We start from the raw sequence: 55910 nt of genomic DNA on the forward strand, positions 1-55910 counted from the left end.
GCGTGACCGATTCCAGCGTGTGCCTGTCGTCGCTGGCCACGTTGTTCACAAGCACCGCGAAGTCGCCCAGCGCCGCCTGCGCGTCGGCGATGGCGGCCTGCAGCGCGGCGATGTCGCGCACGTCGCAGGTGCGCCACCAGACCTCGCCGTGGCCGGCCTGGGCCAGGCCTTCTGCCAGCGCGCGGCTGGCCGCCTCCGCAACGTCGACGAAGGCCACGCGCGCGCCTTGGGCCGCCAGCGCGGAGACGATGGCCGCGCCGATGCCGCTGCCCCCGCCCGTCACGAAGCAGTTGCGCCCGCGCAGGCTGGGGTATGAGGTGCGGGTGTCTCCGGGGAATGTGTTTGACATATTCAGTTTGCTATCGTTCAAAGACAAAATCGTCTCTTTCAAATATGAATGTGCCTTGATACGATGCGCCGCGTCAAGCCCCCGCCCATGCCGCACGATCCCAAGCCCATGCCTGCCGCGCCGCGGCCCCTGTCCGCGCCGCGTTGCGTGTGGGCTGCCGATGCCCTGCTCGGCGAAGGCGCGCTGTGGTCGCCGCGCACGCAAGCGCTGTGGTGGGTCGACATCCTGGGCCGGCGGCTGCACCGCTGGCGCTGGCAGGACGGCGCACGCAGCAGCTGGGAGTTCGGCGAAGAGGTCTCGGCCGTGGCCGAATGCGGCGATGGCACGGACGGCACCGGCCTGCTGCTGGCGCTGCGGCACGGCTTCGCCACCTTCGATCCGCAGGACGGGCGGCTCACGCCGCTGCACCGGCCCGCGGGCGAGCCCGCGCACAACCGCTTCAACGACGGCAAGTGCGATGCGCAGGGCCGCTTCTGGGCCGGCAGCATGGACTTCGACTGCGCCGCGCCCACCGGTGCGCTGTACCGCTTCGATCCCGATGGCGGCTGCAGCCGGCACGACGGCGGCTTCGCCGTCACCAACGGCCCCACCTGGTCGCGCGACGGCGGCACCATGTACTTCAACGACACCGTGCAGGCGCAGGTGCTGGCCTACGACTTCGACACCGTGGCCGGCACGGTCTCCGGGCGCAGGCCCTGGCTGCGCTTCGCCGCGCAGGACGGCGTGCCCGACGGCATGTGCACCGACGCGGCCGGACGTATCTGGATCGCGCACTGGGGCGGCGGCTGCGTGAGCTGCCACGACCCCGAGAGCGCGGCCGAGCTGTGCCGCATCGCGCTGCCCGCGCGCCAGATCACGAGCTGCGCCTTCGGCGGGCCCGACCTCTGCACGCTGTTCGTCACCAGCGCCGCCACCGGGCTGGATGCCGCGGCCCGCGCCGCGCAGCCGCTGGCCGGCGCACTGTTCGCCGTGGCGCTGGACAGTCCTGGCCTGCCGGCCCACCGCTTCGGAGACAAGGCTTGACCCATCCCCAACACCCCGTGCGCTGGCTGCGCCACGCAGGCCAGGAACTCGGCCTCGTGCCCTCGCTGGGCGGCGCGGTCGCGGCCTGGCGCTGCGCGCGGCCCGACGGCAGCCAGCTGGACCTCTGGCGCCCCTGGGACGGCCAGGCTGCCGACCTCTACCAGCTGGCCTCGTTCGCGATGCTGCCCTGGTCCAACCGCATCGCGCAGGGCGGCTTCACGCAGGACGGCCACCTGCACGCCATGCAGCCCAACCGCGCAGGCGAGCCCTACCCCATCCATGGCGATGGCTGGCTGCAGGCCTGGTCGCTGGAGCAGCCGGCCCCCGACACGCTGCGCATGGCGCTGCGCTCGCGCAACTTCGGCGGCAACCCCTACGACTACGCGGCCACGCAGCACTTTCGCCTGGTGCCGGGCGGGCTCGACCAGACGGTCGAGGTGCAGCACCTGGGCGCCGCGCCGCTGCCCTATGGCCTGGGCCTGCACCCCTGGTTCTCGCGCACGCCGGGCATGCGCGTGCAGGCCGATGTCGACGGCGTGTGGCTGAGCGGCAAGGATCCGATCCCGACCGGCTACACCCGGGATCTGCCGGCCGACTGGGACCTCAACGCCGGCATTCCCGCGCACGGCAGCTTCATCGACAACGGCTACGGCGGCTGGCAGGGCCAGGCCCGCATCGACTGGCCCGAGCACGGCCTGCGGCTCACGCTGAGCACGCCCGACCCCGGAGCATCCGCGCCCTGCTGCCTGGTCTACCGGCCGCCCCACGGCCCGGCGCTGTGCTTCGAGCCGATCACGCACCCCATCAACGCCTTCCACATGCCCGGCCGCCCTGGCCTGCGCGTGCTGGCGCACGGCCAGGCGCTGCGCCTGCACGTGCAGTGGCGCTTCGGCAGCCTCTGATCCCCAAGCACCCACAGAAGCCGGGGCCTGGGCCATGGCGGCGGGAGGCGCACTACACTGCGCGTCCCCGCAAGCGCCCGCCCGCAGGCTCGCCGTCCGCCGCAGGGCGTTTGCGCAATGCGTCGCCCACAACGGAGGAAACAATGCACCAATTGCCCGCCCGCTACGACCACGTCGGCAGCTTCCTGCGCCCCGCCTACCTGCTGCAAGCGCGTGAACAGAAGGCCGCCGGCCAGATCACGCCCGAGCAGCTGCGCCGGGTCGAAGACCAGGCCATCGCCGAGATCGTGCAGTTCCAGCAGGACGTGGGGCTCCAGAGCATCACCGACGGCGAGTTCCGCCGCACCTACTTCCACATCGATTTCCTGGAACAGCTGGGCGGCGTGAAGACCGACATCCCGGTCACCATCCGCAAGCCCGACGGCACCGAAGAGCTCGCGCCGCCCGTGATGCGCGTGATCGACAAGGTGCGCCACGCCAAGGACATCCAGCTGGCCGACTTCCAGTACCTCAAGAGCCAGGTGGCCGCCGGCAACACCCCCAAGGTGACCATCCCCTCGCCCACCATGCTGCACTTCCGCGGCGGGCGTGCCGGCATCAGCAAGGACGCCTACCCCGAGCTCGAGCCGGACTTCTACGACGACGTGGCCAAAGCCTATGGCGACGAGCTGCGTTCGCTGGCCGCCGCCGGCTGCACCTACGTGCAGATGGACGACACCAACCTGGCGTACCTGTGCGACGAGAAGATGCGCGAGGCCGCACGCCAGCGCGGCGACGACCCCAACGAACTGCCGCACCGCTATGCCAGGTTCATCAACAAGGTCGTGGCCCAGAAGCCCGCCGGCATGCTGCTGGCCATGCACCTGTGCCGCGGCAACTTCAAGAGCACGCACGCCGCAGCCGGCAACTACGAGCCGGTGGCCGAGGCACTGCTGCAGGAGATGGACCTGGACGCCTACTTCCTCGAGTACGACGACGACCGCTCGGGCGACTTCCGCCCGCTGCGCTACCTGCCCAAGGGCAAGACCGTGGTGCTGGGCCTGGTGACCACCAAGTTCGGCCAGATGGAAAGCAAGGACGACCTCAAGCGCCGCATCGACGAGGCCGCCCGCCACGCGCCTTTGGACCAGCTCGCGCTGAGTCCGCAGTGCGGTTTTTCCAGCACCGTGCACGGCAACAACATCGCGGTGCAGGCGCAGCGCGACAAGCTGCGCCTGGTGATCGAGACCGCCCAGGAAGTCTGGGGCTGACACCCACGCCGGCGCACCGGTGGCGCATGCCCTGATATCCTGGCTGCCCAGCGTCTCGCAGCACCTGCTGTTCGGCGCGCTGGCGGTGCTCGTCTACATCCTGACCAACCGGGCCCGGCGCCAGCCGCGCGCGCCGACCACGGCCATCGCCTGGGTCATGGGCCTGGCGCTGCTGCCCTACCTGATGCTGCCGCTGTTCCTGCTGTTCGGCCGGCGCAAGCTGCGGCCGCTGGGCCGCCCACGGTTGCGCGGCAGCCGGCCCACGCGCTTCACGCACTGGGCGGCCGACCTGCTGGACGGCTTCGAACTCGCGCCGCCCAGCCACAACCGCACACGCTTCCATGCCGGCGGCACGCAGGCCTGCGCGGCGCTGTGGGAACTCATCGCCGGCGCCCAGCACCGGCTGGACATCTGCACCTTCATCATCGGCCGCGACGCCTTCGGCGATGCGGTGGTCGACCGGCTGGCGGAGCGCGCCAGGGCAGGCGTGCAGGTGCGCGTGCTGCTCGACGGGTTCGGCGCGCTGCAGCTGCCGCGCCGGCATTTCGACCGGCTGCGCGAGGCCGGCGGCGACGTGGCGGTGTTCCGCCCGCTGCTGAGCCTGCGCAACAACGGCCCGCGCAACCTGCGCAACCACCGCAAGCTGGCCATCGCCGACGACCACCGGCTGTGGAGCGGCGGGCGCAACCTGGCGGCAGAGTACTTCGAGGGCGATGCCGGCATCGCCGCCTGGACCGACCTGTCCTTCGACGTGGAAGGGCCGGTGGCCAGCGCCGCGGCCTGGCAGTTCGAGCGCGACTGGGCCGCCGTGCGGCAGTCGCAGCCGCGCACGGTGGCGCCCGTCGCGCCCATCGCCGCTGGCGACCGGGGCGCGCCCGCGCAGTTCCTGCCCAGCGGCCCCGACCAGGCCGACGACACCGCCCACGCGCTGCTGATCGACGCCTGCTACCGCGCCGAGCACCGCATCCTGGCGGCGACGCCCTACTTCATCCCCGACGACGCGCTGCGCGATGCCTTGCGCCGTGCCGCCCGCCGCGGCGTGGCGGTGGACATCGTGCTGCCCGCCGAGTCCAACCACCGGCTGGCCGACTTCGCGCGCAGCCGCGCCATGCGCGACCTGGCCGAGGCCGGCGTGGCCTTCCACCTGCTGCCCGCCATGTCGCACGCCAAGGCCGTGGTGGTCGACGAGCAGATCGCGCTGGCCGGCTCCATCAACCTGGACCTGCGCAGCCTGCTCCTGAACCACGAGGCCGGCGTGGTGTTCTACGGCGCGGCCGAGATCGGCTGGCTGGCGCAGTGGATCGAGGGCCAGCGCGCACTGGGAAGCCCCTACCAGCCCGAGACGCCAGGGCTGGGCCGCGACATCGCCGAAGGGCTGCTGCTGGCGGTGGCCTTCCAGCTCTGAGCGCGCGGCAGCGCCCGTCCCACGCCCGCCACCCGCCCGCCGCGCGCGCTCACGTCCGCGCTCACCCCGCCCGCCTGCGCCCGGCCGCACGCTCGGGCACGTTGCCCCAGGTGCCCACGTTCGCCGACTTCAGCAACGCCGACGCCTGCCCCGTGGTGGCCAGTTCTGCCGCCGCCTCCAGCAGCGCCGGCCCGAACTGCTGCATGCGCGACGCCGTGAGCCGCGCCGACGGCCCGGCCACCACCAGCACGCCCGTGGCCGGATCGCCGGGCCGCTGCACCGGCGCGGCCATCGAGCTCATGCCCGGCGCATAGGCCTCCTCGATCACGCTCCAGCGCCGCTTGCGGTGTTCGTCCAGCACCTTGAGCAAGGCCTTGAACGAGGTCGGCGCGTTGGGGCCGAAGTTCTTCGGCTGGCCCATGCCCTGGCGCGTGACGTAGGCGATGGCCACATCCTCGGGCAGCGTCATGAGCCAGGCCTGGCCCGCGGCGCTGCACGACAGGCGCAGGTCGATGCCCATGTCCGGGTCGTACAGCAGGCCCGAGCGCGCGCCCTGCGCCTTGGCCACCAGGGTCAGCCGCTCGCCGTCGACGATGGCCAGGCGCACCAGTTCCCCGGTGGCCTGCGCCAGCCGGTGGATCACCGGCTGGGCGATGTCGACCACGCCCGACTTGGAGAGGAAGCTCAGCCCCATCGAGGCCATCTTGGTCGTCAGCGCGTAGTCGCCACGCTGCGGCAGCTGGCGCACGTAGCCGTGGCGGATCAGCTCCTGCAGCGTGCGGTGGCAGCCGCTGCGCAGCTGGCCCAGCTCGGTGGCGATCTGCGCCAGCGGCACACCGTCGGGGTGGGCGATCAGGTATTCCAGGATGGCCAGGGACTTCTCGAGGGCGCCGCTCATGCTGTGCTTTCAAGGACTTGCGATGTTCAAAATTTGAATGGCTTCCAAAATTTGGAAGACTTTCAACATTCTGCAATGATCCGCCCGCTTTTTCGAACGAGGAGACCCATGCAACACCCATCGCTTTCCCGCCGCCGCCTGGTGGCAGGCGCCGCCGGCGCCGCATTGCTCGGCGCACCGGCACTGCATGCGCAGGAGATCCGCGAGCGCACGCTGCGCTTCGCCTTCAGCCTGGCCAAGGACCACCCGCTGGGCCTGGGCGCGCAGAGGTTCGCCGACGCCGTGGCCCAGCGCAGCGGCGGCAAGCTGCGCGTGAACCTGTTCCCGGGGGCGGTGCTGGGCAGCGACATGCAGAACCTGTCGGCCGTGCGCGGCGGCACGCTGGACTTCACCTCCATGGCCACCGGCATCGTGGCCTCGCTGGACAAGCGCTTCATGGTGTTCGACCTGCCCTTTTTGTTCAACACGCCGCAGGAGGCCTATGCGATCGCCGACGGCCCGGCCGGCACGCAGCTGCAGGCCGACCTGGCCCAGCACGGCATCGTGGGCCTGGGCATCTGGGACCTGGGCTTTCGCCACATGACCAACAGCAAGCGGCCCATCGTGCGCGCCGAGGATGTGGCGGGCCTGAAGATCCGCGTGATCGGCTCGCCGATCTTCCTGGATCTGTTCAACGCACTCGGCGCCAATCCCGTGCCCATGACCTTCGGCGAGGTCTACGGCGCGCTGGAGTCGCGCGCCATCGACGGCCAGGACAACCCGCTGGGCGTGATCGAGTCCGCCAAGTTCGCCGAGGTGCAGAAGTACCTCTCGCTCACGCGCCACGTCTACACCGGCATGCCCTTCATGATGGGCCGGAAGACCTGGGACGCGCTCAACGAGGCCGAGCGCAAGGTGGTGCGCGAGGCCGCCGACGACGCCCGCCAGTTCGAGCGCCAGGCCGTGCAGCGCAAGGAGGGCGAGTCCATCGAGGCGCTGAAGAAGAGCATGCAGGTGAACGAGGTCAGCGCGGCCGAGATCAAGCGCCTGCGCGAGAAGGTGCAGGCCGTCACCGACAAGTTCTCGCGCGAGGTGGGCGAGGCGCTGGTGCAGCAGGTCAATGCCGACCTCGCCCGCCTGCGCGGCGGCCAGTAGGGGCGACGCCTTGGCGCTTCTTGGCAAGGCCGCGCTGGCCATGTGGTGGGACATGGCGGCGCCGGCCCGCGAAGATTTCGAGCACTGGCACGCGCACGAGCACTTCCCCGAGCGGCTGGGCATCCCGGGCTTTCGCCGTGCCTCGCGCTGGCGCAGCGCCGACGGCGGCGCGGGGGTGTTCGTGCTGTACGAGCTGGAGGACCACGGCGTGCTGTCCTCTGCGGCCTACCTGGCGCGGCTCAACGCGCCGACGGCCTGGTCGACGCGCCTGATGCCCGAGCACCGCGAGATGGTGCGCAGCCAGTGCCGCGTGCTGGAAAGCCGTGGCGGCAGCATGGCCGGCCACGCGCTGGCCGTGCGGCTGTCGCCCGCGCCCGGGCACGAGGACCGGCTGCGCAGCGCGCTGCGCGGGCTGGCCGCCGAAGCCTGCGTGCAGCCCGGCCTGGCCGGCCTGCACCTGCTGCGCCACGAGACGCCGGACATCGCGCAGACCGCCGAGCAGAAGCTGCGGGGGCTGAACGACCGCTACGCCGACTGGGTGCTGCTGGCCTGCGGCTACGACGCCGTGGCCCTGGCGGCGCTGTCGGACGGCCCGCTGGCCGATGCCCGGCTCACCGCCCTGGGGGCCGCGCCGGGAACGCAGCGCAACCTGTACCAGCTGGCCTACAGCGCGCTGCCGGGCGACGTGGCCGACGCCGTGCTCTGAACCCTCAGGAGCTCGCCAGCGGCGCCCGGCGGCTGGGCGGCCTGACCTCGACACGGTTGCGCCCGGCGCGTTTGGCCTCGTAGAGCGCGGTATCGGCGGCGGCGATCCAGTCGCGCGGCGTTGCATAGTGCCGCTGCACGGCGGCAATGCCGATGCTGCTGGTGAAGCGCAGCTCCTCGTGCTCGCGGAAGCGGTGGGCCTCGGTCTCGGCCCGGATGCGCTGGGCGATCTCGCGGGCCTGCGCCATGTCGGTGCCGCGCAGCAGGACCGCGAACTCGTCGCCGCCGTAGCGGCCGGCACAGTCGCTGGCACGCACGCAGGCACGCACGATCTGGCCCATGGCGCGGATCACGTCGTCGCCCACCGTGTGGCCGCGGCCATCGTTGATCTGCTTGAAGCCGTCGATGTCCAGCATCATCAGGCAGGCCGGCTCGCCGGTGGCGCCATGGCGCCGCAGGACCTCGCTGGCCTGCTGCTCCCAGTGGGTGCGCCCGTACAGGCCGGTCAGCGGGTCGATGCGGCGCAGCTCGTCGAGCATGCGGTTCTGCTGCGAGACCTTGCGGATCAGCCGGTAGCTCGACACGTTGACCGCCAGCGTGTGGATGACCAGCATGGGAATGCAGGCGACGACGACCTGCATGCTGCTCTCCACCACCATGGGCGCCCCCATCCACCACGCCGCCAGCGCAGCGGCCGCCAGCATGCCCGGCAGCGACCGCAGCCACAGCAGCCGCACCCCGGTGCTGATCTTGTCCATCGTGGTCAGCGTGACCAGCAGCACGCTGGGCAGCAGGTTGAACTGCATGAGCGGCACGAAGGCGCCCGCGATGGCCGAATCGACGAGCAGGTTGCGCACCTCGGCGCGCTGCGGATGGCCGCTGCGCCGTGCCAGCCAGTACGCCAGGTGCGGCCAGACGAAGCCGCCGCAGAACACCACGGCCCACACCGCTGGCGCGGCCTGGCGCTCGTGCAGCACCACCATGGCGACGGCAGCGCCCAGCCCCATGCCCACCACACGCAGCGGGTAGACGAGCCGGGGCAAGCGATTCAGTTCGGCGGCCATGCGGGAAGCAAGAAGAAGGACGGCAGCCCCGCCGTGGGAGCTGGCCTGGGCCAAAGCGGCGCGAAAGTCTAATGCCGCGTGCACAGGGCCGGCGGGCCGCTCCGCCCTGTGGTGCGCCAGGCCGGACGGCCGGTCGGGCCGGCGTCCCGCGCAGGAGGCGCCCGCGCGCTATTCCTTGACCGACCCGGTCATGCCCGAGACGTAGTACTCGACGAAGAACGAGTAGATGAAGGCCACCGGCAGCGAGCCCAGCAGCGCGCCGGCCATCAGCGGCCCCCACTGGTAGACGTCGCCCTGCACGAGTTCGGTCACCACGCCCACCGGCACCGTCTTGACCTCGGACGAGGACACGAAGGTCAGCGCATAGATGAACTCGTTCCACGACAGCGTGAACGCGAAGATGCCGGCAGAAATCAGGCCCGGCACCGCCAGCGGCAGCACCACCTTGACGAGGATCTGCCAGCGCGTGGCCCCGTCGATCAGCGCGCACTCCTCCAGCTCCATCGGGATGGAGCGGAAGTAGCCCATCAGCAGCCAGGTGCAGAACGGGATCAGGAAGGTCGGGTAGGTCAGGATCAGCGCGAGCCGCGTGTCGAACAGGCCCAGGTTGAACACCACGCTGGCCAGCGGGATGAACAGGATGGACGGCGGCACCATGTAGGCCAGGAAGATCGACAGCCCCACGTGCTTGGAGCCCTGGAAGCGCAGCCGCTCGATGGCGTAGGCCGCCAGCACCGAGGCCACCAGCGACACGATGGTGGACACCACCGAGACCAGCACCGTGTTCCACAGCCACTGCGGGTAGGTGGTCTCGAACAGCAGCTTGTGGAAGTGCGCCAGCGTGGGCTTGACCACCCAGAACGGGTTGCCGTCGCGCGAGAGCAGTTCCGCATCCGGCTTGATCGAGGTGATCACCATCCAGTAGAACGGAAACAGCAGCACGATCAGGAAGACCAGCAGCGGCAGGTAGACCGTCACCGCCTTGCGCGGGACCGAATCCAGGTAGGACATGCCGACCGTGTCGACATCGGAACTGCTGGCCATCAGTCTTTACCCCCTTGTTGCCAGGCGCGGCGTTGTAGTCCGAAGAAGCTGAACAGCACGCACGCCAGCAGGAACGGCACCATGGCGATGGCGATCGCCGCGCCCTCGCCCAGCGCACCGCCCGAGATCGCGCGCTGGAACGACAGCGTGGCCATCAGGTGCGTGGCGTTCAGCGGGCCGCCGCGCGTGATCACGTAGATGAGCTGGAAGTCGGTGAACGTGAACAGCACCGAGAAGGTCATGACCACCGCGATGATGGGCGTGAGCAGCGGCAGCGTGACATGGCGGAACTGCTGCCAGCGCGTGGCGCCGTCGATGGCCGATGCCTCGTAGTACGAGGGCGAGATGGTCTGCAGCCCGGCCAGCAGCGTGATCGCCACGAACGGCACGCCGCGCCACACGTTGGCGATGATCACCGCGATGCGCGCGTTCCACTCGTTGCCCAGGAAGTCGATGTAGCGGTCGATCAGCCCCATCTTCACGAGCGCCCAGCTGATGATGGAGAACTGCGAGTCGTAGATCCACCAGAACGCGATGGCCGACAGCACGGTCGGCACGATGTAGGGCAGCAGGGTGACGGCGCGGAAGAAGGTCTTGAAGCGGATGTGCTTGTTGAGCAGCAGCGCCAGCCACAGGCCCAGGCCGAACTTCAGGATGCTGGCCACCACCGTGTAGAACAGCGTGTTGAACAGGGCCAGCCGGGTGACAGAGTCGTTCCACAGGTAGATGTAGTTTTCCAGCCCGACCCACACGCCGGCCCGGCCCACCTTGGTGTCGGTGAAGCCGAGCCAGGTGCCAAGGCCCAGCGGATAGGTCAGGAACAGCAGCAGCAGCACCGCCGCTGGCAGCATGAACAGGAAGCCGAGACCGTTGCGGCTGTTTTGCAGTCGGGCGAGCATGCAGACCCTAGACAGGTGCGATCAGGAAACCGGCCGGGCGCGCAGCGCACGCTCGGCCGGGCGGCGGACAGGTGCTAGACCTTGTAGTAGCGCTCGGCGCGCTTCTGGGCGCGTTCGGCCGCTTCCTTCGGGCTGCGCGAACCGCTGGCCGCCTCGGCCACCATGTTGGCGACGATGAAGTCGGCCCCGGCGCCGGCGGACGCATAGCCCAGCTTGCCGTCGTAGCCCGCGGGCCGCATGTTCTTCACGCAGTCGCGGTACGGGGTGTTCTTGGGGTCGGACGTCCAGATCGGGCACGACTCGTATGCCGCCAGCGGCTGGCCGATGTAGCCGCCGGCGCCGATCAGCCAGGCGTCGAACTGCTCGCGCTCCATCATGAAGCGCAGGAACTCCTTGGCCGCATTCGGGAACTTGGTGTACTTCATGACCATCTGGTTGAAGAACAGGTGCGACTCCGTCGGCACGCCCGCCGGCCCGATCGGGAACGATGCGTGGTTGATGTCGGCCGCCATTTCCTTGATCTTGGGATCGGGCGAGTTCTTGGCCGCGTAGTAGATCGAGATGCCGTTGTTGGTGACGCTGATCTGCCCGTCCAAAAAGGCCTTGTTGTTGTTCGGGTCGAGCCAGGACAGCGTGCCCGGGATGAAGGTGGCGTACAGCTCCTTGGCGTACTCCAGCGCTTTCAAGGTTTCCGGGCTGTCGATCACCACCTTGTTGGTCTTGTCCACCAGCTTGCCGCCGTGCGACCAGATCAGCCAGTTGGTCCACAGGCTGTCGCCGGTGGCGTTGCCCAGCGCGTAGCCGCCCGGCGTGCCCTTCTCCTTGAGCGCCTGGTGCAGCTTCAGGAAACCCGCCGTGTCCTTGGGGAAGGTGTCGAAGCCGGCCGCCTTCACCATGCTCTCGCGGTACACGATCATCGAGCCCGAAGCGCCCAGGCCCAGGCCCAGCCAGCGCTTGCCGTCGGGCCGCAGGTACTGCTGCACGGCCGGGTACCAGCCGCCGTATTTCTTGCCCAGGTACTCGGCCAGGTCGGTCACGTCGAGCAGCTTCTCGGGGTAGAGGTTGGCGTCGTCGTTGGTCGACAGGATGATGTCGGGGCCGGCGCCGGTGTTGGCGGCCACGGCGGCCTTGGGGCGCACGTCTTCCCAGCCCTCGTTGTCCACGCGCACCTCGACGCCGGTGGCTTCGGTGAACTTCTTGACGTTGGCCATGTAGGCGTCGATGTCGCCCTGCACGAAGCGGCTCCAGCGCAGCACGCGCAGCTTGGCGCCCTTCTCGGGCGTGAACTTCAGCGTCTGCGACCGCGCGAACGGCGAGAACAGCACGCCGCCGGCACCGATGGATGCCACGGCGGCCGCGCCCGCCGAGCCCTTGAGAATGCTGCGCCGGCGTCCTTGGAACTCACTCATGCCTGTCTCCTTGGGGTAGTTGGTCGGGAAAAGAACTCAGGCCACCAGCCGTTGGCCGGTGCCTGCGTCGAACAGATGGGCCCGCGCGAGATCGGGCTGCAGGTGGATCAGCGTGCCGGGCGCGAAGTCGTGCCGCTCGCGGAACACGGCCGACAGCTCGGCCCCCTCATGCCGGCAGGCGACGAAGGTGTCCATGCCCGTGGGCTCGAGCACGGCCACCTTGGACGGGATGCCCGTGCTGCCCAGCGTCAGGTGTTCGGGCCGCGTGCCGTAGACCACGCTCTGCCCGTCGCGGCCGCCGCTGCCAAGCGGGGCCGCCAGCCGCGTGCCGTCGCGCAGCTCGACCTCGGCCGCACCGGCAGCCTGGCGCAGGGTGCCGGGCAGGAAGTTCATCGCGGGCGAGCCGATGAAGCCGGCCACGAACTGGTTGGCCGGGCGGTCGTAGAGCTCCAGCGGGCTGCCGGTCTGCTCGATGCGGCCGTCGCGCATGACGACGATCTTGTCGCCCATGGTCATGGCCTCGATCTGGTCGTGCGTGACGTAGACCGAGGTGGTCTTGAGCCGCTGGTGCAGCTCCTTGATCTCGCTGCGCATGGCCACGCGCAGCTTGGCGTCCAGGTTGGACAGCGGCTCGTCGAACAGGAAGACCTGCGGGTCGCGCACGATGGCGCGGCCCATGGCCACGCGCTGGCGCTGCCCGCCCGAGAGCTGGCGCGGGTAGCGGTCGAGCAGCGGCACCAGCGCCAGGATCTCGGCGGCCCGATTGACCTTGGTGTCGATGGTGGCCTTGTCGGTCTTGGCCAGGGCCAGCGAGAACGCCATGTTGTCGCGCACCGTCATGTGCGGGTACAGCGCGTAGTTCTGGAACACCATGGCGATGTCCCGCTCCTTGGGCGGCAGGTCGTTGACGCGCCGGTCGCCGATGCGGATCTCGCCGCCGTTGATCTGCTCCAGCCCCGCGATCATGCGCAGCAGCGTGGACTTGCCGCAGCCCGACGGGCCGACCAGGACGGTGAACGAACCGTCCTGGATGTCGATGTCCACCCCGTGCAGGATGGGCACATCGCCGAAGTTCTTCTTCACACCCTGGATCGTGACGCTGGCCATGCGCTCGGTTCGTTGTTGGTTGGAGGACGAGCGCTCGCAAGCGCCCCGAAGCCCGCGCAGTATCGGCATGCCACACCGGCTTGGCATCAGGGAAATCCGGTAGGCGAAAACCCGGCAATTTGTATGATGACCCGATTAAAGTACAGCGCTTTGACGAACGCCTGAACGTGCCCCACCGCCTCGTCGCCCCCGCCCCGCCCGCGGCCCAACCCCTGCGGCAGGAGGCGGATCGGCTGTCCGACCGGCTGGCCCACCGGCTGGCCCAGCAGATCGCCACCGGCGCGCTGCAACCCGGCGCGCGGCTGCCCACCGAACAGCAGCTGGCACAGACCCATGGCATCTCGCGCACCGTGGTGCGCGAAGCCGTGCACCAGCTCAAGTCGCTGTCGCTGGTGGTCTCGCGCCAGGGCTCGGGCGTGTATGTGGCCACGGCGCCCGCGCACCAGCCGCTGGCCTTCGACCCGCGCGTGCTGGGCTCGGTGGATGCGGTGGTGCACGTGGTCGAGGTGCGCCGCGTGCTCGAGGGCGAGATCGCCGCGCTGGCGGCCGAGCGCGCCACGCGCAGCCAGATCGCCGGCATGCGGCGCCAGCTCAAGGCCATCGACCTGGCGGTGGCCGAGGGCCGCGACGGCGTGGCCGAAGACCTGGGCTTTCACCGACTGATCGGCGAGGCCACGGGCAACCCGCAGTTCCGGCTGCTGCTGGGCTTTCTCGAACAGTACCTGCGCGAAGGCATGCGCATCACGCGCGGCAACGAGGCGCGCCGCGCCGACTTCATGCAGGCCGTGCAGTTGGAGCACCGCGCCGTGGTCGACGCCATCGCGGCACGCGACCCGGCTGCCGCGCGGCGCTGCGCGGTCGACCACATCCTGCACGGCGAGCAGCGCCTCGTCGAAGGCGGCGTGATCGCCGGCCAACGCAAGAAGACTTCCCAACCCCTGTCACAAGGACGACCCTCATGAAACTCCTGATCACCGGCGGCGGCGGCTTCGTCGGCGCGCGGCTGGCGCGCACGCTGCTCGCGCGCGGCCAGCTCGACGGCAAGTCGATCGAACGCCTGGTGCTGACCGACATCGCGCCCCCGCCCGCCGATCTGCTGGCCGATGCGCGCGTCGAGGCACACACGGGCACGCTGCTGTCGCAGACCGAGGCGTTCAAGGGCGAGGACTTCGACGGCGTGTTCCACCTGGCCTCGGCCGTCTCGGGCGAGTGCGAGCTCGACTTCGAACTGGGCCTGCGCTCCAACCTGGACAGCACGCGCGCGCTGCTCGACGCGCTGCGCGCACGCACGGCCGCCACCGGCAAGGTGCCCCGCTTCGTGTTCTCCAGTTCGGTGGCCGTGTTCGGACCCGACCCCTCGTTCGCCTGGCCCGGCACCGTGGCCGACGACACGCTGCCCGCGCCGCAGACCTCCTACGGCACGCACAAGCTGATGTGCGAGTACCTGATCGCCGACTACACGCGCAAGGGCTACCTGGACGGCCGCTCGGCCCGGCTCATGACGGTCACGGTGCGGCCCGGCCGGCCCAACGGCGCGGCCTCGGGCTTCTTCAGCGGCATCATCCGCGAGCCGCTGGCCGGCACCGCATCGGTCTGCCCGGTCGATCCCGAGGTCTCGCACCCGATGTCTTCGCCCTCGCAGACGGTGGACGGCCTCATCAAGGTCTACGAGGCCACGCGCGAGCAGCTGAACGGCCGCCTGGCGCTGAACCTGCCGGGCCTGAACGTGCGCGTGGCCGACATGCTGGCCGCGCTGGAGGAAGTGGCCGGCCCCAAGGTGCGCGCGCTGGTGCGCTTCGAGCGCGACGAGCGCATCGCCGGCATCGTGGCCAACTGGCCCAGCGGCGGCACGGCCAGGCGCGCCGAGAAGCTGGGCCTGAAGCCCTACGCGAGCTTCGCCGAGATCATCCGCGAGTACATCGCTGACTGCCAGGCCGGCCCGAACGCAGCCGAGACCCTCAAGGGCATGCAATGAGCAAGAAGGACACCACGATGAAGGCATCCGCCCGCGCGGCGAGCAAGGCGGAAGCCGCGAACGCGACCAAGCCGAAGAAGGGCAAGAAAGTCGCCGGGGCCGCCAAGACGGCCAAGATGGCGCAGCGCCTGCGCTCGCAGGCCTGGTTCGACAACCCGTCCAACGCCGACATGACGGCGCTCTACATCGAGCGCACCATGAACTTCGGCCTGTCGTTCGAGGAGCTGCAGTCGGGCCGGCCCATCATCGGCATCGCCCAGACCGGCTCGGACATCGCGCCCTGCAACCGCCACCACATCGTGCTGGCCGAGCGGGTGAAGGAAGGCATCCGCGATGCGGGCGGCATCGCCTTCGAGTTCCCGATCCACCCGATCCAGGAAACCTGCAAGCGCCCGACGGCCTCGCTGGACCGCAACCTGCAGTACCTCTCGCTGGTCGAGATCCTGTATGGCTACCCCATCGACGGCTGCGTGCTGACCACGGGCTGCGACAAGACCACACCGGCGCAGCTGATGGCCGCGGCCACGGTCGACATCCCGGCCATCGCGCTGAACTCGGGGCCCATGCTGAACGGCTGGTTCCAGGGCGAGCGCACGGGCTCGGGCACCATCGTCTGGAAGGCGCGCGAACTGATGGCCGCCGGCGAGATCGGCTATCCCGAATTCCTCAAGCTCGTGGCCTCCTCCGCACCGTCCACGGGCCACTGCAACACCATGGGCACGGCCTCGACCATGAACGCGCTGGCCGAGGCGCTGGGCATGACGCTGCCGGGCGCGGCCGCCATTCCCGCACCCTACCGCGACCGCCAGGAGATGGCCTACCTGACCGGCAAGCGCATCGTCGAGATGGTGCGCGAGGACTTGAAGCCCTCGGACATCATGACGCGCGCGGCCTTCGAGAACGCCATCGTCGTCAACTCGGCCATCGGTGGCTCGACCAACGCGCCCATCCACCTGAACGCCATTGCCAAGCACATCGGCGTCAAGCTCGACAACGACGACTGGGAGAAGCACGGCTACAAGGTGCCGCTGATCGTGAACCTGCAGCCGGCCGGCAAGTACCTGGCCGAGGACTACTACCGCGCGGGCGGCCTGCCTGCCGTGGTGGCCGAGCTGATCGCCAGGGACAAGATCCAGCCCGCCGTCACGGCCAACGGCAAGACGCTGGTCGAGAACTGCACGGGCAAGTTCAGCAGCGACCGCGACGTGATCCTGCCCTACGCCAAGCCGCTCAAGAAGGACGCCGGCTTCCTGAACTTCAAGGGCAACCTGTTCGACTCGGCCATCATGAAGACCAGCGTGATCACGCCGGAGTTCCGCCAGCGCTACCTGGAGAACGCGGCCGACCCCATGGCCTTCGAGGGCGAGGCCGTGGTGTTCGACGGTCCGGAGGACTACCACCACCGCATCGACGACCCCAAGCTCAAGATCACGGCGCAGAGCGTGCTCTTCATGCGCGGCGTGGGCCCCGTGGGCTACCCCGGCGCGGCCGAGGTCGTGAACATGCGCGCGCCGAGCTACCTGCTCAAGAAGGGCGTCACGGCCCTGCCCTGCATCGGCGACGGCCGCCAGTCGGGCACCTCGGGTTCGCCGTCCATCCTCAACGCCTCGCCCGAGGCCGCGACGGGCGGCAACCTGGCGCTGCTGCGCACCGGCGACCGCGTGCGCATCGACCTCAAGAAGCGGCGCGCCGACATGCTGGTACCCGACGACGAGCTGGCCCGGCGCCGTGCCGCACTCGATGCCCAGGGAGGCTACCAGTTCCCGCCCAGCCAGACCCCGTGGCAGGAGATCCAGCGCGCCGTGGTGGGCGAGCTCTCCGAGGGCATGGTGCTCAAGCCGGCCGTCAAGTACCAGAAGATCCACGCCACCTTCGGCGTGCCGCGCGACAACCACTGAACCGCCACGGCGCCGCGCCAGGCCGGGGGTGACCCCGGTCACAGCGCAGCCCCGGCGCCGTGCCCGCGGGCCGGTCCCGTGGCATGCTGGCCCGCTGCCCGTGCCGGAAGATGCCCCGGCCCGGTGCCAACAGGGAGAAGCCTATGAGGAAACCGACGACGTGCGCACTGCTGTGCGGCTTGCTGCTGGGTGCCAGCGCCCACGCCGCGCTGGTGCGCGTGGCCGATGCCGAGATCCGCGGCACCTGGCAATACGACTTCGACACCGGAACGGAGGTTCTCTTCGGCGGCGAAGACGTGCAGTGGCAGCAGATCAGCGCCACGGCCCGCGCGCTGACCGTCGGTTTCGGCGGCGGTGCGCTGCTGTATTCGTTCGGCAGCGTTGCCTTCGACGCCATCACCGAAAGCCAGCTCATGGCCTTGGCCTACACCGCCGACCCGATCGCGGGGCCTCCGGCGGCCGGCAGTCCCTTGCAGGTGGGCGATGTGTTCGGCGTGCGCACGACCGAGGGCAACTTCGTCAAGGCCCTGGTGACGGGCTACGACAACGGCCTGGCAGACCGCCCGTACTACGACATGCAGCTGCGCTACGCGCTGTACGACGGTGAGCCGGTTGTGGGCACCGTGCCGGAGCCGGGCAGCACCGCCTTGCTGGCCCTGGGCCTGGCCGGCCTGGCCTGGCAGGGCCGCCGGCGCAGCCAGCCCGGCGCACGCTGAAGCGCGCGTGCCGCCCGGCACGCCGCCACTGCAGACCACCGGCGGGGGCTCCCGCCCGCCCGCCCGCCGCGTCCACGCATGCCCCAGGGCGCGGGGGCACGCGCATCGCCCCGCCTGCGCCTTCGCCTTCGCCTTCGCCTTCGCCCCAGCATCCGTTCCGACATCCGGCCGCCACGCCGCTGCCACGGAACTGTCATGCCGCGCTTCTACGATCTGGCCGCGCGCACGCAGTGCCGCATCCACGACCACTACAACAGGCTCCTTGCGGGCCACCAGATCGATGTCCAACCTCCCAACGACTCCCGTCACGTCGCGCCGCCGCATGCTCCAGCTGCTGGCAGGCGCCCCCATGTTGCCGCTCGGAACCGGTGGCCTGCTCGCCACCACGCTGGCCGCGTGCGGCGGCGGCGACGATTCCGACCTGCGCTTCGCCTCCGCCACGTTCACCGGCATGGCCGCGCCCAGCGCGAGCAGCCCCGAGGCGCTGGCGACCACCACGGTGGGCTCCAGCCTGCAGGTGACCTATGGCAACGGCACCACCACCACCTACCAGCTGGCCTACCAGCCCTTCTTCCTGACCGGCCAGCAGGTCACGGGCACCAGCGGCGCGCAGGTCGTCGCGGGCGGCTACTACGACATCAACAACCAGCCCATCATCGACAGGAGCGTCGCGGGCAAGGAACGGCAGTTCTTCTCCGACTGCCCCGACGGCACCTCCCTGCTGACGGTGGCCGGCGCCGCGGCCGACACGGTGTTCGCCGTGGTGCAGTTCGAATACACGACGGCCGACCAGTCCGGTGCCAGCACCTACGGCACGCTGCCCTCGCCCATCGCCGTGCTGACGCTGAAGCAGGACGCCGCCAACGGCCACCTGAGCCTCGTGAAGTACCACAACGTGGACACCTCCAAGGTGCACGGCCTGTGGATCACCTGCGGCGCCAGCCTGTCGCCCTGGGGCACGCACCTGTCGAGCGAGGAGTACGAGCCCGACGCCTTCAACCAGGGCCTGGCCGGCCAGACGCTGGCCACGCTCAAGGCCTACAGCAAGAACGTCTACGGCAACGAGACCTCGGCCAAGGCCTACAACTACGGGCACCTGCCCGAAGTCACGGTCAACGCCGATGGCACGGCCTCGATCCGCAAGCACTTCTGCCTGGGCCGCATCTCGCACGAACTGATCCACGTGCTGCCCGACGGCCGCACTGCGCTGATGGGCGACGACGCCACCAACGGCGGCTTCTTCATGTTCGTGGCCGACAAGGCCAAGGACCTGTCGGCCGGCACCCTCTACGTGGCCAAGTACACGGAGAAGCTGACCGACACCACCACGGCGAAGATGCAGTGGATCAAGCTGGGCCACGCCACGAGCCAGGAGATCGAGAACCTGGTGAACGTGAGCAACATCCAGCCCACCGACATCATGGACTCGACGACGACCGATCCGGGCGACGCGAGCTACACCAAGATCGTGCTGAACAAGAAGACCGCCTGGGTGCGCCTGAAGGCCGGCCAGGAAAAGGCCGCCGCCTTCCTGGAGACGCACCGCTACGCTGCCCTGCTGGGCGGCAGCATGGCCTTCACCAAGATGGAAGGCACGACCGCCAACGCCAAGGACAAGGTCGCCTACTCGGCACTGGCCAACATCCAGGATTCGATGGTCGTGGGCGGTTCGGGCTATGTGGAAGCCAACAACGTGGCGTTCCCGAAGATCACCGCCGGCGGCGTGCTCGCGCACGACATGGCGGCCGGCCAGAAGGACAGCAAGGGCAACGCCATCGACAGCGAGTGGGTGCCGACGCAGTCGCGCCTGCTGCTGCGCGGCGAGGACATCGCCGCCGACAGCCTGGGCAACACCGCCAACCCGGCCAAGGTCGCGAGCCCGGACAACCTCAAGTTCTCCGAGAAGCTGCGCACGCTGCTCATCGGCGAGGACAGCGGCAACCACCTGAACAACTTCCTGTGGGCCTACAACGTCGACACGAAGAAGCTCGAGCGGCTCCTCTCGTGCCCGGCCGGTGCCGAATCGACCGGCCTGCACGCGGTGGACGAGATCAACGGCTGGACCTACATCATGAGCAACTTCCAGCACGCCGGCGACGAGTGGAACCGCTTCTCCGCGCTGGACGCCGGGCTCAAGTCGCAGGTCGACGCGATCATCAACGCCAGGTACGACAACAAGCACAGCGCAGCCGTGGGCTACCTGACCGCCACGCCGCTGCAGCCGCAACTGGGCAGTTGAGCCTTCGCCGGTCCCCCGGCCGGGGCACCGTGCAATTCCGTCGTCCGGAATTGGTGGCGTCAGCCTGGTCCGTATCCACGGAACAATGGCGGCACCACTGCAACGGACGACCACCATGTACCGCACCGATCTGCTCCAGGGCCAGCGCATCCTCGTGACCGGCGGGGGCTCGGGCCTGGGCGCCGAGATGGCCGCCCGCTTCGCCGGCCTGGGCGCCGCGCTGCTGCTGTGCGGCCGACGGCTCGAGATGCTGGAGGCCACCGCGCAGCGCCTGCGCGCAGAGTCCGGTGCCAGCGTGACCGTGCTGGCCTGCGACATCCGCCAGCCCGAATCGGTCGAAGCCATGCTGGACACCGCCTGGCGCGACGGGCCCGTCGATGCCCTCGTCAACAACGCGGCCGCCACCTTCATCGCGCAGACGCACAGGATGTCCACGCGCGCGATCGACGCCATCCTCGCCACCACGCTGCACGGCACGCTGTACTGCACGCATGGCATGGGCCGGCGCTGGATCGATGCCGGGCGCGGCGGCAGCGTGTTGAGCATCCTGTCGACCTCGGTGCGCACCGGCCGGGCGTTCACGGTGCCGTCTGCCATCGCCAAGTCGGGCGTGCTGGCGATGACGCGCAGCCTCGCGGCCGAATGGGGCGGGCGCGGCATCCGCCTCGTGGCCATCGAGCCGGGCCCCTTCCCCACCGCCGGCGCCACGCGGCAACTGCTGCCGCAGGCCCGTGCCGCCGGCCGCACGGCCGCGCTGCGCAATCCGCTCGGCCGCACCGGCCAGCCGGAGGAACTGGCCAACCTGGCCGCCTACCTGCTGTCGGCGCAAGCGGCCTACATCAACGGCGAATCCATCGCCATCGACGGCGGCGCCCACCTGCGCACCTCGGGCGCGGAAGACCTCTGCGAGTGGAGCGACGCCGACTGGGACGCCCACCGCGCCCAGCGCAGCTGACCGGACACACCAACCTCAGGAGACAAGACATGGAATTCGAGCTCAAGGAAGAGTGGCGCATGCTCAAGGACCTCGTGGCCCGCTTCGTACGCGAGGAGCTGGTTCCGCTGGAGCCTGCGCTGCTGCAGCGCGAGGCCGAGGGCGGCAGCATCGGGCTGTCGGAGGAAGAAGGCGCGCGCATCGACCGGCGATCGCGCGAGCTCGGCCTGTGGGGCCTGGACGCGCCGCAGGAGATCGGCGGGTCGGACCTGCCCATGGCCGCGATGGTCGGCGTCAACGAGGAGATGGGGCACAGCATCGTGCCGTACTACCTGCCGCCGGACACGCCCAACCTGCGCCTGCTCATGCTGACGGCCACGCCCGAGCAGAAGAAGCGCTACCTGGAACCCTATGTGCGCGGCGAGACGAAGTCGGCCATCGTGATCTCCGAGCCCGGTGCCGGCGGCGACCCCTCGGGCCTGTCCACCCGCGCCGTGCGCGACGGCGACCATTGGGTCATCAACGGCCGCAAGATCTGGATCTCCAACCTGGAGCGCGCCGACTTCGGCATCGTGATGGCCCGCACCTCGGGCTCGCCGGGCTCGCGCGGCGGCATCTCGGCCTTCATCGTGGACAAGGGCACGCCGGGTTTCATCCCGGCGCGCAAGATCCCGATGATCGGCGGCAGCGCCACCTGGGAGGTGCTGTTCGACGACTGCCGCATCCCCGCCGGCCAGTTGCTCGGCACGCTGGACCAGGGATTCGAGCCCATGCAGGCGCGGCTCGGCGCACGCCGCGTGCAGATGGCGGCCTGGGCCATCGGCAAGGCGCAGCGCGCGCTCGACATGCTGTGCACCTACGCGCCGCAGCGCAAGACCTTCGGGCTGCCGCTGTCCGAGCGCCAGGCGATCCAGTGGTGGATCGCCGATGCCGCCACGCGCATCCACGCCACCCGCCTCATGACCTACGAATGCGCCTGGCGCATCGACCGCGGCCTGGACGTGCGCACGCAGACCTCGATGGTGAAGGCCTATGCCACCGAGATGGCCTGGGAGGTCGTGGACCGCGCGATGCAGACCTTCGGCGCCATGGGCATGACCAAGGAGTTGCCGCTGCAGCAGATGGCCAACGCCGTACGCCTCATGCGCATCTACGAAGGCCCCACCGAGGTGCACCGCATGGTGGTGGCGCGCAACACGCTGGCGCGCTTCCGCTAGCGACGCCCCCCCGCGCGATGCACCGGCCCATGCAGCCGGGCACGCGCCCGCCCCACCGCAGGAGACAGACCATGCACATGAGACGACGCGCCCTGGTCGCGGCCGCCGCGGCCTTGCCGCTGGCACGGCTGCGCGCCGAAACCTGGCCCAGCCGGCAGATCACCATGCTCGTGCCCTCGACGGCGGGCGGCGTGGTCGACATCGCGGCCCGGCTGCTGCAGCCCGGCCTGTCGGCCGAGATCGGCCAGACTGTCGTGGTCGACAACCGGCCGGGCGGCGGCGGCCACATCGCCGCGCAGGCCGTCGCCCGCGCCGCGCCCGACGGCTACACCCAGCTGTATTCGGCCGGCAGCATCCTGATCTCGGGCGTGGTGCGCAACCTGCCCTACGCGCCCATGAGCGACCTGGTGCCGGCGTGCCGCGTGACCATGGGCGGCTTCCTGCTGCTGGTGCCGGCGCATTCGCCGTTCAGGACGCTGGCAGAGCTGATCGCCTTCGGCCGCGCCCATCCCGGCAAGCTCAGCTTCGGCTCCAGCAGCGTCGGCAACTCCACGCACATCGCGGGCGAAATGCTGAACCTGCTGGCCGGCGTGCAGGCCGTGCACGTGCCCTACCGCGGCAACGTGCAGTCGCTGACCGACCTGGCGGGCGGGCGCATCGACTTCGCGTTCGACAGCCGCGCGCCGTCGGCCGTGTTCCTGCGCGCCGGCCAGGTGCGGCCCATCGCCGTCACCAACACCGAGCGCCAGGCCGACCATCCGGACCTGCCGGCCATCGCCGAGCAGGCGCCCGGCTACGGCATCGAGGGCTGGACCGGGCTGTTCGTGCCCAGCCGCACCCCGCCCGAGACCGTGCACCGCCTCGGCGAGGCCGCGCAGCGCGCGGTGTCCGACCCTGCGGTGGTGCAGCGTTTCGTCACGACCGGCGGCGCGCCGCCGGCCTTCCTGGGGCCGGCCGACGCACTGGCCTACATGCGGCTGGACCACGAGCGCACGGCCCGCGTGGTCAGGCAGGCCAACATCACGGCCGGCTGAACGCCATGGCAACGCCGCCCTCCGCACCCCTCGCCGGCCTGCAGGTGCTGGACCTGGGCCAGATCTACCAGGGCCCCTACTGCGGCTTCCTGCTGGCCATGGCCGGCGCCACCGTGGTCAAGGTCGAGCCGCCCGGCGGCGAAGCCGGCCGCGCGCGCCGCGCCGCCACCTTGCCGCTGGCCATGCTCAACGGCAACAAGCGCGGCATCGCGCTGAACTTCAAGCACCCCGAGGGACGCCGCCTGTTCCTGGAACTCGTGCAGCGGTTCGACGTGGTGCTGGAGAACTATGCCCCCGGCGTGATGGACCGCCTGGGCATCGGCGCCGATGTGCTGCGCGCCGCCAACCCGCGCCTGGTCTACGCCAGTGCATCGGGCTACGGCACCTGGGGCCCCGACCGCGACCGGCTGGCCATGGACCTCACGATCCAGGCCACCAGCGGCGCGATGGAAGTCACGGGCTGGCCCGACCGTCCGCCCGTGAAGGCCGGCCCGGCCTTCGCCGACTTCCTGGGTGGCACGCACCTGTATGCGGCCATCATGACGGCGCTGTACGAGCGCGAGCGCACCGGCACCGGCCGCCGCGTGGAGATCGCGATGCAGGATGCGATGTACCCGCCCATGGCCTCCAACCTCACGGTGTTCTTCGAGAACCCGCAGGCGCAGCCGCGCACCGCGAACCGCCACGGCGGCTTGGGCCTGGCGCCCTACAACGCCTACCGCGCGGCCGACGGCCACGTGACCATCATGTGCGTGACGCCGGGGCACTGGGGCCAGCTGGTGCAGGCCATGGGCCGGCCCGAACTGGCGGGCGACCCGCGCTATGCCGACCACGCCACGCGCGCCGCCATCATGGAAGAGGTCGATGCGCTGGTGGAAGCCTGGACGCAGCAGCACACCAAGGCCGAACTGCAGGCGCTGGCGCAGGCCCACCACTTCCCGTGCGCCCCGGTGCGCGGCCTGGCCGAGGTCGTGGCCGATCCGCACCTGCATGCGCGCGGCATGCTGCAGCGCACCCACCACCCGGAACTGGGCGACGTGGTGCTGCACAACAGCCCGCTGCGGTTCGACGGCTTCGACCCGCTGGCCCTGGTGCGGGAACCGCGGCTGGGAGAACACACGGGCGAGGTGCTGGCCGAATACCTCGGCATCGACGCGGCCGAGCTGGAGCGGCTGGCCCGGCTGGGCGCGGTCACGGTCGCAGCGGCCTGAGCGGCGCGGCGCGCCCGGCGTTCAAGCCATCGCGCGCCGGATGCGCCCCGCCGTCTGCAGCAGCAGTTCGCCGTAGCGGCGCTGCGCCGCCGGTGCCTGGTCCTCGGCCGGCGCCCGGTAGCTGATGTTCAACGCGTGCAGCGGATGGCCCGGCAGCTCCAGCGGCGCCGCCACCGCCATCACGCCGCTGCGGTGGTCGTGGCCGCAGAAGCCGTCGCGCCGGATCGCGGCGAGCGCGCCGGAGATCTCGCGGCGGGTGCCGGCCCAGCGTTCTGCGTAGCGCTCGGCCAGCACCGCCAGCATGCGCTGGCGCGCGGCCGGCGCCAGGCCGCCCAGCCAGGCCCGGCCCAGCGCCGTCTCGGCCATGGGCAGCCGCGTGCCGGTGATGATGTGGCGAAAGATGCCGAGCTGGCTCTTGCGCACCGAGTCCAGGTAGACCATGTCGCAGTCGTCGGCCAGGGCCAGCCCGACGTTGATGCGCTGGCCCTCCGAAACCTCGCGCATGAAGGGCAGCGCCGCCTGCAGAACGGCGGAGCCGCTGCGCACCGCCAGTCCCAGGCCCAGGAACGGCGCCCCGAGCCGGTACAGGCCGGTGCCCGCCTCGTGCTCCAGGAAGCCGGCCGAGACCAAGGTGCCCGCCAGCCGGCTCACGCTGGCACGCGGAAAGCCGGTGCGTTCGGCCAGCTCGGCATTGCTGAGCGAGGTGATGCCCGGCCGGAACGCGCGCAGCAGCTGCAGGCCCCGCTCGAGCGACTGCACGCCCGGCGTGTCGCGCACGAACACGCCAGACTCGCGCGTGCGCTGGCGCGACGAAGGGGCGGCGGTCTTGGGCGCGGCGTTCGGCATGCGGTCGATGATACGAACGGCACGTCGCCGCTTTGGCACCAGGCGCGCAGGACCTGCCGTTCGACCTGGCCGACGCCTCCATCGCCGAGGCGGCGGCGCGGCTGAAGCTGCGGCACCTGCTGTCCATCGACGCCGACTTCGACGTGTACCGCGACCGCGCCGGCCGGCCGCTCGTGAACCTGCTGCGGCGCTGAATCTTTGCCCCACGTAAACTGCCGCGCCATCCGGCCGGCATCGCCGTCGGCCCCATCCATCCGACGAGGAACCCACATGCGCAAGACCCACTCCGCGGCGCTGGCCACAGGCGCCCTGCTCCTGGCCCTGGCCCTGGCCTCCACCACCGCCCATGCCGGCAAGACCCTGGACGCCGTCAAGGCCCGCGGAACCGTCAAGTGCGGCGTCACCAACGGCGTGGCTGGCTTCTCGGCGCCCGACACCCAGGGCAACTGGTCGGGCCTGGACGTGGACACCTGCCGCGCGATCGCCGCCGCCGTGCTGGGCGACCCCAAGAAAGCCGAGTTCGTGCCGCTGAACTCGCAGCAGCGCTTTGCCGCGCTGCAGGCCGGCGAGGTCGACATCCTCACGCGCAACACCACCTGGAACCTCACGCGCGATGCCTCGCTGGGCCTGAACTTCACCACCATCAACTACTACGATGGCCAGGGCTTCCTGGTGCCCAAGAAGATCAAGGTGACGAGCGCCAAGCAGCTCAAGGGCGCCACCATCTGCACCCAGGCCGGCACCACCAACGAGAAGAACGTGGCCGAGTGGTCCAAGGCCCAGGGCATCCCGGTCAAGACCGTGGTGTTCGAAAGCTTCGAGGCCTCGTTCAAGGCCTTCTTCTCGGGCCGCTGCCAGGCCTTCACGACCGACACCTCGGCGCTGGCGGGCCTGCGCAACAAGGAAGCGCCGAACCCCGACGACTACCTCATCCTGCCCGAGCTGATCTCCAAGGAGCCGCTGGCGCCGGCCGTCAAGCGCGGCGACGACGAATGGTTCGCCATCGTCAAGTGGGTGCCCAATGCGCTGATCGAGGCGGAGGAACTCGGCATCGCGCAGGCCAACATCGACCAGCTGCGCGGCAGCAGCAAGGACCCCGCGCAGCAGCGCCTGCTGGGCACGGGCGACGACCTCGGCAAGTTGCTGGGGCTGGACAAGGACTGGTCCTACAACGCCATCAAGGCGGTGGGCAACCACGGCGAGATGTTCGAGCGCAACGTCGGACCCAAGTCGGCGCTGGCGCTGCCGCGCGGCAGCAACAACCTGTGGAACAAGGGCGGCCTGCTGTACGCCATGCCGGTGCGGTGAGCGGCACTGCGCGCGTGCCCGCGGCGCTGTGGGCGCTGCTGGCGTTCGCGGCGACAACCGGCGCACTCTGGCTGTTGCGTGAAGTCCCCGGCATCAGCGGCCTGTGGACCTGGCTGGCCGCCCAGTTCGGCTTCCTGCAGCAGCCGGCCGGCTTCGGCATCGCCGAGGGCTGGCTGGCCTTCGACTCGGGCGACAGCTACGCGCGCGCCTTCGCGGCCGGCCTCGTCAACACCGTGCGCGCAGCCGTGCCGGCCGCCGTGCTGGCCGTGGTGCTGGGCACGCTGCTGGGCGTCGGCCGACTGGCCTCGCACCTGCTGGTGCGCGCGCTGTGCACGGCGTATGTGGAAGCGCTGCGCAACGTGCCGCTGCTGGTGCAGCTCCTGATGCTGTACTTCGCGCTCACGCACCTGCTGCCCGACTCGACCGAGCCCGTGCAGCTGCTGCCGGGCTGGTGGCTCAGCAAGGGCGGCCTGTCGCTGCCCTGGCCCGTGCGCGAGGACGGCGCGTTCTGGCCCAGCCGGCTCGACTGGCCCGAACCCACCGCCTTCAACGTGATCGGCGGCGCGGCGCTGAGCCCCGAGTACCTCACCATCGTGCTGGGCCTGTCGCTCTACACCGCGGCCTTCGTGGCCGAGATCGTGCGCGCGGGCATCGGCTCGGTGGCGGTGGGCCAGAAGCTCGCCGCCCAGGCGCTGGGCATGCAGCCGGGCCAGCAGCTGCGCCTGGTGGTGCTGCCGCAGGCGCTGCGCGTGATCGTGCCGGCGCTGACCAACCAACTGCTGAGCCTGACCAAGAACTCCTCGCTCGCGGTGGCCGTGGGCTACCCGGAACTCGTGTCCGTGGCCAACACCTCGCTGAACTCCACGGGTCGGGCCTTCGAATGCATCGCCATCGTGATGGCCGTGTACCTCGCGCTGTCGCTGCTGATCTCGGCCGCGATGAATGTCTACAACGCGCGCGTCGCGCTGCGGGGCTGGCAATGAGGCCCGGCATGGCCAACGGCTCCGCCTGGCGCGGCGAGCTGTTCGGCTCGCCGGCGCGTGCGCTGGTCACGGCCGTGCTGCTCGCGCTGCTGGCCTGGGCCGGCTGGCATGCCCTGGACTGGGCGCTGCTGCACGCGGTGTTCCGCCCCGATGCCGCGGCCTGCCGCGCGCTGGAACACGGCGCCTGCTGGGGCGTGGTGGCCGAGAAATGGCGGCCGCTGCTGTTCGGCCGCTACCCCTATGAGGAACAGTGGCGCCCGGCCGTGGCCATGGTGCTGCTGTCGGCCACCACGCTGCTGTCGGCCTGGCCGCGCAGCTGGCGCTGGTGGCTGGCGCCGCTGTGGCTGGCGGTGCTGGCGCTGACCGTGCTGCTCATGGGCGGCGGCGCGCTGGGCCTGGCCAGCGTGCCCAGCAACCGCTGGGGCGGGCTGCCGCTGACCATCGGACTGGCCGTGGTCGGGCTGGCGCTGGCCTTCCCGCTCGCGCTGGGGCTGGCGCTGGCGCGGCGCTCGTCCTGGCTGCCGGCGCGTGCGCTGTCGGCCGGCACCATCGAGCTGGTGCGCGGCGTGCCGCTGATCTCGGTGCTGTTCATGGCCTCCTACCTGTTGCCGCTGCTGTGGCCGGCCGGCTGGCGGCCCGACGTGCTGCTGCGCGTGCTGGCCGGGCTGGCGCTGTTCGTGGCGGCCTACCTGGCCGAGATCATCCGCGGCGGCCTGCAGGCCGTGCCCAGCGGCCAAGTCGACGCCGCCATGGCCATGGGCTTTTCACGCTGGCAGGTGCAGCGCCACATCGTGCTGCCGCAGGCGCTGCGCATGGTGGTGCCCGCCCTGACCAACAACGCCGTGGGCACGCTCAAGGACACCTCGCTGGTCACCGTGGTCGGCCTGTTCGAGCTGACCGGCGCGCTGGGCCTGGCGCTGGGCGGCGACCCGGTCTGGCGGCCGTTCTACCTGGAGGGCTACCTGTTCATCGCGCTGGTGTACTGGTGCATGTGCTTCGGGCTGTCGCGCTACAGCGCCTGGCTGGAGCGGCGGCTGGCGACGGATCACGCCAAGAGCTTGTAGAGGTAGGAGCGCGAGATGCCGAGCTGCTCGGCCGCGCGCTTCTTGTTCCCGCCGCACGCGGCCAGCGTCTGCAGCGCGGCCGTGCGCTCGTGGTCCTTGAGCCGTGCGGGCGCTTCCCGTGGCGTGGCCACAGCCGCCTGTGGCACCGCGCCCCGGTCGAAGGCCTCCAGGCTGAGCCGCTCCAGCGGCGAGAACACCAGTGCCTCCTCGATGCGGTGGCGCAGCTGGCGCAGGTTGCCGGGCCAGGGTTGCTCCGCGAGCCAGGCCGCCACGCCGGCATCGATGCGCGGCACGGGCCGGCCGTTGCGCTGGCAGAACTGCAGAACGAAATGCCCGAGCAGCGCGGGGATGTCCTCCAGCCGCTCGCGCAGCGGCGGCACCTGCAGCCGCACGCCGCTGATGCGGTAGAACAGGTCGTGGCGGAAGGCGCCGCTGGCCATCAGCGCGCCGATGTCGCGGTGCGTGGCCGACACCAGCCGAAAGCTCAGCGGTTTGGCCGCGTGGCTGCCCAGCCGCTCGGCCACGCGCTCTTCGAGCACGCGCAGCAGCTTGATCTGCACGTCCAGCGGGATGTCGCCCACCTCGTCGAGGAACAGCGTGCCCCCGTTGGCCATCTCGAACTTGCCGGGCCGGCCCTGCTTGGCGCTGCCCGTGAAGGCGCCGGCCGCGTGGCCGAACAGCTCGGACTCGACCAGGCTGTCGGGCACGGCCGCGAGGTTCAGGCTCACCAGGGCCTGGCCGGGCCGGCCCAGCGCATGGATGGCGCGCACCACGAGCTCCTTGCCGGTGCCGCTCTCGCCCAGCACGAGCACAGGCACGTCAAGCCGCGCCACGGCCGCCACCTCGGCGCGCAGCCGCTGCATGGCCTGGCTGTCGCCCACGAGTTCGGCCACGGCACCGCGTGTCTCGCGCAGGCCGTCGAGCTCGCGGCGGTAGAACTCCAGCTGCGTGCGCAGCTGCTGCATCTCGGCCGCCATCTGGGCCACGGCCTCGGTGTCGCGGAACATGACCTGGCCCACGGCGCCGATGACCTGGCCATTGCGCCGCACGGGCCGGCGGTTGACCACGCGCGTGACGGCGTTGCCGAAGGCCAGCGGCTGGCCGATCTCGGCCTTGCCCGACTCGACCACCGCGCGCAGCCGCGAATTGCGGATCACCTGCTCCACGGGCTTGCCGGCGCCGCCGCCCGGCGGCAGGCCCAGGAACTTCTCGTGCACGGGGCTCACGTAGCGCATGGTACCGGTGTGGTCGGCCACCGTGATGCCCTGGTAGGGGTCGCTGAGGATCTGCTCGAAGATGTCGAAGGCGAAGGGCACGGCCGCGATGAAATCGAGCAGCGTGGTGCCGCTGTCGGCCGGGCGGACCAGGACGATCTCCAGCCCGTCCGCACGCAAGGCGGTGGCGATGCCGGGCCCCGTGGGCAGCGGCAACTCGAACAGCGTGCGGTCGCCGGCCTCTGCCAACGCCGCCGCCAGGGCCCGCTGCACGGCTGCGCCGGCCGCCAGGCCCAGCGCGGCCACCACGGCACCCTGGCGCTGCACGAACACGCCCAGGGACGCGCCGGAAATCTGTTCTTCAGGCATACACAAGAAACACACGGAGGACAGCCCACTGTAGCCAGGGAAGACACTTGGGGCAGGAACACCGGCGACAGCACGGCCTGGACGCCTGGCACGGTCGCTGCAATGCTGAAGGCATGACTAGCACTCACCCCGCCTCCCCGTCTGCGCCCGACGCGATCAGCTACTTCGGCATCGAGGTCCCCTTCATGCAGCACATCGGCCTGCGCCCGCTGCGCATGGACAACGACAGCTGCCACACCCTGTTGGCGATGCGGCCCGACCTCGTCAACAGCCGCGGAGACATCCACGGCGGCACGCTCATGAGCGCGTTCGACTTCACGCTGAGCGGCGCCGCGCGCGCCCACGACCCGCAGCGCCTGGGCGTCATCACGGTCGACATGACCACCCATTTCTACGAACCGGCGCGCACCGACCTCACCGTGATCGGCCGCTGCACGCGGCGCGGCAAGTCGCTGGCCTTCTGCGAGGGCGAGATCGTCGACGCGGCCGGCACCGTGGTGGCCGTCGCGCGCGCGGTCTTCAAGCTGGTGGCGCGGCAACCCGCCTGACCGCCCCGCCCCGATACCACAACGACACAGGAGACTCCATGAACAAGCTGCTCATCGCCAACCGCGGCGAGATCGCACTGCGCGTGCAGCGCGCTGCGCGCGACCTCGGCATCGCCACCGTGGCCGTGTACTCGCAAGACGACGCCGCCTCGCGCCACCGCCTGCTGGCCGATGAGGCCCATGCGCTGGCCGGCAGCGGCCCGGCGGCCTACATCGACATCGCCGCCATGCTGGCCGCCGCGCAGGCCACGGGCTGCGACGCCGTGCACCCGGGCTATGGCTTCCTGAGCGAGCGCGCCGACTTCGCCCAGGCCTGCGCGGACGCCGGCATCCGCTTCGTCGGCCCCACGGTGGAGCAGCTCGCGCTGTTCGGCGACAAGGGCCGCGCGCTCGCGCTGGCGCGCAGCTGCGAGGTGCCCGTGATGCCGGCCACGGCCGGCGCCGCGACGTTGGAGGAGATCACGCGCTTCTTCGACGACCAGGGCGGCGCCGGCATCGTCATCAAGGCCGTGGGCGGCGGCGGCGGGCGCGGCATGCGCGTGGTGAACCGCCGCGACGACCTGGCGCAGGCCTATGCGCGCTGCCGCTCCGAGGCCGCCACGGCCTTCGGCGTGGACGCGCTGTACGCCGAGCGCCTGGTGGCCCGTGCACGCCACATCGAGGTGCAGATCGCCGGCGACGGCGAACACGTGGTGGCACTCGGCGAGCGCGACTGCACGCTGCAGCGCCGCTTCCAGAAGCTCGTGGAGATCGCGCCCAGCCCGGTACTCGACGCCGCGCTGCGCGAGCGCATCACCAGTGCGGCCAAAGTGCTCGCGCGGCGCGTGCAGTACCAGAGCCTCGGCACCTTCGAATTCCTGGTCGAGGAGAACGCGGCTGGCCAGCAGGCCGGCTTCGTCTTCATCGAGGCCAACCCGCGCCTGCAGGTCGAGCACACCGTCACCGAGCAGGTGACGGGCGTGGACCTGGTCGCGCTGCAGCTGGGCCTGGCCGCCGGCCGCAGCCTGCGCGCGCTGGGCCTGGACCCGGCCGCGCCGCCCGTGCCGCGCGGTTTCGCGATCCAGGTGCGCGTGAACGCCGAGGCCAGCGATGCGCAGGGCCAGGCCCGGCCCGCGCACGGCCGGCTCGAGCGCTTCGAGCTGCCGGCCGGCCCGGATGTGCGCGTGGACACCCACGGCGCCACCGGCTATGCACCGCCGCCCGCCTTCGACACGCTGTTGGCCAAGCTCATCGTGACCAGCCAGAGCAGCCACTTCGCCGACGCGGTGCGGCGGCTGCAGCGCAGCCTGGCGGAGTTCCGCATCGCCGGCATCGCGACCAACCTGGACCTGCTGCGCGCACTGGTGGCGCGGCCGGACTTCGCCACGCAGGACGTCCACACGCGCCACTTCGAGGCCATCGCGCCCGAGCTGCTGGCTGCAGCCGCCGCCATCGCCGAAGCACAGCAGGCGCGCGATGCGGCATCGGGCCTGGCCCAGGCCGCCACGCCCGTGGCCGTGGCGCCCGCCGAACAGGCTGCACCCGCCGGCCTGCTTGCCGTGCGCGCGCCGCTGAGCGGCCGCGTGGTCGAGCTGTCGGTGGCCGTGGGTGCGCTGGTGCAACCCGGCCAGACCGTGGCCGTGCTGGACGCCATGAAGATGGAGCACAGCGTCACCGCCACGGCGGGCGGCCGCGTGCTGGCCGTGCAGCTGGAGACCGGCGCGCAGGCGGCCGAAGGGCAGATCCTCGTGCTGCTGGAGCCCGTGGCATCGGACGCCACCGCGGCCCAGGCCACCGAGGCGCTCGACCCGCACGCCATCCGCCCCGACCTGCAGCGCGTGCTCGACCGCCACGCCCCGCTCTACGACGCGGCCCGCCCCGAGGCCGTCGCCCGCCGGCGCGCGCGCGGCCAGCGCACGGCACGCGAGAACGTGGCCGACCTCGTCGATGCCGACAGCTTCGTGGAGTACGGCGCGCTCGCGCTGGCCGCCCAGGCCAGCCGCCGCAGCCAGGCCGACCTGATCGCCAACACGCCGGCCGACGGCCTCATCACCGGCATCGGCAGCATCAACGGCGCGCTCGTCGCCAAGGAACGCGCGCAGAGCGCCGTGATGGCGTACGACGCCACCGTGCTGGCCGGCACGCAGGGCAAGCGCAACCACATCAAGACCGACCGCCTGGTGGAGGTGGCGCTGCGCGACGAACTGCCGCTGGTGCTGCTGGCCGAAGGCGGCGGCGGGCGACCCGGCGACGTGGACTTTCCCTCGGTCTCGGGCCTGTACCAGCCCTCCTTCGCGGCCTTCGCCGACCTGTCCGGCCAGGTGCCCGTGGTGGGCGTGGTGTCGGGCCGCTGCTTCGCGGGCAATGCCGCCTTCCTGGGCTGCTGCGACGTGATCATCGCGGACCGCTCGGCCAACATCGGCATGGCCGGCCCGGCCATGATCGAAGGCGGCGGCCTGGGCATCTACAAGCCCGAGGACGTGGGGCCGGCCCACGTGCAGTTCGCCAACGGCGTGATCGACGTGCTGGTCGACAACGAGGGTGAGGCCGTGCAGGCGGCCAAGCACTACCTGTCGATGTTCCAGGGCCCGGTGGCGCAGTGGAGCGCGCCCGATGCGCTGCAGCTGCGCCAGGTGGTGCCCGAGAACCGCCTGCGCGTGTACGACACGCGCCGCGCCATCGAGGGCATCGCCGACACCGGCAGCGTGCTGATGCTGCGCGGCGGCTTCGGCCTGGGCATCCACACCGCGCTGGCGCGCGTGGAGGGCCGGCCCGTGGGCATCATGGCCAACAACCCGCACCACCTGGGCGGCGCCATCGATGCGGACGCGGCCGACAAGGCGGCCCGCTTCATGCAGCTGTGCGATGCGCACGGCCTGCCCATCGTCTCGCTGATCGACACGCCCGGCTTCATGGTCGGCCCCGAGGTCGAAGCCAAGGCCCAGGTGCGCCATGTCTCGCGCATGTTCCTGGTCGCGGCCAAGCTGCGCGTCGCGCTGCTGGCCGTGACGCTGCGCAAGGGGTACGGCCTGGGCGCCATGGCCATGGCCGGTGGCGGTTTCCGCTCGGCCAGCTTCACGGTCTCCTGGCCCACGGGCGAGTTCGGCCCCATGGGGCTGGAAGGCGCGATCACGCTGGGCTTCAAGAAGGAGCTGGAGGCCGTGCCCGACGGCCCCGAGCGCCGCGCGCTGTACGACAGCCTGGTGGCCAAGGCCTACGAGCGCGGCCACGCGATTTCGACCGCCGCGGCGGTGGAGATCGACGCCGTGATCGACCCGGCGCACACGCGCCAGTGGATCGCCAAGGGCATCGCCTCGGCCGCGGTGCGCGGCAAGCGTGCGCGCCGCGGCTTCGTGGACGCGTGGTGAACGCGGTGACGATGCAGGGAGACAGCATCGACCGTGCGCCGGACGCGGCCCAACTGGCGCTGCGCGGCCTCCGCGTGCTGGAGATCGGCACCGGGCCAGCGCTGGCCTACACGGGCAAGCTGTTCGCGGACTTCGGCGCCGAGGTGGTCAAGGTCGAGGCGCCGGCCGGCGATGCCTGGGAGCGCATGCCGCCGCTGCTGGACGGGCCCGAGCCGCGCAGTGCCTTGTGGGCCTGGCTGCACACCAACAAGCGCAGCGTGACGGCAGACCCTGCGCGGGACGCGGTCTGGCTGCAACAGCTGGCGCAGGGCTGCGACGTGGTGCTCGATGCGCGCGCGCTCGATGAAGGGCTTGCAGTGCTGGCCCAGCCCATCGCTGGCGCGACGCCGGTGCCCGTGGAGATCGTCTTCACCTGGTTCGGCGAAGACGGGCCGTACAGCGGCTACGCGGGCTCGGAGGCCGTGTGCCGTGCACTGTCGGGGGCCGTCTTCAACAGCGGCCCCGTGGAGGGCCCGCCGCACATGCCGCACGAACTGCAGACCGGCATCGCCGCCGGCCTGGCCGCGTTCTCGGCGGCCGTGGCGGCGTGGATCGGCCGCGCCGATGGAAGCCGCCGCTACGTGCTGAGCATCCATGAGGCGGTGTTCGGCACCGTGGAGATGGAATCCGGCATGGTGCAGGACGGCCGGCACGCGCCGCGCCTGGGCGTGAACCGCTTCTGCGGCACGCACCCCACCGGCATCTACGCCACGGCCGACGGCTGGATCGGCATCTTCACGCACACGCTGGCGCAGTGGGCGGCGCTGTGCGAGGCCATCGGCCGGCCCGAGCTGGCGCACGACCCGCGCTATGCCAACGGCGCCGAACGCATGGCGCGGGCCGACGAGATCGACGCGATGCTGCAGGCCGCCTTGCGCACGCGCACGGCGCAGCAGTGGTTCGAGGACCTGGGCGCGCGCAAGCACCCCACCGTGCTGGTGCCGACCATGGCCGCGCTGCTGGCGCAGGACGTGCACCGCCAGCGCCACGCCTTCGTGCCCGTGCACAGCGGCGCTGCGCACTGCGAAGGCCCCATCGTCCCGCTGCGGCTGGGCGCAGCCGGGCCGCTGCGCGGCGGCGCGGCGCCTGCGCGCGGTGCCGACGATGCGCACTACCGCGGCGCGGGCCTGGACCGGCCAACGGCCCGGGCACCGTCACCGCCGGCCGGCAATGCACAAGGCCTGCCGCTGGCCGGCACCACCATCGTCGACCTGACCATGGGCTGGGCCGGCCCGCTGGCCGCGCGCACGGCGGCCGACCTGGGGGCGCGGGTCATCAAGGTCGAGAGCGCCGTCTACCCCGACTGGTGGCGCGGCGCCAACTTCACCGAGGCGTTTTACCGCGAGCGGCTGTACGAGAAGAATTCGAACTTCAACCTGATGAACCGTAACAAGCAGGGCATCACGCTGGACCTGGCGCGCGACGAGGGCCGGCAGCTGCTGCTGCAGCTCGTGGCCCAGGCCGATGCGGTGATCGAGAACTACTCGGCCGAGGTGCTGCCCAAGCTGGGGCTGGACTACGCGGCGCTGCAAGCTGTCAACCCGCGCCTGGTCATGGTCTCAATGCCGGCCTTCGGCCTGGGCAATGCCTGGAGCGACACGCGCGCCTACGGCGGCACGCTGGAGCAGGCGACCGGCCTGCCGCTGTGCACCGGCCATGCCGACGGGCCGCCGGCCATGACCTCGTACGCGTACGGCGATCCGGTCGGCGGGCTCAACGCGGGCGCAGCCCTACTGCTGGCGCTGTGCGTGCAGCGGGACACCGGCCGCGGCATGCACCTGAACCTGTCGCAGGTCGAGGCCATGCTGCCCATGGCCGCGCCGTTCGTGCTGGAGCAGTCGGTGCACGGCGCGGTGGCCGCGCGGCAGGGCAACCGCCACCCGCTGCACGCGCCGCACGGCTGCTGGCGCTGCGCGGGGCCGGACGACTGGCTCGTCGTGAGCGTGCGCGACGACGGGCAATGGCAGGCGCTATGCGGCGCGCTCGGCCGCCCCGACCTGGCCGCCGATGCCGGCCTCGCGCACGCGCCGGGGCGGCGCGAAGCGCAGGAACGGCTGGACGCCGCCATCGCGGCCTGGACCGCCACGCGCAGCGCCGACATGGCCATGCAGCAGCTGCAGCAGGCCGGCGTCAGCGCCGGCGTGGTGCGCTCCATCCCCCACCTCATGGACGACCCCCACCTGCGCGCACGCGGCTTCTGGCAGCAGCTGGAGCGTACGCACGTGGGCCGGTACCTGAGCGGCAGCGCGCCCTACCGCGATGCCGGCCAGGGCGGCCGGCCGCTGCCGATCCGCCAGGTGGCGCCCACGCTGGGCGAGCACACGGCCCAGGTGCTGGCCGAACGGCTGGGCCTCACGCCGGCGCAACTGGACACACTGGAACGGCAAGGCATCACGGGCCGAAGTGCGCGGCCCAAGGCCGGCCGACCCGCCGCCTGAAAACCGCCAACCACCCACCGCACAACACAAACCCCAAGGAGACCGAGATGAGACAAGCCCAATTTCCTTCCCGCACCACGCGCCGCGCAGCGCTGCACCTGGCACTCGCGCTGGCCTGCGCGGCGGCCGTGCCGGCGCATGCCCAGGACGCCGCCTGGCCCCACAAGCCGATCCGCATGATCGTGCCCTTCCCGGCCGGCTCGTTCACGGACACCGTGGCGCGCGTGGTGTCCGACACGTTGAGCCGCTCGCTGGGCCAGCCCGTGGTGGTGGAGAACAAGGTCGGCGCCAACGGCGTGATCGGCGTGTCCGAGGCCGCGCGCGCCGCGCCGGACGGCTACACGCTGCTGCTGACCAACTCCAGCAGCATCACGATCAACCCGCAGCTCTACCGCAAGCTCAGCTACAAGACGGCCGACCTCGCGCCCGTGACCATGGTGCTGGAGGCGCCCTTCATCCTCACGGTCAACCCCGAGTGGGCGCAGAAGAACGGCATCGCCACCGTGGGCGACATCGTGCAGTTCTCGCGCCGCAACCCGGGCGCGGTGAGCTACGGCTCGCCCGGCGCCGGCAACATCGCCCACCTGAGCTACGCGATGCTGAGCAACCGCACCAAGATCAGCACCACGCACGTGCCCTACAAGAGCACGGCGCAGGCGCAGCTGGCCACCATCGCCGGCGAACTCAACAGCGCGTTCGACGTGCTGACCGCGGTGCCCCACATCCAGGCCGGCAAGCTCAAGGCGCTGGCCGTGACCTCGCCGCAGCGGCTGGCGCAGCTGCCCGACGTGCCCACCATGGAGCAGGCTGGCATCGCCGACTTCAACGTGGCCTTCTGGATCGGCCTGCTGGCGCCCGCCGGCACGCCGCCGCAGATCGTCGCAAAACTCAACAACGCCGCGCAGGGCCTGCTGGCCGATGCCAAGGCCAAGGCAGCCCTGGGCGCGCAGGGCGAACTCACGATGCGCGACCCGGCCACCTTCGCCAAACGCATCGCGGCCGAGGTGCCGGCCTGGGGGGCCGTGATCCAGGCGGAAGGCATCGCGCTGGATTGAAACTGCCGCGCCGCACCATCGTCCATATGGATGATGCGGCGCCATGAGCGCTCCCGTGACACTGCGTCGCGCTTTGCAACATCCATGCGAGGAGGAGTGACCATGACACACCGGGTTCCCACACAGGCTGCGCTGCGCAGCCCCATCTCCAACCGACTGCGCTGGGCATTCGCCAGCATCGGGGCCGCAGCGGCGCTTGCCGCCTGCGGCGGCGGCGGTGACGACAACGAGGCGGCCGCGCCGGCGCCGGCACCTGCGCCGGCACCTGCACCTGCACCGGCTCCCGCCGTCGCCACCACGCTGACCGGCACGGCGGCCACCGGGGCGCCGTTCGCCGGCGCCGCGCTGCAGGTGACCGACGCCAGCGGCGCCACGGTCTGCGACACGACCACCGGCGCCGACGGCAGCTTCACCTGCACGCTGGCACCCACCGTGGCGCGGCCGCTGGTGCTGCGCGCGGTCAAGGACGACCAGGTGCTCTACAGCGCCACGGCCACCACCGGCGACGTGCGCGCCAACGTCACGCCGCTGACGACCATCATCACCGCGCGGCTGGCACCCAACGGCGATCCGTCCAAGCTGGCCGCCTCGCCCCAGTCGGTCACGGCCGCGGCGTTGCAGGCGCAGTCCACGGCCCTGGTTGCCGCCTTGCAACCGCTGCTCACCGCCCTGGGCCTGACGATCGACCCGCTCGCGGGTGCGCTGACCGCCGATGGCACCGGACAGGACAAGCTGCTCGACAGCATCTCCGTGACCGTGCAGCCCAGCGGCACGGCGGCCAACATCGAGGTGACGGTCAAGACCCTTCCGACCAGCGCGGGCGCCCAGCCCGAGCCGCTCAAGTTCAGCAGCAGCGACACGAGCCTGCCGACAGTCTCCACCGCCGTCGTCGCAGCACTCGCGCCAGTGCCTGCTCCGACCAAGGTGGCCGACCTGTTCGCGCGGCTGAATGCCTGCTACGCACTGCCGCTGACGCAGCGCGTCGACAGCGCGAGCAGCGACACGGTCAGTGCCATCGGCACCGCCGCCAATGTGAAGGCCGCGGTCTGCCGCGGCCTGTTCCAGAACAGCGACCCCGCCACCTTCATTTCCAACAAGGTTGGCGTGGGCCGCAACGCCAACAACAGTGGGGCCTTCGCCAGCCTGTTCCGCTCCGGCGCCACCGGCCTGCAGTGGACCGCCGGCGACGTGGAGTTCTTCCGCGCCAACGGCGACATGATCGTCACCTACAAGTGGGTGGACAGCGCCGGCAACCAGGACTTCGACCAGATCGCCGCGCACGCCGATGCCGACGGCACGCTGCGGCTGGTGGGCAACAGCAACACCTACCCGGTCACGATCCGGCCCGTCTCGGAAGACCGCGATCTGCTCAACACGCCAGCCTTCAGCTACTACACCACGGGCTACAACATCCAGATCGACAACCGGACTTCCAATGGCCAGCCGGTCTTCAGCAAGGTGATGGTGACGACGCCGATCGGCCTGACGCTGACCATGCTGCCGACCGCGGGGTTGTCTTACCTCGCAATCGCACCGGATGGCGTAACACCCTCTGGCTCGCCCGTGCTGCGGCTGGCCGGCGCCTACCGCGACACCGCACAGGCCGGCAATCCGCAAGACAAGGAGCCCAACCTGGTCTATGTCACGCCGCAGTACACCGAGCAGCAGATCGCAGCACTGGACAACAACGGCGTCTGGACCATCGAGTTCTTCCATGCCGACAGCAGCGTGGCCAATGTCGTGCAGTACTACCGCACGGTGCGCCGGGCCGAGACCATCGGCGAAATCCGCACCGGCCGCGTGTTCGCCGAGCTGACGCCCGCCGCGCGTGCCGACCTCATCCAGCAGTCGCAGGCGAACGGCTACATCTTCATCGACGTTCCCGATCTGGCCTACATCGACACCCCCGGCGGAGGCGATGCCTGGGCGGTGCCGACGGGGGCGCTGGCGCCGACCTCCATTGGCATCTTTGGGCGCGCGCCATTCGGCAGCACGACCGCAGGCCAGAACGGCCAGCGCTTCAACGACAGCGCGGGTGTGGCCAGCACGGCGCGCAAGACCATCGTCTACTGCTCCGCACAGACCTCGGCCGACAAGCACTGCGACGCTGGCGGCCAGGGCCGCTATGCCGTGGGCACCACCGCCAACATGCTCGAACTGTGGGCCCGCAACCCCAAGCAGCTCGAGGTGAGCAAAAAGGCCGGGCTGTATAAGCTGCAGTGACATTCGGCGGCGGACGCCGCACACGGCAAGGGGGCCATGGGCCCCCTTTTTTCATGGAACGTACGGATTGAGCGGCCTGGATCCCAGGATTTCAAACAGCATCCGGGTTTGAAGTGGGCGGGCAGGGTTATTGCTAGATGGACTAGGGTAAACCCTTGGAGCCCGCCATGATCCAGCCCCTGCACTTCCTTTGGCCGCAACTGCTGTGGCTGCTCTGGGCCGTCCCGCTGTTGGTGCTGGGCTACGTCTGGCTGCTGCGCAGCCGCCGCCAGCCGGTGCTGCGCTACGCGCACGTGGCCCTGGTGCGCCAGGCCATGCTGCCCGGCGGGGCCTGGCGGCGCCACCTGCCACCGGCCCTGCTGCTGGCCGCACTGGCTATGCTGCTGTTCGCGTCGGCCCGCCCGCAGGCCGCGCTGCCGCTGCCCACCGACCAGGCCACCGTGATGCTGGCCGTGGACGTGTCGCTGAGCATGCAGGCCGACGACATCAAGCCGAGCCGGCTCGACGCCGCGCGCGAAGCCGCCAAGGCCTTCGTGCGCCAGCTGCCGGCCGGTGCACGCGTGGGCGTGGTCAGCTTCGCGGGCACGGCACAGGTGGTGCAGCCGCCGACCTACAGCCGCGAGAAGCTGCTCGCCGCCATCGACGCCCTGCACCTGCAGCACGGCACGGCCATGGGCAGCGGCATCGTGGCAGCGCTGTCCGAGCTGTTCCCCAACGAGGCTTTGGACCTGGGCGAGGCCGCCTTCCTGCCGCTGACGGCCCATGCGCCGCGCGCCACACCCAAGCCGGTGCCGGCGCGCCGGGAGACCGACGCCGAGCCGGCCGCCACCATCGTGCTGCTGACGGACGGGCGCAGCAACTTCGGCGTGCACCCGTTGCAGGCCGCCGACATGGCGGCCGCGCGCGGCGTGCGCATCCATGCCGTGGGCCTGGGCACGGTGGAAGCACCCGGCGCCGACCAGGACGACTGGTCCATGGTGCTGCAGCTGGACGAGGCCATGCTGCGCGAGGTGACGGGCATCGCCCATGGCGACTACTTCCGCGCCGGCAGCGCCGAGAGCCTGCTGCAGGTCTACGAGAAGATGGGCGCCCGGCTGCAGGTGCAGATGCGCGAGACCGAACTCTCCGGCCCGCTCGCGCTGGGCGCGCTGCTGCTGATGGCCGGTGCGGCGCTGCTGTCGCTGCTGTGGTGCCAAAGGGTGGCGTGAAAGGTCGCCAGCGCGACGAAGCAAGGGATGCCGCTATGCACGGCGGCCGGGTGCTTTTGATAGATTGCCCGGTCTTCCACGCCACACGCACATCCCCATGGCCCTGATCCAGTACCTGACCCAGATCCAGTTCGACTTCGGCGCCATCCGCCTGCTGTCCGAAGAGTGCAAGCGCATCGGCATCACGCGCCCGCTGGTCGTGACCGACGCCGGCGTGCGCGCCGCCGGCATCCTGCAGAAGGCGCTGGACGCGCTGGGCGACCTGCCCGTCACCGTGTTCGACGAGACGCCCTCCAACCCGACGGAGGCATCGGTGCGCGCCGCGGTCGCGCTGTACCGGCAGGGCCGCTGCGACGGCCTGATCGCCGTGGGCGGCGGCTCGTCCATCGACTGCGCCAAGGGCGTGGCCATCGCCGCCACGCACGAGGGCCCGCTCAAGCACTACGCCACCATCGAGGGCGGTTCGCCACGCATCACCGAGGCGGCGGCGCCCCTGATCGCCGTGCCCACCACCAGCGGCACCGGCAGCGAAGTGGCACGCGGCGCCATCATCATCGTGGACGACCACCGCAAGCTGGGTTTCCACAGCTGGTCGCTGATGCCCAAGGCCGCCATCTGCGACCCCGAACTCACGCTGGGCCTGCCGCCCAAGCTGACGGCTGCCACCGGCATGGACGCGATCGCGCACTGCATGGAGACCTTCATGTCGGCCGCCTTCAACCCGCCGGCCGACGGCATCGCGCTGGACGGGCTGGAGCGCGCCTGGGGCCACATCGAGCGTGCCACCACCGACGGCGGCGACCGCGAAGCGCGGCTCAACCTCATGAGCGCCTCGATGCAGGGCGCCATGGCGTTCCAGAAGGGGCTGGGCTGCGTGCACAGCCTGTCGCACAGCCTGGGCGGGGTCGACCCGCGGCTGCACCACGGCACGCTCAACGCGCTGTTCCTGCCGTCCGTGGTGGCCTTCAATGCGGGTGCGGAATCGGTGCAGAAGGATGCCCGCCTGCAGCGCATGGCGCAGGCCATGCACCTGGACGGGCCTGGCGACATCGGCGAGGCGATCCGCGACATGAACGCGCGCCTGGGCTTGCCCAAGGGCCTGGCGGAGGTGGGCGTGACCTCCGCCCTGTTCGAGCAGATCATCGACGGCGCGATGGCCGACCACTGCCACAAGACCAACCCGCGCCTGGCCACGCGCGAGGACTACCGCGCGATGCTGGACAGCGCGATGTAGCGCCTTTCAGTCCAGGTCCGGCGCCTTCGGCTCGCCCGCAGGCCGCGGCTGGCGCTTGGCAGGCTTGGCCAGGATCTCGACGTAGAACTGCTGGCCGCCGTCCTTCACCACACCATCGATGAGGCCGGTGATGTCCGACAGGTGCACGATGCCGGACGATGCCTCGTCCGCGCCGAAGCGGCAGTCGAAGTCCCAGAAGTCCGCGCCTTCGGGCAGCTCGCGGCGGCGTTCGCGCTTGATGTACTTGCGGATCTCGTGCTTGGTGGCGTCGAGCAGGCGGTCGGGGTGCTTGCCCTCGACCTGGAGCGGGAATGTTTTTCTCATGGGTGATCGTAACCCTCGTGGCGCACCGGCTTCGCAGCAAGGCGCAGTACAGTTGGCGCCCTCGACGAAGGCAGGTGAAAGACATGGCACGCGCAAACGACTGGTCCAGCAAGCTGATGGCATTGATCAACGGCGGCAACCAGAGCGCGGCCATTGCGCAGATCAAGGTGGCGCCGACGCTCAAGGACCTGCAGGCGCTGCAGACCATCATGACGCTGTCGAAGATGAAGGGCCGCTATCCACGCGTGGACGCGGCCATCACCGACAACCTGGCGCTGCTGTCGGCGCCGCGGCTGCACCGCTCGCCCTGAGCCCTGCACCCAGGGCCTGGCGGCTGGCCTACTGCCCGCTGCCCGGCAGCGCGTAGGCGATCACGTAGTCGCCGCGGTCGGGCGACTGGCGCGCACCGCCTGCCGTGATCAGCACGTACTGGCGCCCGCTCTTGGGCGACACATAGGTCATCGGGCCGCCCTGGCTGCCCACCGGCAGGCGGGCCTTCCAGACTTCCTTGCCGCTGGCGCTGTCGAAGGCGCGCAGGTAGTAGTCCTGCGTGCCGGCGAAGAACACCAGGCCCGACTGCGTGGCCAGCGACGGCCCCAGCGTGGGCATGCCGATAGGGATCGGCAGGCGCATCTTGATGCCCAGCGGGCCGGTGTCCTGCACCGTGCCGACCGGCACCTGCCACAGCAGCTGGCGGCTCTTGAGGTCGATGGCCGACATCGTGCCGAACGGCGGCGCCTGGCACGGGATGCCCAGCTGCGACAGGAAGCGCTGGCGCATGGCGCCATACGGCGTGCCTTCCTGCGGCACGGCGCCCATCTCGATGCCGCTGGCGTTCTTGGGCATCTTCTCGCGCGGGATCATGTAGTTGGCCAGGCCCAGGCGCATGTCGTTGACGAACATGGTGTGCGTGGTCGGGTCCACCGACACGCTACCCCAGTTCATGCCGCCCAGCGAGCCCGGCATCTGCAGCGCGTGGTCCAGGCCCGGCGGGGTGTAGACGCCTTCGCTGCGCATGCCCTTGAAGCTGATGCGGCACAGCAGCTGGTCGAACGGCGTGGCGCCCCACATGTCGGACTCCACCAGCGTGGTGTTGCCGATCGACGGCATGCCGACCGAGAACGGCTGCGTGGGCGCATAGCGCTCGCCCGGCAGATTGCCCTGCGGCACGGGCTTTTCCTGCACCTCGGCCAGCGGCACGCCGGTCTCGCGGTTCAGCATGAAGATCTCGCCCTGCTTGGTGGTCTGCACCAGTGCCGGATCGGTGCCGCCCTGGGCGTTGGGCACGTCGATCAGCAGCGGCTGGGACGGCAGGTCGAAGTCCCACAGGTCGTGGTGCGTGGTCTGGAAGTGCCAGCGCACGCGGCCGGTGGCGGCCTCCAGCGCCACGATGGACGAGCTGTACTTCTCCTCCTCGGGCGTGCGGTGCGCGCCCCAGAAGTCGGGCGTGGCGTTGCCCGTGGGCAGGTAGACCAGGCCCAGCTTGGCGTCATACGACATCGCGGCCCAGACGTTGGGCGAGCCGCGCGTGTAGGTCTGGCCCTCGGGCGGCAGCCTGGTGATGGCGGGGTTGCCCGAATCCCAGGCCCAGGTGAGTTCACCCGTGACCACGTCGAAGGCGCGCACCACGCCGGGCGGCTCGTCGACCGACCAGTTGTCGGCCACGCGGCCGCCCACGACGACCATGCGGCCGGCGACCAGCGGCGTGGACGTCTGCTGGTACCAGCCGAACTTGATGTCGCCCATACCGACCGACAGGTCGACCGTGCCGTCCTTGCCGAAATCGGCGCAGGGCTTGCCGGTCTTGGCGTCGATGGCGATCAGGCGCGCATCCAGCGTGGGCAGGAACAGGCGCTGGCGGCAGACGGCCGCCGGCTGCGCGGTGGCAACGGGCGCCTCGGCGTCCTGGTCGAAGTAGCCCAGGCCGCGGCAGCGCTGCCAATTGGGGGCCTTGGCCTGCGGGTCGAACTTCCAGCGCTCGGCGCCGGTGTCGGCGTCCAGCGCCAGCACGCGGCCGTAGGCGGTGCAGACGTAGACCGTGTCGCCCACCTGCAGCGGTGTGTTCTGGTCTTCGGCGCCCGCGCCGGTGCTCTGCGGCACATCGCCGGTATGGGCCGTCCAGGCCACCTGCAGCTCGCCCACGTTGGCGCGCGTGATCTGGTCCAGCGCCGCGAAGCGGCTGCCGGCGGTGGTGTTGCCCCAGTGCAGCCAGTCCTTTTGCGCGGCGCCGGGCGCCACGGGCGTGGCCGCTTGCGCCGGGTTCTGCGCTGCGACGACGGGCATGGGCACGAAGGCGTAGCCGCCCGTGGCGACGAGCGCGGCCACCAGCACGGCGGCCACCGCGTAGGCGCCCTTGCCGGGCCGGCCACCCGCGGCGCGGACCAGCGCCGGATAGGCCAGCGCCATCAGCACGCCCAGCACGCCGAAGGCCACGAGGCGCGAGACCAGCGGCCAAAAGCGCAGGCCCACGTCGACCAGCGCCCAGAAGGCGGTGCCCACCAAGGCCAGCGCGAACAGCCAGGCGCCGGCCGGGTTGCGCCGCACGACCAGGAAACCACTGGCCAGCAGCGCGATGCCGGCCAGCACGAAGTACCAGCTGCCGCCCAGGCTGGCAAGCCAGGCGCCGCCGACGGCCAGGAAGGCGCCCATCAGGAGCGTGAGCGCGCCCAGCGCGACGAGGGGCCAGCGGCGGCCCCGGTGTTGTTGTTCGGTGTCTGTCATCGGAATGTCGGGTGCTTGCAGAGCATGCAGCGGCGCGGTGCGGCCGCTGCGGCGAGCCCGGCATTCTCGCAAAACTGAGGGTTAACCCTTATTCACCCCTGCGGAGACCGCCCTGGCAACAGGGCGGCTGCCGTCAGCCGCGCTTGCCGCGGGCCTTGGCCGGCGCGGGCAGCTCGTCCAGGGCTTGCACGTCGTCTTCCTGTTCATCGTCTTCCTCTTCGTCCTCTTCTTCGGCGTAGGCGTCATCGTCATCGGCATCGACGCCACCCAGCGGCTGCTGGGCCAGCGCGTCGATCAGGTGCTTGCGGAACTCGGCCAGCTTGCGCGCCGACCTGGCGATGTCCTTGTTGTCCTGGTCGGCCACCTTGCCGACCAGCAAGGCGGGGTCGGCGTCGAGAATCTCGGCGATGAAACCGTCGGCCAAGTCGGCGGCGGCGAGCATCTGGGCAAAGCTGGGTGCGTGCGGCATGGAAAGGCTCCAGGGTGGCGAAGAGGCCCATGGTGCGGGCGGCATGTGACACCCGCATCACAGCGCAGTCCCGGCCCGCCCTGCCCCGCCTCAGCCGCCTCAGCTGCCATACAGCAGCGACTCAGCAGCGCGCGGCCAGCCAGTCCAGCAGCGCGCCGCGCACCGGCGCCAGGCCGCGGTAGGCCAGCACCGCCGGACTCATGCTGGCCAGCGCCTCGCGCAATCGTGCGGCCTGCGCCGGCGTGGCCACGGCCTGCGCCAGCGGCCGCACCTCCACCAGGATCGTGAACACCGCCTGCGCCGCGCCCGGCACGGGGATGAAGGTCTGCCGCTCGGTCCGCCACCAGGCGTTGGCGACATCCACGCCGGCCCAGCCATGGGCGGGCACATGGTCCGGGTGCGCCTGCAGCCGGCTGCCCGGCGCGATCGTCCAGACGAAGCGCTCCCAGTGCGCTGGCCCGCTCACGAGCTGCGCCAGGCCCCGGGCCGCGTGGAGCAGCAGCGCGTTGTCGGCCACCGGGGCATGCACTTCGGCGAATGGGCGGCCGACCTTGCGCTCGGGCGCCCAGTGCGAAGGCAGCGCCACGGCCAGCCAGGGGATGCGGGTGGTGGCGGCGTCGAGGATGGCGAAGTCCTCGGCGAAGGCCAGGGCCAGCAAGCCCGCGAGCCGCCAGCCGGCGGGCAGCGCCTGCAGACACTGCAGGGCATCGGCGTTCGCCGCTGCGTGTACGGCGTCGGCGTTGGCCGCTGCATGTAGGGTCTCGGCGCTGGCCATCGCGTGCAGGGCGCGCGGCGTGTCGCCAGCCACGGCCAGGCCCAGCGCGGGCGCGCGGGCCTCGTGCCCGTCCCAGGTCCAGGCGGCGGGCTGTTCGGCGGCCGCGTGGCGGCACAGCTGCGCCAGGGCCGGCTGGGGATCGAAGCCCGGCGCGCGGCACAGGGCTTGGCCGGCGCGCGTGGACAGCACGGCCAGCTTCTCGCGCCAGTGCGCGCCGCCCACCGGCATCGGCGTGAGCTGGGCGGCACCGGCCTGCAGGCGGCGCAGCCCGGGCTGCATGCGGAACGGCGCCTGGACGGCGGCATCGAAGTCGAACGGCATGCGCGCATGGTGGCAGACGGCGGCCATGCCGCCCCGCATCACCCCATGCGGACACGGCATGCCCGGCCCCACCCGTCCAGGCACGGTTCCTGTATCTTCCGCCGCGCCCCGGGACACCGGCCTGGCGCCATGCACCACAAGGTGGCGCGCGCCGCGCCGGCGCCCGGGCCATACGCAAACACTCCAGGAGCTTTCCTCATGCATTTCCCCTCCCGCTTCCGCGCGTTCGCGGCCAGTGCCGCACTGCTGGCGGCCAGCGCCATCGCCCATGCCCAGGCCCTGCCCAATGTGGTGATCCTGGCCACCGGCGGCACCATCGCCGGGGCCGGCGCATCCGCCGCCAACAGCGCCACCTACGCCGCCGCCAAGGTGCCGGTGGACAAGCTGATCGCCGGCCTGCCGGAAATCTCCAAGGTCGCCAACGTCAAGGGCGAGCAGGTGTTCCAGATCGCCTCGGAAAGCTTCACCAACGAGCACCTGCTGACGCTGGCCAAGCGCGTCTCGGCGCTCGCCAAGCAGGGCGACGTGGACGGCATCGTCGTCACCCACGGCACCGACACGCTGGAAGAAACCGCCTACTTCCTGAACCTCGTGGTGCGCACCAGCAAGCCCATCGTGGTGGTCGGCTCCATGCGCCCGGGCACCGCGCTGTCGGCCGATGGCGCGCTGAACCTGTACGACGCCGTCAACGTGGCGGCCAGCAAGGACGCCATGGGCAAGGGCGTGCTGGTCACGATGAACGACGAGATCAACAGCGGCCGCGACGTCAGCAAGTCCATCAACATCAAGACCGAAGCCTTCAAGAGCCAGTGGGGCGCGCTGGGCATGATCGTCGAGGGCAAGAACTACTGGTTCCGTGCGCCGGTCAAGCGCCACACCGCGCAGTCGGAGTTCAACATCGACGAGATCACCGCGCTGCCGCAGGTCGACATCGCCTACGGTTACGGCAACGTGCCGGCTTCCAGCGTCGAGGCGATCGGCAAGGGCGCCAAGGCCATCATCCACGCCGGCACCGGCAACGGCTCGGTGGCCGACCGCGTGGTGCCCACGCTGCAGAAGCTGCGCGCCGACGGCGTGCAGGTGATCCGCAGCGCGCGCGTGCCCGCCGGCTTCGTGCTGCGCAACGCCGAGCAGCCCGACGACAAGTACGACTGGGTGGTCGCGCACGACCTGAACCCGCAGAAGGCCCGCATCCTGGCCATGGTCGCGCTGACCAAGCCGCTGAGCTCGGCCGACCTGCAGCGCGTCTTCTGGGAATACTGATCGGCGATCCGGGGCCTGCCACGGCGCAGGCCCCGCACCGCAGCTGATCCAGCGCTGCAACGCGGCGCCCTGCAAGAAAAAGGGTAACTCCCTATAATCGTTAGCAAGCTAATTAATAGAGCGCTAACGAAATGTCCGAGAACCCGCTGAGCCTGCCGCCCGAGCGCGAGACCGCGCTGATGGCGGCCACCATGCTGCTGTCGGTGCTGCAGCGGGCCTACAAGTCCATGGCCGACAAGGCGGTGGCCCACCATGGCGTGTCGGCCACCATGGCCTGGCCGCTCGTGATGATCGGCCGCCAGGGCGACGGTGTGCGCCAGGTCCAGCTGGCCGAACTGCTGGGCATCGAGGCCGCCTCGCTGGTGCGCTCGCTCGACCAGCTGGTGGCCGCCGGCCTCGCGGAACGCCGCGAAGACCCGGCCGACCGCCGCGCCAAGACCCTGCACCTGACCCCGGCCGGCGCCACCGCCCGCGCCCAGATCGAAGCCACGCTGCACGACCTGCGGGCCCATCTGTTCGAAGGTGTGCCCGACACCGACCTCGCCGCCTGCCTGCGCGTGTTCGCCACGCTGGAGCAGCGCCTGGGCTGCGTGATGCCGAGCCGGGCGCCCGCCTCCGCATCTCCCTCCGCCAACCGGCCCGCGCCATGACGCTGCGGCCTGCGCTGCCGCGCTTCACGCGCGGGGAATTCGTGTTCTCGCTGAAGAGCTTCGGCGCGGCCATGCTGGCCATGTACTGCGCCAGCCGGGCTGGCCTGCCGCGCCCGTTCTGGGCGCTGCTGACGGCCTATGTGGTGGCCAACCCGCTGGCCGGGGCAGTGCGCTCCAAGGCCATCTACCGCTTCCTGGGCACGCTGCTGGGCTGCACGGCCACGCTGCTGCTGGTGCCAGCGCTGTCCTCCGCGCCCGAGCTGCTGACGCTAGCGCTGGCGCTGTGGGTCGGCACCTGCCTGTTCTTCTCGCTGCTGGACCGCTCGCCGGCCTCCTATGTCTTCATGCTGGCCGGCTACACCGCCGCGCTGATCGGCTTTCCCTCGGTCCAGACGCCGCAGACCCTGTTCGACACGGCCACGCTGCGCGTAGAGGAGATCTGGATCGGCATCGTCTGCGCCACGCTGGTGCACAGCATCGTGCTGCCGCAAAGCCTGGCGCCCAGCGTGCTGGGCCTCCTGGACAACACGCTGCGCGACGCGCGGCGCTGGCTGGCCGACCTGCTGCGCCAGGACAGCCAAAACAGTGGCCAGGCGCTGGAACTGGACCGCCGCCGGCTCGCGGCCGACATCACGCAGCTGCGCCTGCTGTCGACCCACGTGCCCTTCGACACCACCCATTTCCGCTGGACGGCCGGCGCCATCGGCGCGATGCAGGACCGCGTGGCCGCGCTCACGCCGCTGCTGTCGGCCGTGGAAGACCGGCTGCAGGCGCTGGAGCAGGACGCGGGTGCGCTGCCCGAGGACGTGACGGCGCTGCTGGCGCGCATCGGCACCTGGCTGCAGGCGCCCCACGCCAGCCCGGCCGCGCTCCTGCGCCCGGACATCGACGCCCTGGCGGACGCCCCGGCAAGCGACTGGCAGCGCGCCCTGCGCATCGCCCTGGCCTGCCGCCTGGGCGAACTCGTCGAGAGCTGGGCCGCCTGCACCGCGCTGCGCCAGGAGATCGACGCCGGCCTGCAGGGCGCGGCGCCGGCACGCCACCAGGCCGCGCTGGGCCACCGCGTGCTGCACCGCGACGTGGGCATGGCGCTGTGGTCGGGCGCGGCCGCGGTGCTGGTGGTCTGCCTGTGCAGCGCCTTCTGGATCCTGACCGGCTGGCCCTCGGGCTCGGTGGCGACCATGATGGCCGCGGTGCTGTGCTGCTTCTTCGCGACCATGGACGACCCGGCGCCGGCGATCAACGCCTTCCTGAAGTACACGCTGTGGTCCATCCCGCTGTCGGCGCTGTACGTGCTGGTGCTGCTGCCGCTGGTGCAGGACTTCGGCATGCTGGTGCTGATCTGCGCGCCGGCCTTCCTGGTGCTGGGCTGCTACATGGCGCGCCCCAGCACCTTTCTGGCCGCCATGGCCATGCTGATGGGCGGCCTGGGCGGCACGCTGGCCATGCACGACACCGGCAACGCCGACATCGTGGGCTTCCTGAACGCCACGCTGGCCCAGACGCTGGGCGCCGTGGCCGCGGCCCGCATCACGGGCCTCATGCGCTCGGTCGGCACCGACTGGAGTGCGCGCCGCATCCAGCGCGCGATCTGGCGCGAGCTTGGCGAGATGGCGGCCGCCCCGCGCGCGCCGCAGGACGATGGCTATACGGTGCGCGTGCTCGACCGCATCGGCCTCTTGGCACTGCGCATCACCACCGCCGACGGCCGCAAGGACGCCACCACCAACGACGCGCTGCGCGACCTGCGCGTGGGCAAGGACATCGTCACGCTGCAGCAGGCCCGTGCCCATCTGCCGACGGCGACGACGGGCCAGCTGCTGGGCGCCATCGCGGCCTTCTTCGGCGCGCGCAGCAGCGGGCCGGCGGCGCCCGTGCCGGCTGCGCTCCTGCCGGCGCTGGACGACACGCTGCAGGCCACGCTGGCCGCGCCGCGTACCGGCCCGGAATGGCACGCCGCCGTGGCCGCGCTGGTCGGCCTGCGGCGCAACCTCTTCCCGCGCGCACAACCCCTGGCGCAAGGAGCCACACCATGATCGGCGAGCTGAGTTTCTACGGCCTGTACATGCCCTGGCTGATGCCGCTGGCACTTTGCACGCTAGGCGTGCTGTGGGGTCTGCGGCGCCTGCTGGCCGCCACCGGCCTGTACCGCCACATCTGGCATCCGGCGCTGTTCGACGTGGCGCTGTACGTGCTGCTGCTCTACGGGCTCAGCCGGGCCGCTTACCTTCTGCAAACAGGTTCACCATGAAGACCGCCTCCTTCTTCAAGCACCCCTGGACCGTGGGCAGCGCCCGCGTGCTGCTGACCCTGCTCGTGACGGCCGCCGCCATCTGGGCCGGCCTGCGGCTGTGGGACCACTATGAGGTCGCGCCCTGGACGCGCGACGGCCGCGTGCGCGCCAACATCGTGCAGATCGCGCCCGACGTCTCGGGCCTGGTCACGGCCGTGCCGGTGGCCGACAACCAGGCCGTGGCCAGCGGCACGCTGCTGTTCGAGGTCGACCGTGCGCGCTTCCTGCTCGCGCTGCGCCAGGCCCAGGCGGCGCTGGGCGCGCAGCAGGTCGCGCTGTCGCAGGCCCAGCGCGAGGACGCGCGCAACCAGGCGCTCGGCAACCTGGTCTCGCAGGAGGTGCGCGAGCAGACGCGCATGCGCGTCGCGCAGGCCCAGGCCGGCGTGGCGCAGGCCACCGTCACGCGCGACACCGCGCAGCTGAACCTCTCGCGCGCCGAGGTCCGGGCACCGGTGGGTGGCCTCATCACCAACCTGGATCTGCGCCAGGGCAGCTACGCCACGGCCGGCCGGCCGGCGCTGGCCCTGGTCGACGCCGCCTCGCTCTATGTCGAGGGCTATTTCGAGGAGACCAAGCTCCCGCGCATCCACATCGGCGACCGGGTGCGCGTGACGCCCATGAGCGGCGGCGTGCTGGAGGGCACGGTGGACAGCCTGTCGGCCGGCATCGCCGACCGCGACCGTTCGACCAGCGCAAACCTGCTGCCCAGCGTGACGCCCACCTTCAACTGGGTGCGCCTGGCCCAGCGCGTGCCCGTGCACGTGCGCCTGGACCCGCTGCCCGAGGGCACGCGCCTGGTCGCCGGCCAGACCGTGACGGTGCAGGTGGTCGAGACCGCCGGCGCGCCCAGGAGCTGAGCATGGCCCGCCTCCTCGCCCCGTTCGCCCTGGCCTCGCTGCTCGCCGCCTGCAGCACGGCCCCGGTCGGCCCCAACTACCACCAACCGCCCGAGGCGCTGGCCAGCCAGCCGGCCGCAGCAGGGCCCTTCGCAGGCGCACAGGCCGCGCCGTTCTCCGCCGAACCGCTGCCGCAGGACTGGTGGCGGCTGTGGCACGACCCCGTGGTCGACCGGCTGGTCGGCCAGGCGCTCACGCACAACACCGACCTGCGCCAGGCCGTCGCCAACCTGGAGCGCATGCAGGCCGTCGAAACCGAAGTCGGCGGCGCGACCAAGCCCGGCATCGGCATCAGCGGCGGCCCCTCATACGGCCATGTCTCGGGCCTGTCGCTGCTGCAGAAGGACTACGTGCCGCCCAACGCCGTGCACTACGGCGCCAACGCGTCGCTGTCCTACCAGGTCGACTGGGTCGGCCAGATCCGCCGCGCCATCGAGGCGGCCGAAGCCGGCAGCGCCGGCGCGCAGGCCGCCGTCGACCTGGTGCGCGTGAACGTGGCCGCCGCCACGGCACGCGCCTACGCCCAGGCCTGCACCAGCGGGCTGCGGCTGCAGGCCGCGCAGAAGTCCGTGCAACTGCAGCGCGAAGCGCTGGGCGTGACCGAGCGGCTGCAAGAGGCCGGCCGCGCCGGCAGCATCGACGCCGCCCGCGCCCGCGCCCAACTGCAGCAGCTGAACGCGGCCTTGCCGCCGCTGCAGGCCGAGCGCCAGGGCGCGCTGTACCGGCTGGCCACGCTGACGGGCGCCTTGCCGCAGGATTTCCCGCGCGACGTGGCCAGCTGCGAGACACCGCCGCAGGTGGCTGGCGCCATCCCCGTGGGCGACGGCGCGGCACTGCTGCGGCGCCGGCCCGACATCCGCCAGGCCGAACGCGCGCTGGCCGAGGCCACGGCGCGCATCGGCGTGGCCATCGGCGATCTGTATCCCAAGGTCACGCTGGGCCTGTCGGCCGGCTCGGTCGGCGCGGCATCGGGCTTCGCGCGTGGCGACACCTTCAGCTGGAGCCTGGGCCCGCTGATCTCCTGGACCGTACCCAACACCGGCGTGGCCCAGGCCCGCATCGCGCAGGCGCAGGCCGGCACGCGCGCGGCACTGGCCCGCTTCGACGGCACGGTGCTGACCGCCCTTCGCGAGACCGAGACCGCGCTCGTGGTCTACGCGCGCGAACTCGACCGCCATGCGGCCCTGCAGGCCGCACGCGACGACAGCGCCAGCGTGGCCCGGCAGGCGCGCCAGCTGTACCAGAACGGCAAAACCGGCTACCTCGATGCGCTGGATGCCGAGCGCGTCATGGCGGTCAGCGACGCCGCGCTCGCAGCCTCGGATGCACAGCTGGCGGACGACCAGGTGGGCGTGTTCCTGGCGCTGGGCGGGGGCTGGTAGCAGGCCGGGGCAGACATTTGACGTCTCACGTCTTCGGCTCCAGAATGGATCAGATCCAATATGGAGCCAATATGCCAAATCTCTCTGTCAAAGATGTGCCGGAAGCGTGGGCGGAGGCGCTGCGCCAACGCGCCGCGCGCAACCACCGCTCGCTGCAGGGCGAGTTGATGGCCATTCTGGAAGGCGCCGTGGCAGGCACCCCAGCCCCCGCCGCCAAGCCGGTGGGCCAGGTCCAGGGCTGGAAAACCGTCGCGCAGATCGCAGCAGAACTGCGCGCGAAATACCCCAGGCCGATCACCGGTGTATCGACCGGGCGGGACATCATCCGCGCCGAACGCGACGCGCGCTGACGATGCCGCCGTCCGCCCTGCATGTGGCCGAACCGCCAGCGCACTACCTGGTGTTGCCCCCGCTGGTGGTCGACTGCAGCGTGCTGGCCGGGCTGCTGTTTCAGGAAGAGTGGGAGCGGCAGGCGGGCGATGCGATCGAAGCCCGGACCCTGCACGCCCCGCACCTGCTGGCCACCGAGATCACGAGCGTCGCCCTGAAGAAGCACAGGCAAGGCATGCCCGACACGGCGAAAGACGGCCTCGCAGCCTTCGCGCAGATCGAGATCACGCTGCACGACGTGCCCCCCGCACAGGTGCTTGAATTGGCCATCCGCTACCAGCTCAGCGCCTACGACGCCGCCTACCTCTGGCTGGCCGCCGAACTCAAAGCCCCGCTGGCCACCTTCGACGCCAAGCTGGGCACAGCGGCCCAGACCCATCTGGCCAGCCTGGACTGATCAGGCTTTCAACGCCGCGAGCGCCTGGGCCGTGGCCGCATCGGCCGGAAAGAACGACTCCACCGCCAGTTCCTGCAAGGTCACGTCCACCGGCGTGCCGAAGATCGTCGTGGTGCTGATGAAGCTCAGCACGCCCGTCTCGGTGCGCAGCTGGAACGGCACGACCACGCTGGACAGCTCGCCGCCGCCCGCCGTCGCGGCGTGGCCGCCTTCGCCGACCGAATAGGCCGCCAGTTCGTCGTGCAGGGCCTGCAGCACCGCGTCCCCCGTGGCCGCGACCTGCTGCTGCAGCCGTTCCAGCAGGTGCGCGCGCCACTGCGCCAGGTTGGCGATGCGGCTGGCCAGCCCTTGCGGATGCAGGGACAGCCTCAGCACGTTGACCGGCGGCTGCAACAGCTCGGGCGCCGCGCCCGCCATCAGCAGCGGCACGATGGCATTGGCCGCCACCAGCTGCCAGTGCCGGTCCACCGCCAGCGCGGGATAGGGCTCATGCCCCTTGAGCACCAGGTCCACGGCACGCCGCGCCGCCGCCAGGGCCGGGTCGTCCAGCGCGCGCTGGCGGTACATGGGCGCGAAACCGGCCGCCACCAGCAGCGCATTGCGTTCGCGCAGCGGCACCTCCAACCGCTCGGCCAGGCGCAGCACCATCTCGCGGCTGGGCGCGGCGCGGCCGGTTTCCACGTAGCTCAGGTGCCGGGTGGAGATGTCCGCCTCGCCCGCCAGGTCCAGCTGGCTCATGCGCCGATGCTGGCGCCAGTGGCGCAGGTGCAGGCCGAACGGGTCGCGGGCGCCGGGCTGGCGCAGGGGATGGGAGGGGCTGGGCATGGCGCCGATTCTGGCGCCCGGCCACCGCGCGCCCATGACCTGCGAGGTCATGGCTTCGCAGCGCCGCCCGCGCAACCATGCGCTCCAACGCCAGGGGACGGTCCCCGGGCGTGCAACCCAAGGAGTCCGCCATGTCTTCCTCGTTCTTCGCCGCGCCCCGCTTCCTGTCCCGCGTGATGTGGGTCGATGCCGCCTCGTGTGCCGCCACAGGCGCGTTGCAGGTCGGCGCCACCGACGCCCTGGCCCGCCTCACGGGCCTGCCCGGCGGACTGCTGCTGGGCACCGGCCTGTTCCTGCTGGCCTATGCCGCGGCAGCCGCCGCCGTGGCCAGCCGGGCCTCGCCGCCGCGCACCCTGGTCGGGCTCGTGGCCATCGGCAACTTCGGCTGGGCCGCGGCCTGCGCGGCGCTGCTGGCCAGTGGCCTGTACGCCGTCACGGCGCTGGGCATGGCCTGGGTGGTCGCCCAGGCCGTGACGGTGGTGCTGCTGGCCGAGGCGCAGTGGATGGGCTTGCGCGCCACGCGCCCGCAGCGCGGCGGCCTGGCGACTTCGGCCTGAAGTTGCACCAATCCCCCGGGGACTGCTGGTTTAAATATGGACAATTGCGCCCATGAGCGCAACGCCCTTGCCCCACAACCCCTCGATCTGGGCCACGCTGCGCTACCAGCAGTTCCGCGCCCTGTGGAGCGCCGGGGGCATCTACTTCATCGGCAACGCCATGCAGACCATGGCCGGTGCCTGGATGATGGTCGAGCTGACCGGCTCGTCCTTCCTGGCCGCGCTGGTGCAGACGGCCGTGTTCCTGCCGATGTTCCTGCTGTCATTGCCGGCCGGTGTGCTGGCCGACATCACCGACCGGCGCCGGCTGATCCTGACGGCGCTGGTGGTGCAGGCGGTGGCGGGCACCTTGATGGCG

At 71.1% G+C, this 55910-nt stretch carries 51 protein-coding genes (2 of these 51 running past the window's edge); 37 read left to right on the top strand and 14 right to left on the bottom strand.

Features of this window, described 5'->3' with window-relative positions:
• A protein-coding gene (locus ASF44_RS23360) for an SDR family NAD(P)-dependent oxidoreductase (RefSeq protein WP_056901651.1) crosses the window boundary here: on the bottom strand, window positions 1-349 show its 5' portion. Its footprint begins 437 nt before the window's first position; 349 of the gene's 786 nt are visible here — the first part of the coding sequence; the start codon lies at window positions 347-349; the stop codon falls past the left edge of the window.
• Between the two features lie 87 nt (window positions 350-436).
• On the opposite strand from ASF44_RS23360, the gene ASF44_RS23365 reads away from it, so the two are divergent.
• The 4 genes from ASF44_RS23365 to ASF44_RS23380 all read left to right on the top strand — a co-directional run bounded on the left by ASF44_RS23365 (window position 437) and on the right by ASF44_RS23380 (window position 4929).
• On the top strand, window positions 437-1372 hold the full coding sequence (locus tag ASF44_RS23365) for an SMP-30/gluconolactonase/LRE family protein (RefSeq protein ID WP_056901768.1): 936 nt from the start codon (window positions 437-439) through the stop codon (window positions 1370-1372).
• A complete protein-coding gene (locus ASF44_RS23370; protein WP_056901652.1) occupies window positions 1369-2274 on the top strand; it encodes an aldose 1-epimerase in 906 nt (301 codons plus the stop codon). The genes ASF44_RS23365 and ASF44_RS23370 overlap by 4 nt, the downstream gene beginning before the upstream one ends.
• 143 nt (window positions 2275-2417) lie before the next feature.
• Window positions 2418-3524 (top strand): 5-methyltetrahydropteroyltriglutamate--homocysteine S-methyltransferase, encoded by a 1107-nt coding sequence (locus ASF44_RS23375; protein WP_056901653.1) that lies wholly within the window; start codon window positions 2418-2420, stop codon window positions 3522-3524.
• Between the two features lie 19 nt (window positions 3525-3543).
• Window positions 3544-4929 (top strand): phosphatidylserine/phosphatidylglycerophosphate/cardiolipin synthase family protein, encoded by a 1386-nt coding sequence (locus tag ASF44_RS23380; RefSeq protein WP_056901654.1) that lies wholly within the window; start codon window positions 3544-3546, stop codon window positions 4927-4929.
• Window positions 4930-4990: 61 nt separating this feature from the next.
• Here the strand turns inward: ASF44_RS23380 and ASF44_RS23385 are convergent, their stop codons facing one another.
• Entirely contained in the window at window positions 4991-5827 is an 837-nt protein-coding gene (locus tag ASF44_RS23385) for an IclR family transcriptional regulator (protein ID WP_056901655.1), read from the bottom strand.
• Between the two features lie 108 nt (window positions 5828-5935).
• Between ASF44_RS23385 and ASF44_RS23390 the strand changes: the two genes are divergently transcribed.
• Together ASF44_RS23390 and ASF44_RS23395 are read left to right on the top strand one after the other, a co-directional pair.
• Window positions 5936-6961 carry a TRAP transporter substrate-binding protein gene (locus ASF44_RS23390; protein WP_056901656.1) on the top strand — a complete coding sequence of 342 codons (1026 nt, stop codon included), beginning with the start codon at window positions 5936-5938 and terminating at the stop codon, window positions 6959-6961.
• Window positions 6962-6971: 10 nt separating this feature from the next.
• Window positions 6972-7667 (top strand): hypothetical protein, encoded by a 696-nt coding sequence (locus ASF44_RS23395; protein ID WP_056901769.1) that lies wholly within the window; start codon window positions 6972-6974, stop codon window positions 7665-7667.
• A gap of 4 nt (window positions 7668-7671) precedes the next feature.
• On the opposite strand, the gene ASF44_RS23400 is transcribed toward ASF44_RS23395, so the two are convergent.
• From ASF44_RS23400 to ASF44_RS23420, 5 genes are all read right to left on the bottom strand, one after another.
• Entirely contained in the window at window positions 7672-8730 is a 1059-nt protein-coding gene (locus ASF44_RS23400) for a sensor domain-containing diguanylate cyclase (protein ID WP_056901657.1), read from the bottom strand.
• Between the two features lie 168 nt (window positions 8731-8898).
• A complete protein-coding gene (locus tag ASF44_RS23405; protein WP_056901658.1) occupies window positions 8899-9774 on the bottom strand; it encodes a carbohydrate ABC transporter permease in 876 nt (291 codons plus the stop codon).
• A complete protein-coding gene (locus ASF44_RS23410) occupies window positions 9774-10673 on the bottom strand; it encodes a carbohydrate ABC transporter permease (protein ID WP_056901659.1) in 900 nt (299 codons plus the stop codon). Before ASF44_RS23410 ends, ASF44_RS23405 begins: the two co-directional genes overlap by 1 nt.
• Window positions 10674-10747: 74 nt before the next feature.
• The gene (locus tag ASF44_RS23415) at window positions 10748-12082 is read right to left on the bottom strand and encodes an ABC transporter substrate-binding protein (RefSeq protein WP_056901660.1); all 1335 of its coding nucleotides are present in this window, start codon (window positions 12080-12082) and stop codon (window positions 10748-10750) included.
• A 36-nt stretch (window positions 12083-12118) separates the two neighbouring features.
• The gene (locus tag ASF44_RS23420) at window positions 12119-13189 is read right to left on the bottom strand and encodes an ABC transporter ATP-binding protein (RefSeq protein ID WP_056901661.1); all 1071 of its coding nucleotides are present in this window, start codon (window positions 13187-13189) and stop codon (window positions 12119-12121) included.
• Window positions 13190-13356: 167 nt separating this feature from the next.
• Here ASF44_RS23420 and ASF44_RS23425 point away from each other — a divergent pair, with 167 nt between their 5' ends.
• From ASF44_RS23425 to ASF44_RS23465, 9 genes are all read left to right on the top strand, one after another.
• Complete coding sequence (locus ASF44_RS23425; RefSeq protein WP_235579316.1) at window positions 13357-14151, top strand: FadR/GntR family transcriptional regulator; 795 nt, start codon at window positions 13357-13359, stop codon at window positions 14149-14151.
• Window positions 14148-15164 (top strand): D-erythronate dehydrogenase, encoded by a 1017-nt coding sequence (gene denD, locus ASF44_RS23430; RefSeq protein WP_056901662.1) that lies wholly within the window; start codon window positions 14148-14150, stop codon window positions 15162-15164. The genes ASF44_RS23425 and denD overlap by 4 nt, the downstream gene beginning before the upstream one ends.
• Window positions 15165-15280: 116 nt before the next feature.
• Window positions 15281-17062 (top strand): IlvD/Edd family dehydratase, encoded by a 1782-nt coding sequence (locus ASF44_RS23435; RefSeq protein WP_056901771.1) that lies wholly within the window; start codon window positions 15281-15283, stop codon window positions 17060-17062.
• Window positions 17063-17205: 143 nt separating this feature from the next.
• A complete protein-coding gene (locus ASF44_RS32620; protein WP_235579317.1) occupies window positions 17206-17778 on the top strand; it encodes a PEP-CTERM sorting domain-containing protein in 573 nt (190 codons plus the stop codon).
• Between the two features lie 280 nt (window positions 17779-18058).
• Window positions 18059-20017, top strand: a complete 1959-nt coding sequence (locus tag ASF44_RS23445) for a PhoX family phosphatase (protein WP_056901664.1) — start codon at window positions 18059-18061, stop codon at window positions 20015-20017.
• 115 nt (window positions 20018-20132) lie between these two features.
• Window positions 20133-20972, top strand: coding sequence for an SDR family oxidoreductase (locus ASF44_RS23450; RefSeq protein ID WP_056901665.1), 840 nt, complete (start codon window positions 20133-20135; stop codon window positions 20970-20972).
• 29 nt (window positions 20973-21001) lie between these two features.
• Window positions 21002-22168, top strand: a complete 1167-nt coding sequence (locus ASF44_RS23455) for an acyl-CoA dehydrogenase family protein (RefSeq protein ID WP_056901666.1) — start codon at window positions 21002-21004, stop codon at window positions 22166-22168.
• Window positions 22169-22239: 71 nt separating this feature from the next.
• Window positions 22240-23202, top strand: coding sequence for a tripartite tricarboxylate transporter substrate binding protein (locus tag ASF44_RS23460; protein WP_162243861.1), 963 nt, complete (start codon window positions 22240-22242; stop codon window positions 23200-23202).
• Between the two features lie 5 nt (window positions 23203-23207).
• Entirely contained in the window at window positions 23208-24413 is a 1206-nt protein-coding gene (locus tag ASF44_RS23465) for a CaiB/BaiF CoA-transferase family protein (RefSeq protein ID WP_056901668.1), read from the top strand.
• Window positions 24414-24434: 21 nt separating this feature from the next.
• On the opposite strand, the gene ASF44_RS23470 is transcribed toward ASF44_RS23465, so the two are convergent.
• Window positions 24435-25259, bottom strand: a complete 825-nt coding sequence (locus tag ASF44_RS23470) for an IclR family transcriptional regulator (RefSeq protein WP_082524990.1) — start codon at window positions 25257-25259, stop codon at window positions 24435-24437.
• Window positions 25260-25291: 32 nt separating this feature from the next.
• On the opposite strand from ASF44_RS23470, the gene ASF44_RS31275 reads away from it, so the two are divergent.
• From ASF44_RS31275 to ASF44_RS23485, 4 genes are all read left to right on the top strand, one after another.
• Window positions 25292-25453 carry a hypothetical protein gene (locus ASF44_RS31275; protein WP_235579318.1) on the top strand — a complete coding sequence of 54 codons (162 nt, stop codon included), beginning with the start codon at window positions 25292-25294 and terminating at the stop codon, window positions 25451-25453.
• 76 nt (window positions 25454-25529) lie between these two features.
• Window positions 25530-26567, top strand: a complete 1038-nt coding sequence (locus ASF44_RS23475) for an amino acid ABC transporter substrate-binding protein (RefSeq protein WP_056901669.1) — start codon at window positions 25530-25532, stop codon at window positions 26565-26567.
• Complete coding sequence (locus tag ASF44_RS23480) at window positions 26564-27550, top strand: ABC transporter permease subunit (protein ID WP_056901670.1); 987 nt, start codon at window positions 26564-26566, stop codon at window positions 27548-27550. Before ASF44_RS23475 ends, ASF44_RS23480 begins: the two co-directional genes overlap by 4 nt.
• 8 nt (window positions 27551-27558) lie before the next feature.
• Entirely contained in the window at window positions 27559-28614 is a 1056-nt protein-coding gene (locus ASF44_RS23485) for an amino acid ABC transporter permease (RefSeq protein ID WP_235579319.1), read from the top strand.
• On the opposite strand, the gene ASF44_RS23490 is transcribed toward ASF44_RS23485, so the two are convergent.
• Entirely contained in the window at window positions 28596-30197 is a 1602-nt protein-coding gene (locus ASF44_RS23490; RefSeq protein ID WP_056901672.1) for a sigma-54-dependent Fis family transcriptional regulator, read from the bottom strand. The genes ASF44_RS23485 and ASF44_RS23490 overlap by 19 nt on opposite strands.
• Before the next feature lie 113 nt (window positions 30198-30310).
• Between ASF44_RS23490 and ASF44_RS23495 the strand changes: the two genes are divergently transcribed.
• The 7 genes from ASF44_RS23495 (at window position 30311) to ASF44_RS23525 (ending at window position 42289) form a co-directional block, all read left to right on the top strand.
• Window positions 30311-30745 (top strand): PaaI family thioesterase, encoded by a 435-nt coding sequence (locus ASF44_RS23495; RefSeq protein WP_056901673.1) that lies wholly within the window; start codon window positions 30311-30313, stop codon window positions 30743-30745.
• 38 nt (window positions 30746-30783) lie between these two features.
• Complete coding sequence (locus ASF44_RS23500; protein WP_056901674.1) at window positions 30784-34092, top strand: carboxyl transferase domain-containing protein; 3309 nt, start codon at window positions 30784-30786, stop codon at window positions 34090-34092.
• 11 nt (window positions 34093-34103) lie between these two features.
• On the top strand, window positions 34104-36569 hold the full coding sequence (locus ASF44_RS23505; protein WP_056901773.1) for a CoA transferase: 2466 nt from the start codon (window positions 34104-34106) through the stop codon (window positions 36567-36569).
• A 47-nt stretch (window positions 36570-36616) separates the two neighbouring features.
• Window positions 36617-37624 carry a tripartite tricarboxylate transporter substrate binding protein gene (locus tag ASF44_RS23510; protein ID WP_056901675.1) on the top strand — a complete coding sequence of 336 codons (1008 nt, stop codon included), beginning with the start codon at window positions 36617-36619 and terminating at the stop codon, window positions 37622-37624.
• Window positions 37625-37726: 102 nt separating this feature from the next.
• Window positions 37727-39847, top strand: coding sequence for a carboxypeptidase regulatory-like domain-containing protein (locus ASF44_RS32625; RefSeq protein ID WP_156374640.1), 2121 nt, complete (start codon window positions 37727-37729; stop codon window positions 39845-39847).
• Window positions 39848-40014: 167 nt separating this feature from the next.
• Window positions 40015-41055, top strand: coding sequence for a VWA domain-containing protein (locus tag ASF44_RS23520; RefSeq protein WP_235579320.1), 1041 nt, complete (start codon window positions 40015-40017; stop codon window positions 41053-41055).
• A gap of 97 nt (window positions 41056-41152) precedes the next feature.
• Window positions 41153-42289, top strand: coding sequence for an iron-containing alcohol dehydrogenase (locus ASF44_RS23525; protein ID WP_056901677.1), 1137 nt, complete (start codon window positions 41153-41155; stop codon window positions 42287-42289).
• Window positions 42290-42295: 6 nt separating this feature from the next.
• On the opposite strand, the gene ASF44_RS23530 is transcribed toward ASF44_RS23525, so the two are convergent.
• A complete protein-coding gene (locus ASF44_RS23530) occupies window positions 42296-42613 on the bottom strand; it encodes a DUF6172 family protein (RefSeq protein WP_056901678.1) in 318 nt (105 codons plus the stop codon).
• 83 nt (window positions 42614-42696) lie between these two features.
• Between ASF44_RS23530 and ASF44_RS23535 the strand changes: the two genes are divergently transcribed.
• Window positions 42697-42924, top strand: coding sequence for a hypothetical protein (locus ASF44_RS23535; RefSeq protein ID WP_056901679.1), 228 nt, complete (start codon window positions 42697-42699; stop codon window positions 42922-42924).
• Between the two features lie 28 nt (window positions 42925-42952).
• Here the strand turns inward: ASF44_RS23535 and ASF44_RS23540 are convergent, their stop codons facing one another.
• The 3 genes from ASF44_RS23540 to ASF44_RS23550 all read right to left on the bottom strand — a co-directional run bounded on the left by ASF44_RS23540 (window position 42953) and on the right by ASF44_RS23550 (window position 46926).
• The gene (locus ASF44_RS23540; RefSeq protein WP_056901680.1) at window positions 42953-45334 is read right to left on the bottom strand and encodes a glucose/quinate/shikimate family membrane-bound PQQ-dependent dehydrogenase; all 2382 of its coding nucleotides are present in this window, start codon (window positions 45332-45334) and stop codon (window positions 42953-42955) included.
• A gap of 133 nt (window positions 45335-45467) precedes the next feature.
• Window positions 45468-45803 (bottom strand): hypothetical protein, encoded by a 336-nt coding sequence (locus ASF44_RS23545; protein WP_056901681.1) that lies wholly within the window; start codon window positions 45801-45803, stop codon window positions 45468-45470.
• A gap of 121 nt (window positions 45804-45924) precedes the next feature.
• Window positions 45925-46926 (bottom strand): heme-dependent oxidative N-demethylase subunit alpha family protein, encoded by a 1002-nt coding sequence (locus ASF44_RS23550; RefSeq protein ID WP_162243862.1) that lies wholly within the window; start codon window positions 46924-46926, stop codon window positions 45925-45927.
• A 171-nt stretch (window positions 46927-47097) separates the two neighbouring features.
• Here ASF44_RS23550 and ASF44_RS23555 point away from each other — a divergent pair, with 171 nt between their 5' ends.
• The 8 genes from ASF44_RS23555 (at window position 47098) to ASF44_RS32425 (ending at window position 54170) form a co-directional block, all read left to right on the top strand.
• Entirely contained in the window at window positions 47098-48162 is a 1065-nt protein-coding gene (locus tag ASF44_RS23555; RefSeq protein WP_056901683.1) for a type II asparaginase, read from the top strand.
• Between the two features lie 131 nt (window positions 48163-48293).
• Window positions 48294-48812 (top strand): MarR family winged helix-turn-helix transcriptional regulator, encoded by a 519-nt coding sequence (locus ASF44_RS23560; RefSeq protein ID WP_056901684.1) that lies wholly within the window; start codon window positions 48294-48296, stop codon window positions 48810-48812.
• Window positions 48809-50848, top strand: coding sequence for an FUSC family protein (locus ASF44_RS23565; RefSeq protein ID WP_056901685.1), 2040 nt, complete (start codon window positions 48809-48811; stop codon window positions 50846-50848). The genes ASF44_RS23560 and ASF44_RS23565 overlap by 4 nt, the downstream gene beginning before the upstream one ends.
• Complete coding sequence (locus tag ASF44_RS23570) at window positions 50845-51063, top strand: DUF1656 domain-containing protein (RefSeq protein ID WP_056901686.1); 219 nt, start codon at window positions 50845-50847, stop codon at window positions 51061-51063. Before ASF44_RS23565 ends, ASF44_RS23570 begins: the two co-directional genes overlap by 4 nt.
• Window positions 51060-51962, top strand: coding sequence for an HlyD family secretion protein (locus ASF44_RS23575; protein ID WP_056901687.1), 903 nt, complete (start codon window positions 51060-51062; stop codon window positions 51960-51962). Before ASF44_RS23570 ends, ASF44_RS23575 begins: the two co-directional genes overlap by 4 nt.
• A 2-nt stretch (window positions 51963-51964) precedes the next feature.
• Window positions 51965-53383: an efflux transporter outer membrane subunit gene (locus ASF44_RS23580; RefSeq protein ID WP_056901688.1), complete on the top strand. Its 1419-nt coding sequence runs from the start codon at window positions 51965-51967 to the stop codon at window positions 53381-53383.
• Window positions 53384-53427: 44 nt separating this feature from the next.
• Window positions 53428-53733 carry an Arc family DNA-binding protein gene (locus ASF44_RS32420; RefSeq protein ID WP_162243863.1) on the top strand — a complete coding sequence of 102 codons (306 nt, stop codon included), beginning with the start codon at window positions 53428-53430 and terminating at the stop codon, window positions 53731-53733.
• A 2-nt stretch (window positions 53734-53735) separates the two neighbouring features.
• The gene (locus ASF44_RS32425; protein WP_056901690.1) at window positions 53736-54170 is read left to right on the top strand and encodes a type II toxin-antitoxin system VapC family toxin; all 435 of its coding nucleotides are present in this window, start codon (window positions 53736-53738) and stop codon (window positions 54168-54170) included.
• On the opposite strand, the gene ASF44_RS23595 is transcribed toward ASF44_RS32425, so the two are convergent.
• Window positions 54171-54995 carry a helix-turn-helix domain-containing protein gene (locus ASF44_RS23595; RefSeq protein ID WP_056901775.1) on the bottom strand — a complete coding sequence of 275 codons (825 nt, stop codon included), beginning with the start codon at window positions 54993-54995 and terminating at the stop codon, window positions 54171-54173.
• Between the two features lie 131 nt (window positions 54996-55126).
• Between ASF44_RS23595 and ASF44_RS23600 the strand changes: the two genes are divergently transcribed.
• Together ASF44_RS23600 and ASF44_RS23605 are read left to right on the top strand one after the other, a co-directional pair.
• Window positions 55127-55552, top strand: coding sequence for a hypothetical protein (locus ASF44_RS23600; protein WP_056901691.1), 426 nt, complete (start codon window positions 55127-55129; stop codon window positions 55550-55552).
• A gap of 52 nt (window positions 55553-55604) precedes the next feature.
• A protein-coding gene (locus ASF44_RS23605; protein ID WP_056901692.1) for an MFS transporter crosses the window boundary here: on the top strand, window positions 55605-55910 show its 5' portion. 1290 nt of this gene lie beyond the right edge of the window; the window shows 306 of its 1596 coding nt (coding positions 1-306); it begins with the start codon at window positions 55605-55607; its stop codon lies off the right edge, out of view.

This window comes from Pseudorhodoferax sp. Leaf274, assembly GCF_001422445.1.
Classification (GTDB): Bacteria; Pseudomonadota; Gammaproteobacteria; order Burkholderiales; family Burkholderiaceae_C; genus Pseudorhodoferax.

Excerpts from the sequence above, each read along its gene's own strand:
- ASF44_RS23545 (WP_056901681.1), bottom strand. The coding sequence starts at position 45,803 with ATGCCGCACGCACCCAGCTTTGCCCAGATGCTCGCCGCCGCCGACTTG.
- ASF44_RS23595 (WP_056901775.1), bottom strand. The coding sequence starts at position 54,995 with ATGCCCAGCCCCTCCCATCCCCTGCGCCAGCCCGGCGCCCGCGACCCG.
- ASF44_RS23600 (WP_056901691.1), top strand. The coding sequence starts at position 55,127 with ATGTCTTCCTCGTTCTTCGCCGCGCCCCGCTTCCTGTCCCGCGTGATG.
- ASF44_RS32425 (WP_056901690.1), top strand. The coding sequence starts at position 53,736 with ATGCCGCCGTCCGCCCTGCATGTGGCCGAACCGCCAGCGCACTACCTG.
- ASF44_RS23445 (WP_056901664.1), top strand. The coding sequence starts at position 18,059 with ATGTCCAACCTCCCAACGACTCCCGTCACGTCGCGCCGCCGCATGCTC.
- ASF44_RS23555 (WP_056901683.1), top strand. The coding sequence starts at position 47,098 with ATGCATTTCCCCTCCCGCTTCCGCGCGTTCGCGGCCAGTGCCGCACTG.
- ASF44_RS23535 (WP_056901679.1), top strand. The coding sequence starts at position 42,697 with ATGGCACGCGCAAACGACTGGTCCAGCAAGCTGATGGCATTGATCAAC.
- ASF44_RS23495 (WP_056901673.1), top strand. The coding sequence starts at position 30,311 with ATGACTAGCACTCACCCCGCCTCCCCGTCTGCGCCCGACGCGATCAGC.
- ASF44_RS23475 (WP_056901669.1), top strand. The coding sequence starts at position 25,530 with ATGCGCAAGACCCACTCCGCGGCGCTGGCCACAGGCGCCCTGCTCCTG.
- ASF44_RS32620 (WP_235579317.1), top strand. The coding sequence starts at position 17,206 with ATGAGGAAACCGACGACGTGCGCACTGCTGTGCGGCTTGCTGCTGGGT.
- ASF44_RS23520 (WP_235579320.1), top strand. The coding sequence starts at position 40,015 with ATGATCCAGCCCCTGCACTTCCTTTGGCCGCAACTGCTGTGGCTGCTC.
- ASF44_RS23365 (WP_056901768.1), top strand. The coding sequence starts at position 437 with ATGCCGCACGATCCCAAGCCCATGCCTGCCGCGCCGCGGCCCCTGTCC.
- denD (WP_056901662.1), top strand. The coding sequence starts at position 14,148 with ATGAAACTCCTGATCACCGGCGGCGGCGGCTTCGTCGGCGCGCGGCTG.
- ASF44_RS23455 (WP_056901666.1), top strand. The coding sequence starts at position 21,002 with ATGGAATTCGAGCTCAAGGAAGAGTGGCGCATGCTCAAGGACCTCGTG.
- ASF44_RS23570 (WP_056901686.1), top strand. The coding sequence starts at position 50,845 with ATGATCGGCGAGCTGAGTTTCTACGGCCTGTACATGCCCTGGCTGATG.
- ASF44_RS23375 (WP_056901653.1), top strand. The coding sequence starts at position 2,418 with ATGCACCAATTGCCCGCCCGCTACGACCACGTCGGCAGCTTCCTGCGC.
- ASF44_RS23500 (WP_056901674.1), top strand. The coding sequence starts at position 30,784 with ATGAACAAGCTGCTCATCGCCAACCGCGGCGAGATCGCACTGCGCGTG.
- ASF44_RS23505 (WP_056901773.1), top strand. The coding sequence starts at position 34,104 with ATGCAGGGAGACAGCATCGACCGTGCGCCGGACGCGGCCCAACTGGCG.
- ASF44_RS23400 (WP_056901657.1), bottom strand. The coding sequence starts at position 8,730 with ATGGCCGCCGAACTGAATCGCTTGCCCCGGCTCGTCTACCCGCTGCGT.
- ASF44_RS23450 (WP_056901665.1), top strand. The coding sequence starts at position 20,133 with ATGTACCGCACCGATCTGCTCCAGGGCCAGCGCATCCTCGTGACCGGC.
- ASF44_RS23565 (WP_056901685.1), top strand. The coding sequence starts at position 48,809 with ATGACGCTGCGGCCTGCGCTGCCGCGCTTCACGCGCGGGGAATTCGTG.
- ASF44_RS23420 (WP_056901661.1), bottom strand. The coding sequence starts at position 13,189 with ATGGCCAGCGTCACGATCCAGGGTGTGAAGAAGAACTTCGGCGATGTG.
- ASF44_RS23560 (WP_056901684.1), top strand. The coding sequence starts at position 48,294 with ATGTCCGAGAACCCGCTGAGCCTGCCGCCCGAGCGCGAGACCGCGCTG.
- ASF44_RS23460 (WP_162243861.1), top strand. The coding sequence starts at position 22,240 with ATGCACATGAGACGACGCGCCCTGGTCGCGGCCGCCGCGGCCTTGCCG.
- ASF44_RS23485 (WP_235579319.1), top strand. The coding sequence starts at position 27,559 with ATGGCCAACGGCTCCGCCTGGCGCGGCGAGCTGTTCGGCTCGCCGGCG.
- ASF44_RS23550 (WP_162243862.1), bottom strand. The coding sequence starts at position 46,926 with ATGGCCGCCGTCTGCCACCATGCGCGCATGCCGTTCGACTTCGATGCC.
- ASF44_RS23435 (WP_056901771.1), top strand. The coding sequence starts at position 15,281 with ATGGCGCAGCGCCTGCGCTCGCAGGCCTGGTTCGACAACCCGTCCAAC.
- ASF44_RS32420 (WP_162243863.1), top strand. The coding sequence starts at position 53,428 with ATGGATCAGATCCAATATGGAGCCAATATGCCAAATCTCTCTGTCAAA.
- ASF44_RS23575 (WP_056901687.1), top strand. The coding sequence starts at position 51,060 with ATGAAGACCGCCTCCTTCTTCAAGCACCCCTGGACCGTGGGCAGCGCC.
- ASF44_RS23410 (WP_056901659.1), bottom strand. The coding sequence starts at position 10,673 with ATGCTCGCCCGACTGCAAAACAGCCGCAACGGTCTCGGCTTCCTGTTC.
- ASF44_RS23405 (WP_056901658.1), bottom strand. The coding sequence starts at position 9,774 with ATGGCCAGCAGTTCCGATGTCGACACGGTCGGCATGTCCTACCTGGAT.
- ASF44_RS23510 (WP_056901675.1), top strand. The coding sequence starts at position 36,617 with ATGAGACAAGCCCAATTTCCTTCCCGCACCACGCGCCGCGCAGCGCTG.
- ASF44_RS23415 (WP_056901660.1), bottom strand. The coding sequence starts at position 12,082 with ATGAGTGAGTTCCAAGGACGCCGGCGCAGCATTCTCAAGGGCTCGGCG.
- ASF44_RS23390 (WP_056901656.1), top strand. The coding sequence starts at position 5,936 with ATGCAACACCCATCGCTTTCCCGCCGCCGCCTGGTGGCAGGCGCCGCC.
- ASF44_RS32625 (WP_156374640.1), top strand. The coding sequence starts at position 37,727 with ATGACACACCGGGTTCCCACACAGGCTGCGCTGCGCAGCCCCATCTCC.
- ASF44_RS23525 (WP_056901677.1), top strand. The coding sequence starts at position 41,153 with ATGGCCCTGATCCAGTACCTGACCCAGATCCAGTTCGACTTCGGCGCC.
- ASF44_RS23470 (WP_082524990.1), bottom strand. The coding sequence starts at position 25,259 with ATGCCGAACGCCGCGCCCAAGACCGCCGCCCCTTCGTCGCGCCAGCGC.
- ASF44_RS23540 (WP_056901680.1), bottom strand. The coding sequence starts at position 45,334 with ATGACAGACACCGAACAACAACACCGGGGCCGCCGCTGGCCCCTCGTC.
- ASF44_RS23385 (WP_056901655.1), bottom strand. The coding sequence starts at position 5,827 with ATGAGCGGCGCCCTCGAGAAGTCCCTGGCCATCCTGGAATACCTGATC.
- ASF44_RS23530 (WP_056901678.1), bottom strand. The coding sequence starts at position 42,613 with ATGAGAAAAACATTCCCGCTCCAGGTCGAGGGCAAGCACCCCGACCGC.
- ASF44_RS23465 (WP_056901668.1), top strand. The coding sequence starts at position 23,208 with ATGGCAACGCCGCCCTCCGCACCCCTCGCCGGCCTGCAGGTGCTGGAC.
- ASF44_RS23490 (WP_056901672.1), bottom strand. The coding sequence starts at position 30,197 with ATGCCTGAAGAACAGATTTCCGGCGCGTCCCTGGGCGTGTTCGTGCAG.
- ASF44_RS23580 (WP_056901688.1), top strand. The coding sequence starts at position 51,965 with ATGGCCCGCCTCCTCGCCCCGTTCGCCCTGGCCTCGCTGCTCGCCGCC.